The sequence below is a fragment of the Polynucleobacter sp. JS-JIR-II-c23 genome (genome assembly GCF_035011225.1).
In the GTDB taxonomy this organism is placed as follows: Bacteria; Pseudomonadota; Gammaproteobacteria; order Burkholderiales; family Burkholderiaceae; genus Polynucleobacter.
This window is the reverse complement of sequence record NZ_JAYGQT010000001.1, coordinates 280,201-337,871: the sequence shown is the minus strand read 5'-3', so window position 1 is coordinate 337,871 and position 57,671 is coordinate 280,201. Positions and strand designations below refer to the sequence as shown.

Sequence of the window (57,671 nt, the reverse complement as noted above, 5' to 3'; positions counted from 1 at the left end):
CACCCTAACTATAAATCCGTTGCCTCAGCTATTCGCAAGAAGGTAGTCAGTGATTTAGAAAATCCTGCTCCAGTTGAAATTACTATGCTTGGCGTTAAAGGCGATGAGCAAGCTGACCTCTCAGTACACGGCGGGTTAGAAAAAGCAATTTACGTTTATCCAGCAGAGCACTATATTTTCTGGAATGAACTGCTTACTAGAGAAACCAAACAGCCAGTTGATTTACAACACGGTGCCATTGGCGAGAACTTCACAATCGAAGGCCTACTAGAAACAGAAGTATTTGTTGGGGATCGACTACAAATGGGAGGGTTAGAATTCTCTGTCGTCAAACTACGTGAGCCTTGTTTCAAATTCAACGCTGCCGTTGGTTACAAGGGTGCAAGCAAGGCCATGCTGCAGTCCGGCTTTAGTGGTTGGTATTTACGCGTTATCAAAACTGGAGTTCTTGCGGCTGGTGCCGAAATTACTTTAATCCCTGGGGCAAGAGAAACTTCTATCGCCCAGCAAAATCAAAAACTCTTAAACAACCGCAATCAAAAAGATTTGTGGGAATAAAAAAACCCGACCATTTCTGATCGGGTTTCTTATTTGATGCAGACTAAAGAATCTTAGTCAATCCGCTTAGTCACGTGCGTAGATATCTACGTCTTTAGTTTCACGTACAAACAGCGTACCGATTACCAATGTCATCGCAGCGATGATGATTGGGTACCAGAGACCGTAGTAAATGTTACCGTTTTGCGCTACCAAGGCGAAGGAGATCGTTGGCAACAAGCCACCGAACCAACCGTTACCAATGTGGTATGGCAAGGACATAGAGGTGTAGCGAATGCGAGTTGGGAACATCTCAACTAACATCGCAGCAATTGGACCATAAACCATGGTTACCAAGAGTACCAAGTACACCAGCAAGAGCAACACCGCAACATAGTTAATGCCAGCTGGGTCAGCTTTAGCTGGATAGCCAGCAGCATTCAACGCTTCACGAATTTGCTTTTTGAACTCAGCATCTTTAGCTTTTGCATCTGCTGGGTCCATACCTTTTGGTGTGTAACCAGTGATTTCTGTATCGCCAATCTTCACAACAGCCAAACCACCTGCAGGGCCAGGAATGGTGCTGTAGCTAGCAGAGTTAGCAGCCATCACTTGTTTTGCAATATCGCAAGAACTAGTGAACTTAGCAGTACCCGTTGGGTTGAACTGGAATGTACATTCATTCACGTCAGCAGTAATGGTTGCTGGTGAAGTTGCCATTGCCTTTTCCAACGCTGGGTTAGCAAAGTGTGTCAAAGCATTGAACACGGAAACTGGGGTGTTAGGGATGTAAGTAATTACAGCCAATAACAAACCACCCATGATGATCACTTTACGGCCAATCTTGTCAGACAAGCTACCGAAGATCACAAAGAATGGTGTGCCGATTACCAATGAAGCTGCAATCAACAAGTTTGCTGTCTTAGCATCTACTTTCAACACTTGTGTGAGGTAGAACAAAGCGTAGAACTGGCCTGTGTACCAAACCACCGCTTGACCTGCAACCAGACCAAACAATGCCAAGATCACAATCTTCAAGTTCTTCCATTGACCGAATGACTCGGACAAAGGCGCTTTAGACAATTTGCCTTCTTCTTTCATCTTCTTGAAAGCTGGAGATTCATTCATGGACAAACGAATCCATACAGAAACCGCCAACAATGCGATAGAAACGATGAAAGGAACACGCCAGCCCCAAACGTCAAAGTCTGGACCAGTGAATTCACGTGTGAACAAAATCACGAGCAAGGAGAGAAACAAGCCAAGAGTAGCTGTTGTCTGAATCCAAGCTGTGTATGCACCACGACGACCATGAGGAGCATGTTCTGCAACATAAGTAGCAGCTCCACCGTACTCACCGCCCAAAGCCAAACCTTGAAGCATACGCAATGCGATCAAGATGACTGGAGCAGCAACACCGATAGTTGCATAGTTAGGCAGAATACCCACGATGAAAGTTGCGCCGCCCATCAATAAGATGGTTACCAAGAAGGTGTATTTACGGCCAATCAAATCGCCTAGACGACCAAACACCAACGCGCCAAATGGACGCACGATGAAACCAGCAGCAAACGCTAACAAAGCGAAAATGAAGGCAGAGCCAGCATCTAGGCCAGAAAAGAATTGCTTAGCAATAATTGCCGCAAGTGAACCGTAAAGATAAAAGTCGTACCACTCAAAAACCGTACCTAAAGATGATGCAAAAATAACTTTGCGTTCTTCAGCGGTCATTGGGGCTGCTTTAGTTGATGTTGACATCAGTAGCTCCTAACTATTTTTATTAAATAAAAAACAACGAATCGATTATGCTTTGAAAAAATTCAAAGAAATCCACTAGTTAGGGTAATTCCCCATCAAATAAGGTCGGGGTTTTCCCGAGAAATTGGGAAACTGGCGGCAATTAAGCAACATGCACTAGCCCAGCGTCTAATACAAGATCGGCGCACTTATATAGTGAGTCTATAAATCCACGCCATAAAAATAAGGGATTAGCGCGTTTTAGTAATAAACATTTTGGGTACGCGCAGATCCCAATAAATAGCAGCTGCGCGCAGTCCAAAAATTCCAAGCATGCAAATCACGGAACCCTCGACTACATAGTGAGGCAAGAAGTTCAGGACCAGGACATAAGCGCAACAACCCAAAGTCACTGGAATGGCATAAAGCTCATGCGACATGATGAGCGTTTTTCTGCCAGCCAAGACATCGCGCAATAAGCCACCGCCAATGGCAGTAATCACACCCAAGATGACTGGCGCCACAGGCAGACCGTAACCCATGCTCCACGCCTTATCAGCCCCCTGAATAGCAAAGAGAGCTGCACCAAAACCATCGATATACAACATCCACCGATAAATTTGCGGCTGGGTAAAGAAAGATTCTGCAAAGAAGGTGAGGATGCTAGCGCCGAGCGCAAGCCACACATATATTTGATTCTCAGACCAGAAAATAGGGGCTTCCAAAATGATGTCGCGAATCGTGCCGCCGCCAATTGCGGTAATTAAACCCAGCACCAAGACGCCGAAGAGGTCTACACCACGATCTGCAATAGCTAAGACGCCTGTTACCGCAAAGGCCATGGTTGCGATGATGCCAATCCAGAAATTAATGTCTTCCATAACAACCAGTCTAATGCACTTTGTCCGAGCGCAGACTTGAATGACCATCCTCAATATACTGTTAGCTATGAGTGCAAATAAGGTGTTGATATGACCCCCAAGCTGTATAGCTTTTGGCGTAGCTCTGCCGCTTTTCGTGTTCGCATTGCCCTCAATCTCAAGGCCATGGATTACGAAATCATCCCCGTTCATCTCGGTAAAAATGGCGGAGATCAATTGGGCGAGGAATATGGCAAGAAAAATCCTAATCGCTTAGTACCTCTTCTGGAAGATGGCGAAAAAAGTATTCATCAATCCTTGGCCATTATTGAGTACCTCGAAGAGATTCAATCTGAGCCATCACTCCTACCAACACTAGCGATTGATCGCGCATGGGTGCGTGCTATTGCAATGGATATTGCGAGCGATATTCATCCAATCAATAATTTACGGGTATTGCGTTATCTCATCAAAAAACTCGGCATCAATACGGAAGCAAAAGATGAGTGGTATGGACATTGGATCAAGCTGGGACTCGAAAGTGTAGAGAAACAATTAAGTCTCGATCCACGAGTTGGGAGATTTTCCTATGGCGACCAACCCGGCTTGATTGATGTCTGCTTAGTACCTCAGCTATTTAACGCATTAAGCGCAAAAGTAGATGTCACTCCCTACCCCACTCTGATGCGAATCTTTCATGAGTGCATGACATTGCCCGCTTTTATCGACGCCTCTTGGGAAAACCAAATTGATGCTGAAGGATTAAACCCCGTTGCTCCACCACAGAAATAAAGAGAGCGTCAGCAAAGAACTCACGGTAGTAATTAATACCACCCTAGAAATCACGCTACCGTCAGCTTTGTAGTATTGCGCCAACATAAAGGGGCCCGTACCAGTTGGTAGCGCGCTGAGTATGATGATGGCACTCACCCATAATGCCGGCAGCTCCAAGATGGGGCCCGCAATGACCCAAGCAATCAAAGGTTGCAGAAGCAGCTTTGCCAAACTGATACCCCAAGCCTGAGCAGGAGCGGTAGTACTCTTTTGCATCAGAAATAAACCGATGGAAACGAGAGCACAAGGTGTTGATGCGGCAGCTAAGAATGCAATCACTTGTGCGATGGGATCATATAAAGTTAAATCGCTTGAGGCCCACAACAGACCAGCAACTGGAGCTATTAATAAGGGGTTAGTACAAAGTGATTTAATCACGCTCAACCCAATCTCATGCGGCTTCTTATGCGACAAGATGCCAATCTCAATCAAGACCGTTGCTAAAGCAAACATGACAAACACAATAAAGGTAGAAATAATCGCAGGCGCTAAACCATCTTGACCAAGGGCAAGTGCACATAAGGGAATGCCCATATACCCCGTATTTGAATAAGAAGCACTCAGGCCATCAAAGCTAGCTGCCGCTAAATCACGATGACGTAGCCAACTCACCAAGAGCACCAAGACAAAAACAATTAAACAACTGAGAAAAAATGCAGTGATGAAACCAGGCTGCCAAAGTGTTTGCCAGCCACTATTGGCGGCAAAGTTAAAGAGTTGCGCAGGCAATGCCAACCAAACCACAAAACGATTGAGCTCAACTGAAGCGTTGATTCCTAACTTACCAGTACGCCCACCAACATACCCAATCAAGATGAGTAGAAATACTGGGAGAACTACATTAAATACATAGAGCAAAATATTTAACGACTGATAGTTAAGGGATTAAGAAATTTTCTTCAAGGTCTTGACATAACGCTGGGCATTTTTGACATAGCGGCCAGCGATATCGTGGATGCCAGCAATCTGCTCCGGGGTCAACTCTTTTACTGCCTTAGCAGGAGTTCCCAAAATCATAGAGCCATCCGGAAATTCTTTCCCTTCAGTAACGAGTGCACCCGCACCAACGAGACAGTTTTTTCCAATCTTTGCGCCATTCAAAATAACTGCGCCAATGCCAATCAAACTACCGTCTCCGATATTGCAACCATGCAACATCACTTGATGACCAACAGTGACATGCTTGCCAATGATGAGTGGGTAGCCTGGATCGGTATGCAAAACAGAAGCATCTTGCACATTACTGCCTGCGCCGATTTGAATGAGGTCGTTATCGCCACGGATAACGACTTTGGGCCAGATGCTCGCATCTTGATGAAGTTCAACCTTGCCGATCACTTCTGCGCTATCGGCAACCCAAGCACCCTCAGCTAGATGAGGGGCATTTCCGTCTAGTTCAAATATAGCCATGATTCATTATAAGTATGAATCGGGCTATAGATGAACGACTCTGCACTAAAAGAAAATTACCAGTTTGGCTCGCGATCAGGCGTAGAAGAAATGCGGTGCACACTTAAATCCGCACCTTCAAATTCTTCTTCTTGAGACATGCGAATACCCAAGACTGCTTTCAGGGTGCCATAGACAACAAAGCCACCAAGCAATGCAATGCCAACACCCAAGGCGCTACCAATCAGCTGACCAGTAAAAGTCACGCCACCAATTCCGCCTAAAGCTTTGGTTCCGAAGATACCGGCAGCTAATCCGCCCCAAAGACCGCATAAGCCATGCAAAGGCCAAACACCGAGAACATCATCAATCTTCCAGCGGTTTTGAACCAAGGTAAACATATATACAAACAATGCACCGGCAACTAAGCCAACAAATAAAGCGCCGAGAGGATGCATTAAGTCTGACCCTGCGCACACTGCAACCAAACCAGCAAGTGGCCCGTTGTAGGTAAAGCCAGGATCGTTACGACCCACCACCCAAGCAGCCAATGTTCCACCAACCATAGCCATCAATGAGTTCATCGCAACCAAACCGCTGATCTTGTCGATCGTTTGTGCACTCATCACATTAAAACCAAACCAACCAACTGCCAAGATCCACGCACCCAAGGCCAAGAAAGGAATGCTTGATGGTGGATGAGCAGAGATTTGACCTTCTTTTGTATAGCGACCACGACGTGCGCCTAACAAAATGACAGCAGGCAGTGCAATCCAGCCACCTACCGCATGAACCACTACCGATCCAGCAAAATCATGAAACTCTTCACCAGTAAACCCTTTGATCCAAGCCTGAATGCCGTAATGTTGATTCCAAGCAATACCTTCAAAGAAAGGGTAGACAAAACCCACCAATATAAAAGTAGCCACTAGTTGTGGATTAAATTTAGCGCGCTCTGCAATGCCACCAGAAATAATTGCGGGGATCGCAGCAGCAAAAGTTAGTAAAAAGAAAAATTTGACCAACTCGTAGCCATTCTTTTCCGCTAGTAACTCCGCCCCAGAGAAAAAGTTCACGCCATAAGCAATGCTGTAGCCAATAAAGAAATAGGCAATCGTTGAGACTGAAAAGTCCACCAAGATTTTGACTAAGGCATTAACTTGGTTTTTCTTCCGAACCGTTCCCAACTCCAAGAACGCAAAGCCTGCATGCATGGCAAGAACCATGATGGCGCCAAGCAAGATAAATAAAGCATCACTTCCAGATTTCAAAGTTTCCATGCAATTTCCCCCTCTTATTTTTGCATCATTATGGGGACTGAAAAAGCCCAAAAAAGGGCATAGTGCACTTATTTAGTGCACATATAGGAATTTGTATGGTTTATCATCGTTTTTACATACACCCAAGGGAGAACCCATGAAAAAAATCCTCATCGCATTGGCCGCTTTAGCTGCATTTTCAGGTCTTGCTCAAGCACAAGAAACTATCAAGGTATTAAGTACTCAAGAACTCGCGAATGTTTGCAAACTTCCTGCAAGCCCAGAATCCCGTAGTTTCTGTATTGGCTTTACTACCTCTGTTTATGAAACCTATTTAGCAACTCGTCACCCACAACGTGCAAAGCCATTTATTTGCGTTAAGCAACCTGCTCCAGCTCGTGATGAAGTCATTGGTGATTTTGTGAAGTTTGCAAACAGCACTCCACAAGTTGCAGACAAACCAGCGGCAGGCGTTTTCTTGGGCTTCTTAGCCTCACGCTTCCCTTGCGCCAGAAAATAATCTAAGTAACTTAGACAAACTAATACCCATTTAAAGGATCAGTTGAGATGAAAAAAATTATCGCAATTACCGCAGCAACTTTAGCAATCGCTGGTTGCTCAAACATGAGCAATACAGAGCAACGTACACTTTCAGGCGCAGGTATTGGCGCAGCAGCTGGCGCTGTTGGCACTGCAATTTTCCACGGCAATCCTATCTGGGGTGCAGTTGGTGGTGCAGCAGTTGGTGCAGCATCTGGCTATGTCTATGATGCTTACAAGAAAAATGAAGCCGCTAATTACAACTCTGGCTATAACGCTGGTAAAAATAATCAGCCAGCTCAGGCACCTAACTAATAGGCCCACTTAAGCAGAATACCCAGGCCTTTTGAGGCCCGAGTTCAGCAATACCAACCCAGCTCGTATTAATTTACTAGCTGGGTTTTTATTTGAATCTGCCCTGCCAATGCTTTATGAATTGGACATTTATGTGCAATCTCAAGTAAGCGCTCTTTTTCTTCAGCGCTCAAATTGCCTTGTAACTGAATGTCACGGGAGAATGTTTCAACATCATCATGCCTCTCAATATCGACAGTCACAATTGCATTGTCTAATTTGATTTCTTTGCGCCCAGCGTACATCTTTAAAGTCATTGAGGTGCAGGCCGCCAAAGCAGCGCCAAGATATTCGTGAGGACTTGGGCCAGTATCAGAGCCACCTTTAGAAACCTCAGCATCAGACAAAAAATGTAAATCACCAGCAGTTAATTTCTGCTGAAGAGGGCCTTGGCCAAACTGTGAAACTACTTTTCTCATAAAAATCCTAAAAAATTATTAATACACATAAATCATCAAGCCTAAATTTAACCCGAATGGGATTTACTCGTTTTTTCTGCAACAGGTAATTGCGCCTTCCTCCAAGCAGTAAAGCCGCCTTCTAAGTGACATATATTGGGCACACCCATTCTCTGGAGAGTTTGTGTTGCTAAGGCCGAACGCCAAGCTGAGGCGCAATACAATACCAATCTCTTGCCTTCCCCAAAGATTGGCTTGTAATAAGGGCTATCAGGGTCAACCCAAAACTCCAACATTCCCCTGGGGGCATGTAGCGCATTTGGAATCATGCCCTCTCGCTCTAATTCACGAATATCCCGTATATCTACAAACACCACATTTGTGTCCGCCAATAAATCCGATGCTTTTTCTACGGAAAGAGTCTCAATTTCAGCCATTGCCTCTTGAATGAGCTCTTGATACCCAATCTTTAATTTCACCAAAATCTCCTAAATTAACAATGTCTTAGTTTCATCAAGCACCTGCTACCATTCTGCTATGAACTTTACCCCCACAGAACTTGGTGCGAGCATTATTTTTGCAATCGCTGTTTTACACACCTTTTGCACAGGCTATTTTGAATCGATTGCTAAAAAATCTCCTCGGCATGCTGGCCTTTGGCATCTTCTTGGCGAAGTAGAAATTGTCTTTGGCTTTTGGGCTGCCATATTAGTTATTTTCATTTCCTTCTATGACGACTTAGAGACTGCAAAGCACTTTCTCAATAAACGCAATTTCACAGAACCACTCTTTGTCTTTGCCATCATGATTGTTGCCGGCACAAAACCTATTCTGTATTTTTCTACTCAAATTTTGCATGCTTTAGCTAACGGCCTGCAATACCTATTTCGCATCAGAAGTGCTCCTGCCTTATATTTTTTAACCCTAGGGGCCACACCACTCCTTGGCTCCCTGATTACTGAGCCCGCAGCGATGACTCTGGCTGCTTTTTTATTGCGCGATTTAGTTTATCGTCACCAATGCTCTAAAGCGCTTCTGTTTGGCACTCTTGGCGTACTCTTTGTGAACATTTCCATTGGGGGCACTCTCACTAACTTTGCTGCTCCACCCGTTCTGATGGTGGCCTCCACTTGGGGATGGAGTTCAGCATTCATGTTTAGTAACTTTGGTCTAGAGTCTTGCATAGTAATCTTCATCAACGCTCTGGCAGCAACTCTTTTATTTCATCGCCAATTAATTGAACCTAATGCTGACAAAAAGGAAGCCAAAATTCCTTTAGCAGTCATTTTGACGCACCTGATTTTTTTATTTGGAGTGGTTTTCTTTGCGCATGATCCAATTATTTTCACGTGGATTCTGCTCTTCTTTATTGGTTACACCACGGCATACCCAAAACATCAAAGCCCTCTCATTCTGAAAGAAGCCCTCTTGGTGGGATTCTTCTTGGGCGGTTTAGTAGTATTGGGTGCATTACAAGGATGGTGGCTGCAACCTATTCTCGAAATGATGAGCCCTACTGCAGTCTTTTATGGCAGTCTTGTTCTGACTGCTTTCACCGACAATGCGGCACTCACCTATTTAGGATCATTAGTAACCGGCACCTCACCGGAGTTCAAACTGGCATTAGTGGGTGGAGCGGTTGCTGGTGGTGGCCTCACCGTTATTGCCAATGCCCCTAACCCAGCAGGTATTGCGATCTTGCGTGGCCACTTTCCTGGACATACTGTTTCAGCACTGTATTTATTGATTGCAGCCATTCCACCCACCATCGTGGCAATTTTGGCCTACAGGCTCATATAAGAACAACTTGGGTCTTAGGCGGTAAAATCTGAGCTTCGCCCCCAGCTATAAACCTGAGAACGGCCCATGAAAAAGCTCTATATCAAAACCTTTGGCTGTCAAATGAACGAGTACGACTCGGGAAAAATGGCAGACCTCCTGCATGCCGACGAAGGCATGGTCATGACGGATCGCCCCGAAGATGCCGACGTGGTTCTTCTCAACACCTGCTCCATTCGCGAAAAAGCGGAAGACAAAGTCTTCTCAGATTTGGGACGGCTACGTGAACTCAAAAAAACGAAGCCCGACTTACTCATTGGTGTTGGCGGCTGCGTAGCAAGTCAAGAAGGCCAACAAATTGTTAGCCGCGCTCCTTACGTTGATGTTGTGTTTGGACCTCAAACACTCCATCGCTTATCTGATCTCATTGCACAGCGTCGCAAAACTGGCATCTCTCAAGTAGATATTTCTTTTCCTGAGATTGAAAAGTTTGATCATCTTCCTGCGTCTCGCCAAACTCGTGGTTCTGCCTATGTCTCCATCATGGAAGGCTGCTCTAAGTATTGCAGCTACTGTGTTGTGCCCTATACCCGAGGCGAAGAAGTCTCAAGACCATTTGATGATGTACTGACAGAAGTCGCTGGCCTTGCTAGCAAAGGCGTCAAAGAAATTGTTCTGCTTGGTCAAAACGTAAACGCTTATCTTGGCAGGATGGGTGACACTGAAGAGATCGCTGACTTTGCTCTATTGATTGAATACATCGCTGAAATTCCTGGAGTTGAGCGAATTCGCTTTACTACTAGCCATCCTAAAGAATTTACACAACGACTCATCGACGTCTACGCCAAAGTACCTAAGCTTGTTAGCCACCTGCATCTGCCTGTACAACATGGTTCGGATTCCATGCTCTCAGCGATGAAGCGCGGCTATACAGCCCTAGAGTTCAAGAGCATTATTCGCAAGATGCGCGCTGTTCGCCCCGACTTGACACTGTCGAGTGATTTCATTGTGGGCTTCCCTGGAGAAACTGAAGCCGACTTTGAGAAGTTGCTCAAAATGGTTAAGGAACTGAACTTTGATAACAGCTTTTGTTTTATCTTTAGCCCACGCCCAGGAACTCCTGCGGCAAATCTTCACGATGACACACCTTACGAAGTAAAACTCAAGCGCCTCCAAACTTTATTGGCATTAGTTGAAGGACAGGCAAACCAAATTAGCCAAAAAATGTTGGGCAATACTGAAAGAGTATTGATTGAGGGTCTTGCTAAGGATGGCGTCAACTTACAGGGTCGTGCTGAAAATAATCGCATCATTCATTTCACAGCACCCGATCAAGATATTGAAAGTCTCATTGGTCAATTCGTAGACATTCGCATTACGGAAGTCCTTAACTACACCCTTAGAGGTGAGTTAGTAGAAGCCCATGTTAACTAATAGCAAAAGCAATTCCCCCAAGCTAACAATTGATCTGCAATACGCCAGCCCGGCGATTGAGTCTGCTGTAAAACAAGCAGCTTCCTCAAGCCTAATTAAGAAATGGGTGAAAAGTGCCACAGCTCTTAGTGGCTTGATCACCCTTCGCTTTGTCAATGCTGCGGAAGGTAAAAAGCTGAACTTGGCTTTTCGTCAAAAAGACTACGCGACCAATGTTTTAACTTTTCCTTATGAGCTTTCAAAAAATAACTTAGTGGCAGATATTATTTTTTGCCTCCCAGTACTTCAAAGAGAGGCTAAAGAGCAAGGTAAATTACTAAAAGCCCATTTGGCCCATTTAATTGTGCACGGCTGCCTTCATGCTCAAGGCCACGATCACGAGGTAAGCCGCGATGCTAAAAAAATGGAGCTCCTGGAAATCCACATTCTCCAAAAATTGGGCTTTGCCAACCCCTATTCTTAATTTGCCATATTTCTACGCTATTCTTGCTATATGCCTGACCCCAATAAATCCCTTTTAGATCGCTTGGCTGATTTTTTAACTCCGCAGCCAACGGAACCCAGTGAACGCCGTCAAGAACTGATTGATACTCTTCGAGAAGCTCAAGCTGAGGGATTAATTGATGCGGATGCCCTCTCGATGATTGAGGGTGTTTTTCAAGTAGGGCAGTTATGTGCCCGCGACATCCTTGTACCCCGCGCCCAAATTGACTGGATCGATATTGGTCAACCTCTCCCTGAAATCATTAAGAGCGTTATTGAAGCGGCTCACTCACGCTTTCCTGTGTTCGAAGGCGGCCGAGATAACGTTATTGGTATTTTGTTAGCGAAAGACTTATTGCGTCACGCTACAGAAAAAGATTTTCAGGTGCGGGATTGGTTGCGCCCAGCGGTCTTTATTCCAGAATCCAAACGTCTCAGCGTCTTATTGCGAGACTTCAAAGACAACCGCAATCATTTGGCCATCGTAGTTGATGAATATAGTGGCGTTGCCGGCATCATTACCATTGAAGATGTGCTCGAGCAGATCGTTGGCGACATTGAGGATGAACATGACGTCGATGAAGAGGCCGACAACCTTATCGCCTTAGATAATGGCGACATTCGTGTTAAAGGCATTACCGAGCTTGAACAATTCAATGAGAGACTTGGTACTCACTTTGAAGTGGAAGATATTGAGACGGTAGCAGGCCTGGTGATTCAGCATTTAGGCCGCGTCCCCAAAATGGGTGAGCTTATCGAAATTGGTAGTATTGAATTTGAAGTGCAGCGCGCCGACCCAAGACAAATTCATATTCTGCTTGCACGACAATCCAATAAAAAATCAGACTGAGATTCACATTGTTTGATCAGTACTCCAATCATTCACGCATGAGCAGCAAAATCTTTTCTGTTTGTATTTTGTTTGTATTGGGGGCGACACTTGCCGCTATTGCTGAACTACCTTATGGCGGTTGGCTTCAGATCCCCGTTCTCAGTCTTCTCTGGTGGCGCCTTGATGATCAGCGGTCTACCTCCTTCAAAAAACAATTTCTCTTAGGCCTCTCATTTGGCATTGCTTATTTTGTAGTGGGTCTATGGTGGCTTTATATCAGTCTCCATGATGTTGGTGGAATGAGTGCACCACTTGCTTGCATGGGCGTATTTTTACTTTCGGCTTATGTAGCACTGTATTTCTCATTGGCAACACTGGCTATTCCACTGTTTAAAAAGAATCGCTTATTTGGTCTGCTGTTGGCAGCGAGTTGGGTTCTTGCGGAATTTCTACGGGGCTATATCTTTACTGGATTTCCTTGGATGGGCTTTGCTGAAACCCAGTTCAATGGACCTTTCGCACCTGTCGCCCCCTTCTTTGGCGGACTAGCGTGTACCTTTTTAGCAATCTGGACTTCCTGGGAAATTTACCAAGCTCGCAAGCATGTCGTTTCCAGCATGCTACTTATCTTGACGGTTATTGGGATTTCTCAATGCGCTGGTTTTTTTACCTTTACGAAGCCAGTTGGAGAACCGATTAGCGTTCGCTTAATTCAGGGTAACTTTGAACAAAGTCTGAAATTTAATCCACAGGCTATTAGCAAGCAAATTGATTTCTATGCCGGAGAAATTACTAAAGAGGCGGCTAACCTCATCATCATTCCTGAGACTGCGTTTCCATGGCCGCTGCCTAACTTACCGATTGGTCTATTGAATTACTTACAAGATTTTTCCAATAAAAGTAGTAGCAACATTCTGCTTGGATTAATCGGCGAAGTGCCAGGGGAAGACGGCATGCAGTACTCGAATCGCGCCACTGGACTGTCACCGAATGCATTGCCCTATCAATACGATAAAGCCCACCTCGTCCCATTTGGAGAATTTATTCCCCCAGGCTTTCAGTGGTTCGTCAAAGCCTTTCATGTACCCATGAGTGACTTTGCAAGAGGAAAACTAGACCAATCTCCTTTTACGATTGTGCGCAAGGATCAAGAAGACATTCATGCGGCAATCACGATTTGCTATGAAGATGTCTTTGGCAGTGAGCTTGCCTCTCGTATTCAACACAGCGATAAGCCAGTAAACCTACTCATCAATATGACCAATCTGGCCTGGTTTGGTGAATCCCAAGCATCCACTCAACAACTTAGGCTTTCACAGCTGCGCTCACTAGAAACTGGGCTTCCTGCCTTGCGTGCCACCAACACAGGGATTACTGCGGTTCTTGGTCCTGATGGCAAAGTACTCAAAGCACTCCCGGAGTTTGCCCAAACAACCCTTAGCACCCAGGTCCAGGCCTATTCTGGAAAAACGCCTTATGTCATTTGGGGTAATTTGCCGATTTTGGGTATTTCTTGCCTACTGCTGCTCTGGGGTCTGATTCAGCGTAGACGTTTTTAAGCATTTTTAACTCTCGAGTGCTCTAGCCATGTAAAATCAAAGGCTTAGCCAGGTTAATCATGCTTACTTTTCAGCAAATCATTCTCAAACTTCAAGATTATTGGGACCAACAAGGTTGTGCCCTATTGCAACCTATCGACCTCGAGGTTGGTGCCGGTACATCGCACACTGCGACCTTCTTGCGCGCCATTGGTCCAGAGCCTTGGAAAGCAGCTTACGTTCAGCCATCCCGCCGACCTAAAGATGGTCGTTATGGCGAGAACCCAAATCGCTTGCAACACTACTATCAATATCAAGTAGTCCTCAAACCAGCGCCTGAAAACATTCTCGACCTTTACTTGGGATCTCTTGCCGCTTTAGGTTTAGACCTTAAAGAGAATGATGTTCGCTTTGTAGAAGACGATTGGGAAAACCCAACACTAGGAGCATGGGGTCTTGGCTGGGAGGTTTGGCTCAATGGTATGGAAGTAACGCAGTTCACTTACTTCCAGCAAGTAGGTGGTCTAGATTGCAAACCAGTTCTTGGTGAAATCACTTACGGCATCGAACGTTTAGCAATGTATATCCAGAACTGCTCTAACGTCTACGACTTAGTGTGGGCTGATGGCATCTCTTATGGTGATGTGTATCACCAGAATGAAGTGGAGCAGTCTTGTTACAACTTTGAACACTCTAATGCAGATTTACTCTTTGCTAACTTTACAAACTACGAGAGTGAAGCCAAGCGTTTAATGGAAGTACCACTAGCGCTACCTGCTTACGAAATGGTTCTGAAAGCTGCGCACACATTTAACTTACTGGATGCTCGTGGCGCCATCTCGGTCACCGAACGCGCAGCCTATATAGGACGTATTCGCAATCTTTCTCGCGCAGTGGCTCAAGCCTACTTTGAGTCTAGAGAAAAACTGGGTTTCCCAATGTGTCAACGTCAAGCTAAAGCTCAGGCTTAAGCACATCGAGATTTTTGCCTTCCATTTATGAGCACACCTAATTCAAAACCTCAATCAGCGACTTTATTGATCGAGGTATTTACCGAAGAACTGCCACCTAAAACTCTGCGTCGCTTGGGCGATGCGTTTAGCGAAGGCATCTTTGCAGCACTCAAAACAGCCGGTCTAGCATCTGATGCATCTAAAGCAACTGGCTTCGCCACACCACGCCGTTTAGCTGTTCAAGTCACCAATGTTCTTGATCAAGCTCCCGACTACCCTGTGCGGGAAAAATTATTACCTACCAGCATTGCATTTGACGCTGAAGGTAAAGCAACCCCACCACTACTCAAAAAATTAGGTGCTCTTGGGTACGGAGACATTGATCTCGCCACTTTAGAAAAAGCAGGTGAGGGTAAGAATGAAGCGCTGTACCTCAATGTCATTGCTAAAGGTGCTGCACTTGAGCAAACTGCGCAAGCCGCGCTTGAGCAAACATTAAGCAAGCTGCCCATTGCAAAAATGATGCACTACCAAGTACTGCGGAAAGATGGTCGATTGGCCGACGTGCAATTTGCTCGCCCCGCCCACCGCATCATTGCGCTACATGGTGCTACTACTTTAAACATCAGTGCTTTAGGTATTGATGCGGCGAATCAAACCGAAGGACATCGTTTCCTAGCGCCTGGTCTCATCACTATTTCGAATGCAGACCAATACGAGACTGAGCTCCAATCAAAAGCCAAGATTATTCCCAGCTTTAATCAGCGTCGCTCACAAATCGAGACCGCCCTATTAAAAGCAGCTGGCGATGACTTGGTATTGATGCCAGATAGCCTTCTAGATGAAGTAACAGCCCTTGTTGAGTGGCCGGCCATCTATGAATGCCATTTTGATCAAGAGTTCTTAGAAGTGCCTCAAGAATGCTTAATTCTGACAATGCAAACCAATCAAAAGTACTTTGCGTTAACAGATAAGCAGGGCAAATTACGTAATCGCTTCTTGATTGCTTCTAATATCGAAACAAACAAGCCAGAGGCCATCATCTCAGGCAATGAGCGTGTTGTACGTCCACGCTTATCCGATGCTCGCTTCTTCTTCCAGCAAGATCAAAAGCGCCCATTAGCCTCTCGCGTGGCAGATCTTGGTAAGGTGGTTTATCACAATCAACTAGGCAATCAACTGGATCGCACCAAGCGCGTTCAAGGATTGGCTATAGGTATCGCTAAAAAATTAGGTGCCGATGAAAAGCTGGCTTCCCGTGCCGCAGAAATTGCTAAAACAGATTTACTGACTGATATGGTTGGTGAGTTTCCGGAGTTGCAAGGAATCATGGGGCGTTATTACGCCAACCATGATGGTGAGAATGCGGATGTTGCTAGCGCTTGCAGCGAACACTATATGCCGCGCTTTGCAGGCGATACTTTGCCGCAAACCCAAACTGGCACGATCTTAGCCATCGCCGACAAATTAGAGACACTGGTTGGCATTTGGGGTGTTGGACTTGCCCCTACTGGTGATAAAGACCCGTATGCCCTACGTCGTCATGCCTTAGGTATTTGCCGTTTACTCTTAGAAAAGAATCTTTCGCTCAATTTGCCTGAATTAATTGAATTAGCTCGTGCTCAGTTTCCCCAAGCGGATGTACAAGAAAAAGCAAAAGCTGCCGATATCTACGCCTTCATTATTGATCGCTTACGCGCCTATTTACGCGACCAATCGGTTGCCGGCAAAGCATTTACTAGCGCAGAAATTGATGCTGTCCTGAGTCAAGACCCAGCACAAATTAATGATTTGATCGAGCGCTTGACTGCCTTGCGTGAATTTAATGCTCTGGCAGAAGCCGCTCAACTCGCGGCCGCCAATAAGCGTATCAGCAATATTCTGAAGAAAACTACTACCGCTATTCCTACCGCCTGCTCAGAAAAATTACTGCAAATTCCAGCAGAGGCAATACTACACAAAGCATTGGAAGCAGTGACTCCCGCCATCAATGCTGCTTATGAAAAACGCCAATTTGTTGAACTCTTAAGAGCGCTTGTTGCTTTGAGCGAGCCAATTGATCAATTCTTTGCCGATGTGATGGTCATGGACCCCAATCCTGAGCTACGCGATAACCGCCTTGCTCTCCTGCAACAACTTCACCAGAAAATGAATCTCGTTGCCGATCTCGGCAAATTAGCATGAGCACCAGCTCTACTAAATTAGTCATTCTTGATCGCGATGGCGTGATCAATGAAGATCGCGATGATTATGTGAAGTCAGTAGATGAATGGATTCCCCTTCCAGGAAGCTTAGAAGCGATAGCCTTACTCAATCAAGCGGGCTATCAAATTGCCTTAGCAACGAATCAGTCAGGCCTTTCCAGGGGCTGCTTCACAATCAATGAGTTACATGCCATGCATAGCAAAATGGAGACTCTGCTAAAGCCATTGGGCGGCCATATTGACAGCATCTTCTTTTGCCCTCATCAAGATTCACATCAATGCGATTGCCGTAAACCGGCACCAGGCATGATGAAAGAAATTGCATTGCGCTACAAGAGAATAGATAGCATCAAACCACTGACAGGCGTTCCTATAGTGGGGGACTCTTTACGTGACCTCCAAGCTGGAGTAGCCTTAGGAGCCTCACCTCACTTAGTGCTCACTGGCAAGGGTGAAAAAACGCTTGCAAAAGGTGGCTTACCTGAGGACACACAAATTCATGCTGATCTACTGGCTTTTGCAAGCACCCTTTTAGAAAATAAGGCTTAGACCTATCGTGAAATTGATTCGCTCCATCCTTTTTGCCTTATTTTTAGTAATATTCACGCCCATTTGGTCAGTGCTGTGCATGCTAGCCTTTCCATTCCTAAGTCCAGAAAACCGTTACACATTTATTGGGCTCTGGAACAAAATCGTTATCACCCTATTAAAGCCATTGTGCGGCATTCATTATGAAATCCGCGGTATGGAAAACATGCGGGCTGTACTCAATGAGCGGGTCATCATCTTAAGTAAGCACCAGTCCGCTTACGAAACTATTGCGTACATCGCACTACTGCCAAAACAACTTTGCTTTGTCTTTAAGCGTGAACTTCTCTGGATTCCTTTTTTTGGTTGGGCTTTGGCGTTACTGAAGATGATCCACATTAATCGCTCTAATAAGCAGACTGCAGCTCATTCTGTAGCGACCCAAGGCCGCAAACGCTTGGGCGAAGGCAAATGGATCATGCTCTTCCCGGAAGGCACTAGAACCCCTATTGGCTCAACTAAACCTTACCGTAAGGGTGGAGCACGCCTTGCAAGTGCTACGGATGCACTAGTGATTCCAATTGCGCACAACGCCGGTCGTTGCTGGCCGAAAAATAGCTTTATCAAGGAACCGGGCACAGTCATCTTTTCAATTGGGCCTGCGATTAGCTCAACCAATAAGTCAGCCGAAGAACTTCAACGAGAAGTAGAAGGTTGGATTGAAGCTGAGATGCGCGTGATTGACCCCAGCGCTTATAAATAATTCACAAGAAAGTAGTAATTCAGTGCTGAGTCAGGACTGAATATTGATTTATGAGGCGAGAACTTTAGCCCACTCGATATAGCGGTCAACAGAAATGTCCTGGGCTCTTGCCTTAAGCTCTATCTCCGTCAGACTCAATCTGTCTGAAAAAGCACTCAAGTTAGTCCGCAACATTTTTCTTCTTTGGGAGAAGGCAGCGGCAACTACTTTTTCCAATAAATTCCATTGCGCATCTGTCAATGTGAAATCCCTTCTGGGGATCATCCGTACTACAGCCGAATTCACCTTAGGCTGAGGGTCAAAAGCTTCTGGGGGAACTTCTAACACTAACTCCATATCGTAACGAGCTTGCAGCATGACCGACAGACGACTGAAATCAGAGCTTCCAGCTTTTGCAACCATTCTTTCTACTACTTCTGCTTGCAACATAAATACCTGCTCATCAATTGAGGCTGCGGCAGAAACTAAATGGAACAATAAAGGTGAAGAAATGTTGTAAGGCAGATTGCCAACCACCTTACATAAGCCCTGCTTAGCTGATCTATTCTGAGCCCATGTCAAAAAGTCAAACTTGAGCGCATCACCCTCAATCACCGTAAGACCTTTGAGATTCTTCTCATTCCAAAAAGCCACTAAATCACGGTCAATTTCCAGAAGATCCAAGTGATCAAGATTACTCAGCAAAGGAAGTGTTAGCGCGCCCAGGCCAGGGCCAATCTCAATGACATGCATATCCGCACTAGGATTGATAAGCGCAACAATGGAATAAATAATTCCGTTATCTTGCAAAAAGTTTTGGCCAAATCGTTTGCGAGCGCGATGCATGTTTTAACCTTGCTTTCGTTGGTTCAGCGCTAACTTATAAGCTAAGTGCAAAGCCTCAAGCATGCTCCCCGAGTCAGCCAACCCTTTGCCAGCAATATCCAAAGCGGTTCCGTGATCCACTGAAGTTCGAATGATCGGCAATCCTAAAGTGACATTAACGCCATTACCAAAGGTAACAAATTTGAACGGTGCGAGCCCTTGATCGTGATACATCGCAATGAAAGCATCCACTTGCGCAACAGATTCTGAATCAAACATCGTATCGCCGGGATAAGGGCCGGAAACATGGATGCCCATCCTCTTGGCTGCTTCAATTGCCGGTGAGATGATTTCAATTTCCTCTCGGCCCAAATAACCAGACTCTCCTGCATGTGGATTTAAACCTGCCATCCGGATGATGGGTTTAGCAATTCCGAATTTCTTCTGCAAATCTTGATTCACGATTTGGATCGTTTCTAATATCAAGTCATAACTCAGAGCTTGCGGAACATTCTTTAAGGGAAGATGGGTTGTGACGAGGGCAACACGCAAGTCTCTGGGTGCCTTGAGCCCCAAAAATCCGATGGGCAAATGCGCGCACAACATCATCACCACACGAGAAACCTGACAACGCTGCGCCAAGTACTCTGTATGCCCTGTAAATGGTGTCCCAGCATCATTAATAATGCTTTTTTGAAGTGGCGCAGTCACCATGGCATCAAAGCGCCCCTGCTGACAACCATCAATCGCCTGATCTAAAAGACTCACCACATACTGAGCGTTTTGCGAATTCAAGCTCCCTGAAATGACAGGCGCCCCCAGTGAGATTGATTCAATTTGTAATCGACTAGATAGGTCTGGGCTAAGACCCTTAGGCAATACTAATAGCCGATCATTGCCTAACAAAGTGATTTGAGCATCTGCATGCGCACGTAGAAATTCAAGCGAAGCAGCTAAAGAAACTTCAGGTCCGACACCGGCTGGTTCACCGGTACTTACAACGAGATTAACGGGGTGCGCTACTTGCTTCATCTTCCACGTTCAGAATTTTTACAGTTGCGTTATCACGCAGCTCACGCATCCATTCTTGATAAGCTTGATCAAACTTTTTCTCGCGAATTGCTGCTCGCGCAAATTGACGTTGCTTCTCAACGGTGAGCTGACCTTCGCGACGCTCTAATACCTGAATTAGGTGCCAACCAAATTCTGATTTAACAGGGTTACTAACCTCACCAATTTGCAAGCGATTCATAGCTTGCTCAAATTCAGGAACCAAATCTCCAGGACTCATCCAACCTAGCTCACCTCCGTTTGGCGCCGACCCATCTTCAGAGTATTTTTTTGCAAGTTCTGCAAAATCTGCGGTCTTTGCCCGTATCTGATCACGGTACCCTTGCAAGCGTCTCTCCGCATCTTGATCACTTAAACCGGCACGACTGCGCAATAAAATATGACGCGGGAGGGTTTGTGTAATCGGAATATTTTTCGGAGTAGGTGAACCAGCATCGGGTGCTGCAGCCTGCTGTGGAGGCGCACTTACTCCAGCTGCACGACGATCTAAAACTTTAAGCACATGGTATCCAGCCGGACTTTTTACAACCGAATTGGCAACCTGCCCGCCACCAGTGTTACGAATAGCCTCATAAAATAATTGCGGCAAACGATCAGGAGTGCGATAGCCTAACTCTTGAAACTTAATCTTTGGATTATCTTTTGCAGCCATTGTGCCTAGTTGCAAGAAATCAATATCTCCACGAGCATCCTTCAACAAGTCATCTGCCTTCTTTTTTGCGTCAGCTTGAGCACCCGCTCCTGCGCCAGCATCAACAGGAATAAAAATTTGCGCTACATCTATTTCTTCTAATTCGCCTTTTGCTGCTGGAGCCGATCGTTGCGCCCCACCTGATGTCATGGCTCGAGTACGCTCAGCAATGAAGTTATCTATCTCAGCATCAGATATTTTGAGCTTACCCTCAACCTCTCGCTCTCTATAACGAGTAACGATGACATCATCACGCAACGTCTCCTTATAACGTTCAAATGCACTCCCAGAAGCGATTACCTTGGCTTTAAATTCCGCATAGCTAAGCTTATTTTTGGCAGCAATGTCGCTGATAATTTTATCTAGCTCTTTATTCGTAACCCTGACCCCTTCTTGGTCAGCATTTTGCAATTGAATTTTTTCTAAAATGAGGCGCTCCAGAATTATTTTGCGGACTGATCCATCTTCCGGCAATTTCACACCCTGTTTTTTGAGTGCCGCAATTCGGTCATCAATTTCTTTGCGGGTTACATAACCCGTGTTGACGACTGCAGCTACTCCATCGATATTACGAATTTTGCTTTCTGCCATAGCATTTGCCTTTGCCGAATCCTGAGCAAATGCAACATTTGCGAATAATCCAATGCCAATGAAAATGGCATGAACACTCATTTGTTTAAAACGTTTCATACAAAGCATTATTGATAGTTCTCGTATGTTGAAGGTGGTATAGGCTTAGAGGTAGGCATATATCCAGGAACATTTAACTTCATGATATCAACTGGATTGCTTCCAGCGCTACCAAAGCCCCTAAATTCGACCTGAAAGAGCACCTGGGTGGTGGTTATTTGAGAAGTATTCAAAACTTGAGAATAGGCGCCACGGAAAGTCCAGCAGTCCCTGCTCCACTCCAAAGCCACCAAACTGTTCAAAGTCTTGGTGGTTAAGGCATCATATCCCCAGCGCCCTAAAACAGAAACTTCCCGAGTAATTGGCCACTGCCCAGAAATATTGTATTGATCCGTTGTGGTGGAGGAAGGCACGAATGCTTGGTTATTTTGAACCGATGCCTGCACTGGTGGCGACCAAACATTACGGTAGCCGAAATTTAAACTTCTGCCCGGAGTCGGACGCCAACTTCCGCCAATCGTAGTTTGAACAAATTTATTTAACTGCGTGTTGTATTGGCCAAATACATCTGCACTGAAATTGCCAAGTAAGCGTACCGAACCAGAACCCAGGGTATCTGAATAAGTAGTGGGGTTCACAATCGTGCCATTCAAACCAACTCGCTGCCCAGTGAACTGCTGCTTTTGCGCAAGAGTGGCCGTGGCACGCTCTGCACCAGTACTAGCTTCAATCATGCGACTAGTTAAGCCAAGCGTGGCTGCATTGTTATCTGCAACACGGTCATTACCAATAAAGGTATTTTCACTAAAGATCTGCGAAACACCGAAGCCCGCATCCGCAGTATCAAATAAAGGCGTTTGTGATTGATTTTGATAAGGTGTATAAACATAAAAAGCGCGAGGCTCCATAGTTAACAACATATCACGACCGTAGAAGCCCTTCAATTCGGCAGCGTCTCTTTCAAATGCTAATCCAGAATCTAGACTGAAAGTAGGGATGGTGAAGCCTTGTGCTATAGGCGCGCCACTAGCTACAAAGGGAGTGGCGTTATACGTGTTCGACTGAAAGCTCATCTTTGGGGTGATGTAATAGCCAGGTGTTACCTGAGGCAAAGCCATCGAGCCCTTAACGACTGTTCTGTCTGCCTGACTGTAAACACCTGGCGCAGTAGCAGCTAAGTTGCCGCCAATGTTGTATGAGAATCTTGTGTAATCTGTAGAGAACGTGGTTGCTGGTCCGGTAGGCAAAGTAACGTACTTACCGCTGGTATCAGCTACTGCAGGAGTCAGGCGGTTGTTATAGGCGGCGGTAATGTTTGGCAATACGTTGTAAGGAGCTTGAACTAAAGCGGTTGGATCCGGCTGCAAAGTTTGAAACGTTAATGCTCTAGCTGACACTACCCAGTTACTCAAGCTCCCTGTCAGCCCTTTAGTAGTTCCAACCTCTTGACGGAACTGACTAGTAACAGCCCCCGCAATACTCTGCGAGAAATCCGTTGGATATAAATTATCTGAAACACGTGACATATTTGCATAGCCCGACCATGAGCCTGGCATTGGAATTCCACCAGGCGCCACCCCTCCGCTAAATACCTCTCGCTGCTGCCAGTCATAGCGCCAACGGTTGGTTCCTGTCTTATTGTCATGTGCGAGGTAGTCACCGCCTAGAGTGCCGCTGTACTTGCTGTCCAGAAAGCGGTAGTTTGCGCCCATCTGCAAACCGCGATCACTCATGTAACGTGGAAGAATTAATAAGTCCCTATTGGGAGCTATGTTGACGTAATAAGGCTGAGTAATGTCAAGGCCATTATTGGAGTTGTATCCAGCCACCGGCGCCAAGATACCCGAACGACGCTCACTAGAAGTAGGAGCAGTGAAGTAAGGGGCGTATGCAATAGGCACATCGAAGAAGCGCATCACGCCATGCGTTCCAACCATTTCTTTTTGCTCATTATCAATTTCTAAAGTACTGGCCGAAAAATACCAGTCCATATTCTGCGGTGTACATGTTGTATATGTTGCTTTATCAAAGACAAAAATATCTGAGTTTTCAATGGTAAGTTTTTTTGCAGACCCATTGCCCCGAGTATCGAGAAACTCGTATGTAGGTGTTTCCATTGCACCTTCACGCGCATCTACTTTAAATTTGGCAGTTGGCCCCTTAAAAGTAGTATTGCCTTTGTTCAACTCAGCATTGCCTACGAGCTCAGCAATATCAGTATCGGGGTCATAAACAATCTCATCCGCTTTAATCACTGCGCCATTGCGTCGCATTTGTGCGCGACCTTTAAGCTTCATTTTTCGATTCACTACACCATCAATAGAATCACTTGAAGTAAAAGTAAGTGCCTTACTATCATCAAGGGGAAGTCCAACTCGCAGTTGATCGTCCAACTTTAAAACGCTAACATTGCCTCGATCAGGCAATAAAACGGTATTGGCATTAGCCTGTGCATTTGGGGGTAATGGAGCAGGCGCTTGAGCACGTCCACAGAGGGCAAATTGAAGCAATGCCACCCCCATCAAAAGGCGCAGGGTTACATGCAAAAAAAGAGGGGCGCAAAGGCCGGCGCGACGGCGATAATGACTCATAGATCCAGACCCGCCTTATTATACGAATCGACCATGACTGACTCACGCTTAAACACTATACGTAACTGGCTAAAAGCCCTAGAAGCTAGGTGGCAACTAGATCTCGACTCTTTGGCACCTGCCTCGGCTGATGCCAGCTTTCGGCGCTATTTCCGAATTGAGTCCAAAAAGCCCAATTTTGGGACTTTGATCGTAATGGATGCCCCACCCCAACATGAACCTTTGGATGCCTTCATAAAGGTCGATTTATTACTCTCAGAGGCAGGTTTAAATGTGCCAAAAATCCTAGAGCAAAATCTTGCTGAAGGTTTCTTGCTCTTAAACGATTTAGGCACCAAAACCTACTTAGCTGAACTCAACAATAAGACGGCTGATCATCTTTATAAAGATGCGACCCATGCCCTAGTACTCATGCAATTGGCGAGTAAACCAGATGTATTACCCAATTACGATGAAGCTCTTTTGCAAAGAGAGTTAGATTTACTACCTGAGTGGTATTTAAGGAAGCATCTCAATATTGCACTTAATGAGCAGCAAACAGAACAACTCAAAAAATCTTTTGAACTCATTATTGAAAACAATTTAGCTCAAGCTAAAGTGTATGTTCACCGTGATTATCATTCTCGCAACTTGATGGTGACTGAACAAAATAATCCAGGGGTGATTGACTTTCAGGATGCGGTTTACGGGCCTATTACTTATGATGCCTCTTCACTGTGGCGTGATGCTTACATTGCATGGCCAGAAGAGCGGGTGATTGATTGGGTTATTAAATTTTGGGAAGATGGTCGTAAAGCAGGGCTGCCAATGCCAAGTGATTTTGGACAGTTCTATCGTGATTTTGAATGGATGGGTTTACAACGCCACCTTAAAATCTTGGGCATTTTTGCAAGACTCTTTCATCGTGATGGTAAGGATGGCTACCTCAAGGATATTCCGCTCGTACTGGAGTACGCCATTGCGACAGCGAACCGTTACATTGAACTGAAGCCATTGGCCCGAATTCTGGAATCTACTCGCATAAATCAAGCGTAATTCATAACCCATGAGTCAGCTCAAACCCATACCCTGTTTTTTACTAGCGGCTGGACGCGGTGAGCGCATGCGGCCCCTTACGGATGATTTACCCAAGCCTTTGCTAAGTATTCAAAAAAAATCCTTACTGGAGTGGCATTTGGAAGCGCTGGCAAAGGCAAAAATTCAGGATGTCGTGATTAACCACGCTTGGTTAGGCGAAAAAATTGAGGCCGTTCTAGGTAATGGCCAGCAATTTGGCCTTCACATTCAATACTCCCCGGAAAGCAGCCCCCTGGAAACTGCCGGGGGCATTTGCAAGGCACTGCCCATCATCGAGCCAGAAGACTACTTCTTGGTAATTAATGGGGACGTATTTAGCCCAAACCTACCAATTACCCAGCTTGTGGATACAGCCTCCAAAATGCGCATGGATGCCAACAAGCCTTTGGCCCACTTATTGATGGTCCCAAACCCAGTCCAGCACCCCGAGGGTGACTTTTACCTCCAAGGTACGTCCGTCAGCGATACCAGGCCTGTCGACGCTGAAAAGCTCACCTTTTCGGGAATAGGGATTTATCACAAAGATTTATTTAAAGACCTAGTGTTCGGTGCTCCAGTTAAGCTCGCGCCCCTATTGAGAACTGCAATGGAGCAAAATAAAGTGTCTGGTGAAAAATATCTCGGTCCATGGCACGATGTAGGCACACCACAACGCTTACAAGAGCTTAATGCAGCATATGAATAAAACGAATATTTATCAGCTTCGTAGAAACCAATTAGCAGCACAAATCTTTGCCAAGACTGGCGGAGGCATTGCTGTTATCTCAACAGCCCCTGAGCTTGCTCGCAACCGTGACAGTGAGTTTCCTTATCGTCACGACAGCGACTTTTATTACTTGACGGGTTTCGAAGAGCCGGGCGCAACACTGGTCATGAAGGTTAGTGGCAATGGAAAAAACCTCGAGCTGCAATCCCACTTATTTTGTAGGCCTAAAGATTCTGAACGAGAAATTTGGGATGGCATTCGCCTTGGGCCTGAAGCAGCACCAGACACTTTGGGTATTGACTACGCACACAGTAATCAAGACTTAGATCAAAAACTTGGTGACTTACTGGCCGATCAAGATGCGGTATACATTCGCCTGGCTGAGAGTGCCGAAGCCGATAGACGCCTACGTCACTGGATGAAACAGGTGCGTGGACAAGCGCGTTCTGGAATAAACCCACCGTCAGAATTTCATGATGTTGAAACACTGATTCATGAAATGCGTTTATTTAAAGATGTGCATGAAATTGACATCATGCGTCGCGCTGCGGCCATCTCTGCTCGTGCTCATATCCGCGCCATGCAAATCTGCAAGCCTGGCATGCGTGAATACCAACTCGAAGCTGAGTTACTACATGAATTCCGTAATAGTGGTTCGCAAAGCGTTGCCTATAACAGTATTGTTGCTAGTGGCGCAAACTCTTGCATTCTTCACTATCGCGCAGGCTCAACTGAATTACGTAGCGGCGAACTTTGCCTGATTGATGCGGGATGTGAACTTGATGGCTATGCATCAGATATCACACGCACCTTCCCGGTCAATGGAAAATTTACAGGGCCTCAACGCGCCTTATATGACATCACATTAGCTGCACAAGAAGCTGCGATTGCTCTGACTAAACCTGGCACTAAATTTATGCAGCCACATGAAGCTGCACTTAAAGTGCTTACCCAAGGCCTGCTGGATGAAAAGCTTTTGAAGCTTTCAGAGGTAGGATCACTTGATAGCGCAATTGAAACGGGCGCCTATCGTCGCTTTTATATGCACCGCACCTCTCACTGGTTAGGCATGGATGTTCATGATGTGGGCTCCTACCGTGAAGCCACCCAAATTCCATCAAATGAAGAAAAGCCTTGGCGCATTCTGAAGAGTGGCATGGTGATTACGGTGGAACCAGGCCTATACGTCAGACCAGCGGATGATATTGATGAGGCATTTTGGAATATTGGCATTCGCATTGAAGATGACGCTGTCATCAATGATTCAGGATGTGAGTTAATTTCTCGTGGCGTACCTGTTAATGCCGATGAAATTGAAGCACTCATGAAAAATGCTTAAGGTCGCTCCAATAAAAATGAATCCATCTAGTTGCGATATCTTGATTCAGGGTGGCGGTCCCGTTGGACTCGCCTGTGCCGCATGGACCTTGCAGAAATTCCCTGAAGCAAAGATTATTTTGCTTGATCGCAATCCAGAAAACGATGAGGATCTTGCGAGCGCTGACAGTAGAGGCATTGCCCTCTCCCACGGTAGCAAACTCTTACTAGATACGATTAATGCATGGCCAAAAGAGTTCTCAGAAATTCATCGAGTACATGTTTCACAAACAGGCCGATTTGGCCGCGCACTCATGACGCGTGAAGAGCTCAAGCAAGATGCGTTAGGACACATCATTCGCTATCGCGATATTCATATGACGCTACGCCAAGCCTTGCGCACCATTCAAGCAAAGAGCCCTAACTTCATTTGGCAACACATCAATAAACACGCTGAAGAACATCACATCCACACTAAATGCGTAGTGCATGCTGAAGGTGGTTTATTTAAGACCCAAGACTGGGTGGAGTCAGGTCGTGACTATGGTCAATCTGCCCTTGTAGGCTTGGTTGAAGTTGAAAATGCAGCACCGCATCAAGCATGGGAGCGCTTTACTGCCGAAGGCCCTTTAGCAGTTTTGCCAAGTCACTATGGATCTAATATTTTGAATCTGATTTGGTGCGGCTCACCAGAATCGTCGCAGCATCGTTTGCAACTGAGTGATGCCAACTTCTTAGTGGAACTACAAAAAGAATTTGGTTCACGCATAGGCCGCTTTCTGAAAATTCAAGATCGTCGTTTATATGAGCTTGGTTTGAACTATCGCAAAGAAATTACAAAAGACAATGAAGTTTGGATTGGTAATGCCGCTCAAACTTTGCACCCTGTAGCAGGCCAAGGTTTGAACTTAGGATTGCGAGACGCTTTTCTGCTGGCAGAAAAATTAGTTGGCGTATTTTCTGGTTCAGCAAAGGAGCAATCTCCAGCGGATCTCCAAAATGCACTTCAGAGTTACGCCCAAAGTCGCAAAGTCGATAGAAAAACCACAATTGGCCTGACGGACTTTATGGCCAGAGTATTTACATCCAATTTGGCTCCAGTTATTGCAGCCCGTGGGTTGGCTTTAAGCGCCCTGCAGTGGCTTCCGCCAATCAAGACAGCCTTAGCTCGCCAGATGATGTTTGGTAGGCGCTAAAGCCCTTAAATTACCCTCAAAATTTAAGCATTCTCCATTTGATCTGTAACAAGCAATCTGCCTAAAAAATAGGCAGATTTGGGTCTGACTGTGCTAAAGTGTCATGCTTTCCGCACACGCCCTTTTAGATGAACATTGGTCCTCACCTCCTCGCAAATAAGTTATTTGTGGCCCCTATGGCTGGGGTAACGGATCGCCCATTTAGACAGCTTTGTAAGAAGTTGGGTGCCGGATATGCGGTTTCTGAAATGGTGGCCTCAAATGCCCTACTCTGGAAAAGTGAAAAAACGCAGCGCCGCGCCAATCATGTTGGTGAATTCAAACCGATTGCCGTCCAAATTGCAGGGGCTGACCCCGCGATGATGGCGGCAGCGGCAAAAATTAATGTTGATCATGGCGCTCAAATTATTGATATCAATATGGGTTGCCCAGCAAAAAAAGTATGTAATGTTGCAGCAGGTTCTGCCCTATTGCGTGACGAACCTTTGGTACAGCAAATTCTAGAAGCAGTTATAAATGCTGTTGGTGTCGGACCAGATGCAGTACCAGTGACTTTGAAAATTCGTACGGGCTGGGATCGCGAACATAAGAATGCTATTGAGATAGCGCGTCTTGCGGAAAAATCTGGCATCTCCATGCTGACCGTCCATGGTCGCACGAGAGCAGATCTATATCACGGTGAAGCAGAGTACGAAACGATTACTGCAGTCAAAAATAGTGTGGGCATTCCAGTAGTGGCTAATGGCGATATCACTAGCCCAGAAAAGGCAGAGCAAGTCTTAAAGCTCACCGGCGCTGATGCCATCATGATTGGACGAGCCGCTCAAGGTCGCCCTTGGATCTTCCGTGAAATCAACCACTATCTTGAAACTGGCGGCAAGCTTCCGACTCCTGAGATCAATGAAATTCAGGGCATCATGAATGCACACCTCTTAGACCACTACGAATTTTATGGTGAGCATATTGGCCTACGCACTGCTCGTAAGCATATTAGCTGGTACTGCAAAGGGCTGCGTGACTCTCATGCATTTCGCCAACGCATGAATACTGCCGACGACTGCAAAACCCAACTCCAAATGGTCAATGATTATTTTGACGAGATGAAATCCCATTCTGACCGCTTGTTATTTTTGGAAGCGGCATAGCTCTAACTGAGTTTAGTTTCTTTATTTATTTTTATTTTTTTGTTTTTGCATTGATAGATTGTTATGACCAATAAGCACCCGATTACCGAATGTATTGAAACCCAATTGCAGGGTTACCTGAATGACCTCAAAGGAACTGCACCGACTGATATCTATGACATGGTATTGGCTGTTGTTGAAAAACCAATGTTGGAATTAGTAATGCAGCATGCCAAGCAAAATCAATCACTGGCAGCGCAGTATCTGGGCATTAATCGCAACACCCTGCACAAGAAGTTGGTTGAACATCAACTTCTGAAGTAACAGCAAACTTTAATAATAACAAAGCCATTTTTTAAATTAAGCTCCGAAAACCATGATCCGTACAGCCCTACTCTCCGTCTCCGATAAAAATGGCATTGTGCCTTTTGCTAAAGCCCTCCATGAGCAAGGCATTAAGCTCATTTCTACAGGTGGCACCGCAAAACTCTTGGCAGAAAACAATCTACCTGTTGTTGAGGTTTCCTCTTTAACAAAGTTTCCAGAGATGCTGGATGGTCGCGTAAAAACACTCCATCCGATGGTGCATGGTGGCTTATTAGCTCGCAGAGATTTTCCAGAGCATATGGCGGCCTTGAAAGAGTATGGCATTGACACAATCGATATGCTTGTCATTAATCTTTACCCCTTCAATGAGACTGTTGCTAAAGAAAGCTGCTCATTCGAAGATGCAGTTGAGAACATTGATATTGGCGGCCCAGCAATGCTTCGTGCAGCAGCAAAAAATCACCAAGACGTTACCGTATTGATCTCACCTGAAGATTACGCTCCTGTCTTAGCTGAAATGAAAGCCAATCAGAATGCCGTGTCTTACAAGACCAATTTGGCATTGGCTAAAAAAGTTTTTGCTCATACCGCCCAATATGATGGTGCGATTGCCAACTATCTCTCAGCATTAGGCGATGATCTCGATCACAAAGCACGTTCCGCCTACCCAAAAACTTTGCACCTTGCCTTTGAAAAAGTACAAGAGATGCGTTACGGTGAGAATCCACACCAATCTGCAGCGTTTTACAAAGATATTTACCCTGTCGATGGCGCACTAGCCAATTACAAGCAGTTGCAAGGGAAAGAGCTTTCTTATAACAATATTGCCGATGCAGATTCTGCCTGGGAATGCGTCAAGAGCTTTACTGGCAATGCCGGTGGCGCTGCAGCTTGCGTCATCATCAAGCATGCCAACCCTTGTGGCGTAGCTGTTGGTGCTTCAGCCCTTGAAGCCTATCAAAAAGCCTTCAAAACCGATCCAAGCTCTGCCTTTGGCGGCATTATTGCCTTTAACGTGCCTTGCGATGGCACTGCAGCTGAAGCCATCTCCAAGCAATTCGTGGAAGTATTGATTGCGCCTAGCTTTAGTGATGAAGCTAAAGCGATCTTTGCTGCGAAACAAAATGTACGCCTTCTAGAAATTCCACTGGGCACTGCATTTAATACCTTTGATTTCAAACGCGTTGGTGGTGGCTTGCTCGTGCAGTCTCCTGATGCCAAGAACGTTCTCGAAAGTGAAATGCGCGTTGTCAGCAAACGTCTACCAACCCCCAGCGAGATGCACGACATGATGTTTGCATGGCGTGTCGCTAAGTTTGTGAAGTCTAATGCGATTGTGTATTGCGCCAACGGCATGACCCTGGGTATTGGCGCAGGCCAAATGAGCCGCGTAGACTCTGCGCGCATGGCAAGCATTAAGGCTGAGAACGCTGGCTTAAGTCTTAAAGGTTCTGCGGTAGCAAGCGATGCCTTCTTCCCATTCCGTGACGGCTTAGATGTCGTTGTGAATGGTGGCGCCAGCTGCGCAATTCAGCCTGGTGGCAGCATGCGTGATGATGAAATCATTGCGGCAGCAAATGAGCATGGTATTGCCATGATCTTTACTGGCACACGTCACTTCCGTCACTAAGAAAACAAGAAGTCATAAACAAACTCATGCGCTGGATTGGAATCGACCCAGGTTTACGGACTACCGGTTTTGGAGTCATCGATGTCGATGGCCAAAAACTGACCTACGTAGCCTCGGGGACGATTGAAAGTGGCGATCCAGCCAAAGGCCTGCCTGAACGCTTAGGCACCCTCTATGCCGGTGTTAAGGAAGTTCTGGAGACCTATCGGCCAGAGTCTGCTGCGATCGAAGAAGTCTTCTTAAACGTCAATCCTCGTTCCACACTCATGTTGGGTCAGGCACGGGGCGCTGTTATTGCCGCTCTCGTTTCTGAAAAACTCCCGGTAGCTGAGTACAGCGCCTTAAGAGTCAAGCAGTCCATTGTTGGCACTGGCAGAGCAACTAAGCCTCAGGTCCAAGAAATGGTGAAGCGCCTCCTGAAACTCAATCGCGCCCCAGGTACTGATGCTTCTGATGCGCTGGGTGTTGCCATTTGCGCCGCCCATCATGCGCAGATGCCAAAAGCAATTACTGCAGCTTTAGCACCTAAGCTAACGCCAAAGAAACGCAGCAAGTAAAAATACACATCACAGGTTAAGATCTCCACATGATTGGTCGCATTCAAGGTACCCTCGTTTCAGTTCACCCTCCTCGCCTTTTGGTCGATTGCCAAGGCATTGGTTATGAGGTTGATGTACCTATGAGCACTTTGTATCAGCTACCTCAGGCTGGTCAAAAAATTACCCTACTGACGCACTTCCAGGTTCGCGAAGATGCGCAGCAACTTTTTGGCTTTGCGACTGAAACTGAGCGTGAAGCATTTAGACAGCTCATCAAAATTAGTGGCGTCGGTTCGCGCACAGCACTAGCAGTCCTCTCCGGCATGAGTGTTAACGAACTGGCGCAAGCGATTGCGCTTCAAGAAGCTGGGCGCCTCACTCAGGTACCTGGCATTGGCAAGAAAACTGCTGAGCGTCTCTGCCTAGAGCTCAAAGGCAAGCTAGCTCCAGACTTAGGCATTACAGGCGACAAACCCCAGGCGATTGAGGCTAGCAGCGAAGTGTTGCAAGCCCTCCTTGCTTTGGGCTATTCAGAAAAAGAAGCACTTTTGGCACTCAAGCAAATCCCACCCGATACCAGTGTTTCCGATGGCATTCGAATGGGCTTGAAGTATCTATCTAAAGCCTAATAGCTAAACAGCACTAAACTCTCAGCATGGCAATACATACAGACGACCTCAGCTCTATTCCTGAAGATTTACCGGAAGGTAATGCCCGCATTGTGAGCGGTGCAGCAGGCAATACTGAAGCCGTCTTTGAAAGAGCGCTGCGTCCCAAACAACTCGATGAGTATGTTGGCCAAACTAAGGCCAGAGCGCAATTAGAGATTTTTATCAGCGCTACGAGAGCACGCCAAGAAGCTTTAGATCACGTTCTTTTATTTGGGCCTCCTGGACTTGGTAAAACTACTCTTGCTCACATCATTGCAAGAGAGCTTGGTGTGAACTTACGTCAGACCAGCGGTCCTGTTCTAGATAGACCGGGCGATCTTGCTGCCTTACTCACTAATCTAGAAGAAAACGATGTGCTCTTTATTGATGAGATTCATCGCTTATCTCCAGTTGTGGAAGAAATTCTGTACCCCGCACTAGAGGATTACAGTCTAGACATCATGATCGGCGAAGGCCCTGCAGCGCGCAGCGTGAAGATTGATCTCAAACCGTTTACCTTGATCGGTGCAACTACTCGTGCCGGCATGCTCACCAATCCTTTGCGTGATCGTTTTGGTATTGTGGCCAGACTCGAGTTCTACACGACTGAAGAACTCACCAAAATCATTAATCGTTCAGCCAGCTTACTTAAGGCTGACATTGACCCAGAAGGCTCCGTTGAAATTGCACAGCGGGCTCGTGGCACACCACGTATCGCTAACCGCTTACTGCGAAGAGTGCGCGATTATGCAGAAGTTAAAGGCACTGGTACGATTACCAAGGCCATGGCTGATGCAGCACTCAAGATGCTGGATGTAGATCCAAGCGGATTTGATGTGATGGACAGAAAGCTACTGGAAGCCATCTTGCACAAGTTCGATGGTGGCCCAGTGGGCATTGATAACTTAGCAGCAGCGATTGGTGAAGAGCGCGATACGATTGAAGATGTTCTTGAGCCCTATTTGATTCAACAAGGATACTTACAAAGAACTTCAAGAGGCAGAGTAGCAACCCGTCAAGCCTATGAACACTTTGGGTTAACGCCGCCTAGTGGTAGCGCTAGCTTAGAAATTTAGACTAACGTCACTTTCGCAAACTTACGCTTACCAACCTGCACTACGTAAGTTCCAGCTTCAACCTTTAATTGCTTATCAGCAACGGTTACTCCATCAATCTTTACGCCGTTTTGCTCAATATTGCGCATCGCTTCAGATGTAGATGGAGCAAGAGCTGCAGCCTTCAAAAGATTGGCGATTGCCATAGGCGCACCAGAGAGATTTACTTCTGGAATGTCATCAGGCACACCGCCTTTAGCGCGGTGATTAAAGTCTTCTAATGCTTTTTCTGCTGCGGCTTGCGAGTGGAAGCGTGCCACGATTTCTTGGGCGAGCAGTACTTTGCAATCCTTTGGATTTCTGCCAGCAGCGACTTCTTGCTTCATGAGATCAATTTCAGCCATTGGTCTAAATGACAGCAATGTGAAGTAATCCCACATCAAATCATCTGAGATGCTTAAGAGCTTGCCAAACATATCGCCAGCTGGCTCACTGATGCCAATGTAATTACCTTTGGACTTACTCATCTTTTCAACGCCATCCAGACCAACGAGAAGTGGCATTGTCAAAATACATTGAGGCTCTTGGCCATACTCACGCTGGAGCTCACGTCCAACTAGAAGATTGAACTTCTGATCTGTACCCCCCAACTCTAAATCACTCTTCAGTGCAACAGAGTCATAGCCTTGCATCAGTGGATATAAAAACTCATGAATCGAAATGGGCACACCATTGCGATAGCGCTTAGTAAAGTCATCACGCTCTAACATGCGAGCAACAGTATGTTTAGCAGCCAACTGAATCATGCCGCGCGCGCCCAATGGATCACACCACTCGCTGTTGTAACGCACTTCGGTTTTAGAAGGATCGAGCACCATGCTCGCTTGGCGATAATAAGTTTCCGCATTGACGGCTATTTCTTCTGCGGTCAATGGGGGACGTGTAGCGTTACGACCCGATGGATCACCAATCATGCTGGTGAAATCGCCAATCAAGAAAATAACGGTATGACCCAAATCCTGTAACTGGCGCAACTTATTCAATACAACGGTATGACCCAGATGAATATCTGGAGCTGTTGGATCTAAACCCAATTTAATCCGCAATGGCGTCTTAGTAGCTTGGCTACGAGCCAGTTTCTGAACCCAGTCCGCCTCAACCAATAGCTCATCGCAACCACGTTTGGTGACTTCGAGCGCTGCAAAGACTTCGGGGGTCAAAGGATATTTTTGTTCTGGTTTAGCCATCATGCTGATTCGGATTGCTGATTCAGTTAAATTAGTAGTTAAATTGCTAAAGCATAATTGTCGCATTCCTGAGAGCTACATGAACAAACACCATTCCCTCTATATCGGCCTGATGTCTGGCACCAGCCTGGATGGGATAGATGCCGTTCTGGCCAAGATAGGATCCAATGGGGAAGCCAGTGCGCTAGACGCCATTAGCACCCCTTTCTCACCAGAGCTCCGCAAGACCCTATCCGAGCTTCAAAGTCCTGGCCCAAATGAGCTCCATCGCGAAAAACAGGCAGGTAATGCCCTGGCCCTGGCCTATGCAGAAGCTGTTAGCCAGTTACTCAGAAAAGCAAATCTACAGCCCTCTGAAATCACCGCCATCGGCGCACATGGACAAACGATTCGCCACCAACCACATCTTGGGGACATGGCTTATACACATCAAACGCTCAACCCAGCCCTCTTGGTAGAAAAAACGGGCATTGATGTCATCGCCGACTTTAGAAGTCGGGATTTGGCTGCGGGCGGGCATGGTGCGCCTTTAGTGCCCGCGTTTCATGCGCAGCAATTTGTAGAAGATAAACATTTAGCCATTCTCAATATTGGTGGCATTGCTAATCTCACACTGCTTCCAAGGAATGGTGAAGTTACGGGTTTTGATTGCGGTCCAGGAAATATGCTGATGGATGCCTGGATACACGAGCACCAGGGCAATGCCTTTGATGAAAATGGTAATTGGGCATTGCAGGGCAAAGTCAATGAGGCGCTACTTAAGAAAATGTTGTCTGATTCTTTCTTTGCAAAAGCCCCTCCTAAGAGCACTGGTAGAGACGACTTTCATCTTGCTTGGTTACATGAAAAAATAGGTGCAGATAATTATCTATCCGAAGATGTGCAGGCTACATTGCTGCAACTCACTGCCCACTCAGCCCTCAAAGCTTTGGTACGCCATGCCCCGCAAACCCAGAAGCTAATTATCTGTGGAGGCGGCGCCAGAAATAATGCCTTGATGAATCTCTTCAAATTACAGTCGCAGCAATTCTTCAAAAAGCCATTAGAAATTACTACAAGCGAGTCGGCAGGAATTGATCCACAGCTTGTGGAAGGCCTTGCTTTTGCATGGCTTGCGTGGGCCCATAAAGAAAAACGGCCAGCAAATTTGCCGGCCGTTACGGGAGCGAAGGGGCCTAGAATTCTAGGTGCTTGCTATCCTGCTTAAATAATTAAATTCTTTTTTAATTAAGCAGAGAAAGAAGATCCGCAACCACAAGTAGTTTGCGCATTTGGATTCTTGATTACAAACTGTGATCCATTGATGTCTTCTTTGTAATCAATCTCAGCACCAACTAAATATTGGAAGCTCATTGAATCTACCAACAAAGTAACACCATTCTTTTCAAAGAGAGTGTCATCTTCATTCACAGCATCATCAAACGTGAAGCCATACTGAAATCCTGAGCAACCGCCACCTTGAACGAATACGCGCAGCTTCAATTCTGGATTGCCTTCTTCAGCAATCAAGTCCGCCACTTTCGCAGCAGCGCTATCCGTGAACACCAATGGGGTTGGCGGCTCGGCTAAATCTTGTGCAGGTTGTGTAGCTAATTCGGTCATGATTTACTCCCAATTCAAAAGGCAATATCTTATTTTAGGCTTTTAATGCCCAGTTTGCTGAAGGGTCATTATGGGGAAACGGCGATCTGGGTAAGACCCATAGTCTCTGGCAACCCAAACATCAGGTTCATGCACTGCACGCCCTGCCCTGAAGCACCTTTCACCAAATTGTCCTCAACCACCAAAATAACTAAAGTATCACCGCCGCCTGGACGATGGATCGCAATCCGAATGCCATTGCTACCCCGAACAGAACGCGTCTCTGGATGACTGCCTGCTGGCATGACATCGACAAACGGCTCATCCTGATAGAAATTCTCATACAGCTTTTGGTAATCAACGTCTTTACCAGCCTCAGTCAAGCGAACATACAAAGTCGAATGGATACCTCTAATCATCGGCGTTAAATGCGGTACGAAGGTCAAACCGATCTGATCATGGCCAGCGATTGCCTTTAAGCCCTGTTCGATTTCCGGTAAATGACGATGTCCCTTCACGCTGTAAGCCTTGAAGTTATCACTTGCTTCAGACAATAGTGTGCCGATCTCTGCTTTCCGGCCAGCGCCAGAAGTGCCTGACTTCGAATCAGAAATAATATGGGTACCATCGATGAAGTGTTTACCACCAGTCGATTTAGGCGACAGCAAAGGCGCGAGACCTAACTGCACTGATGTTGGATAACAACCTGCCAAACCCACTACGCGCGCTTTCTTAATAGCCTCACGATTAATCTCCGCCAAACCATAGACCGCTTCAGCCAAAATTTCTGGGCAGATGTGCTCCATGCCATACCACTTGGCAAATTCTTTGACATCCTTCAAACGAAAGTCTGCGGCAAGATCCAAAATCTTCACATTGTTAGCGAGCAATTCTTTTGCTTGTGCCATTGCAACGCCATGTGGGGTTGCGAAGAACACCACATCACATTCATTCAGCTTGGCTTCATCTGGTGTCGTAAATTTGAGAGCAACACGACCACGTAAAGATGGGAACATCTCAGCCACTGGCATGCCAGCTTCTGTACGAGAAGTAATTGCAGTGAGCTCTACCTCAGGATGCTGCGCCAATAAACGCAACAACTCCACTCCGGTATATCCAGTGCCACCTACGATGCCAACTTTAATCATGCCATTCTCCAAAATACCGATCATGAGAAGTTTCTTTTAAAACTTCTGAATACCTCAATTGTAGAAACAAAAAGGGCCGCTTGCGCGACCCTTTCGATAAAACTTGAGCGACTGAAAGAATTAGCGCTTGCTGAACTGCTTACGACGACGCGCGCCGTGCAGACCAACTTTTTTACGCTCAACTTCACGAGCATCGCGAGTTACCAAACCTGCTTTAGACAGGGCTGGCTTCAAGGCGTTGTCGTAGTCGATCAATGCACGAGTAACACCGTGACGAACTGCACCAGCTTGGCCAGTTTCACCGCCACCAGAAACGTTTACTTTGATATCAAAGGTCGTTAAGTGGGCTGTGAGAGCCAAAGGCTGACGAGCGATCATGCGCGATGTTTCACGAGCAAAATAGGCATCGATAGGCTTACCATTAACAATGATTTCGCCTTTGCCAGATTTAATGAATACACGCGCCACAGAACTCTTGCGACGACCAGTACCGTAATTCCAATTTCCGTAATTAATAGCCATTTGGGTTCCTTAAATCTCTAACGCTTTAGGCTGTTGAGCCGTGTGCGGATGATTAGCGTCGCCATAAACTTTCAATTTCTTGATCATGGCATAGCCTAGTGGGCCTTTTGGCAACATACCCTTCACAGCCTTCTCCAAAGCGCGACCTGGGAAACGGTCTTGCATTTTGTCGAAGTTAGTCGAGCTAATACCGCCTGGGTATCCGCTGTGACGGTAATAAATTTTGTTCAAGCCTTTTGTGCCTGTGACACGGAGCTTAGATGAATTGATGACAACGATAAAGTCGCCAGTATCAACGTGTGGGGTGTATTCAGGCTTGTGCTTGCCGCGTAGACGGAGTGCCACTTCACTGGCGACACGACCGAGGACTTTGTCCGTAGCGTCAATCACGAACCATTCATGCACTACCTCATGGGATTTTGCAGAAAAAGTTTTCATGATTTCTCAAATTGTTATAGTCAAAAAAATTACCCCAACCAAACTACGTCCACCTTGGCCCTGCTTATATTTGCAAGCTCGCAGATTCTGCAATTCAACTGGTACAACAAATTACCGCTGACCGGCTCGGTAATTCAGTAAAGCCTTGAATTGTAACCTAAAAAAAACCCAGGAACGAGTCCTGGGTTGGAATCCACCTATGTTTGGGTGGAGGAGACACTGGGAGGTAAGTCGCAGTCTTATACAAGACTGACTACCAATATGGTTATTGTATCCATATGCATGGTGCGACGCAAGAATATTGACCAAAATCAATATTTTTATGTTGCTATGCAGCAACTTGATTTCCCATAAAATAGGTAAACTATTGATAATATTGATTAATTTAGTAAGTTAGGAATCACTAATAATGGAATGTCGAGTAAGTTGGTTGGGTAATGGCGGCATGGCTTTTTCTGCAGAAACTGGCAGTGGCCACCTCGTAAACATGGATGGTGCCCCTGAAGCTGGTGGCAAAAACCTCGCTCCAAGGCCAATGGAGCTTCTTTTAGCGGGTGCAGGCGGATGCTCTGCATTTGATGTGGTTTTAATCCTACAGAGGGCCCGTCAAGCCATTAGCGGCTGTGAAGTGGCCCTCCAGGCTGAGCGGGCTTCAGAAGACCCGAAAGTCTTTACTAAGATCAATTTGCACTTTACGGTCAAAGGAAAAGACCTAGATCAGGCAAAGGTAGATCGCGCCGTAAAGCTCTCACATGAAAAATATTGCTCGGCTACGACCATGTTGGCTAAAACTGCAGAACTGACTTACAGCGTCGAAATCATTGCGGAATAAGTGCAGAGTCAATCGATAAGCCGGATTCTGTCGCCTAGATTTGCATCTAGGGGCAATCATTCCTCTAGGCCGGCAGTTACCTGACGGCTCAAGCTCCCTACCCGCAGACTCAGCGGGACGCCTCATCGCCTGCTTACTTGGGATTGCTCCAGGTGGAGGTTACCGCGTTTCACCGTAACTAAATACGCTCGTCTCTGTGGCCCTATTCCTCACGTCGCCGTGGATGGCCGTTAGCCATCACCCTTCCCTATGGAGTCCGGACTTTCCTCCCCCTCAATAAAGAGGCGGCGATTGCCCAATTGACTCTGCGCCTGCAGTCTAACGCAGTCGGGCCAATTTGGCTAAGAAAGTAATGATTCGTGTTTTTTAAACGAGTGACCAGGCGATGGTTTCGCCAGCACGCAGCGGAACGATAGTGGCATCACCCAATGGCAATTCAGCAGGGATACTTTGCGCTTGTTTTACCAGAGTAATTTTTCTGCTATTGCGTGACAGAGAATAAAAATCAGGGCCAAAGAAACTAGCAAAGCCTTCTAACTTATCCAGCTTGCCAACACTCTCAAATGCCTCGGCATATAAACCTAAAGCATTAAAAGCGCTATAGCAACCCGCACAGCCACAAGCCGCCTCTTTGGCACCCTTAGCATGAGGCGCACTATCAGTGCCTAAGAAGAAACGAGAGTTTCCGCTAGTAGCGGCTTCTAGAAGAGCAACGCGGTGATCTTCACGCTTAAGCACAGGTAAGCAATAATTGTGTGGACGAATGCCGCCAGCAAAAATAGCATTGCGATTCATGAGCAAATGCTGCGGAGTAATCGTGGCGGCAATCGTATTCCTTCCATCCGTCGCTGCATCACGCACATAATGGGCCGCCTGCTTAGTAGTGATGTGTTCAAAAACAATTTTGAGCTCAGGAAATTTTTTGCGTAGAGGCTCTAACACCTCATCAATAAAGACCGCCTCACGATCAAAGATATCAATTTCAGAGCTGGTTACTTCACCATGCACTAAAAGCGGCACACCAACAGCCTGCATCGCTTCTAATGCCGAATGGCAATGTTGAAGATCACTAACACCAGCATCACTGTTCGTCGTAGCGCCAGCGGGGTACAGTTTGAATGCTGCAATACCTTCAGCCTTAGCCTTACGAACTTCATCTGCAGAAGTATTGTCAGTCAGATATAAAGTCATCAAAGGCGTGAAGTCACTGACACCTAGAGACTTTAAATTCGATTCAATGCGAGATTGATAGGCCTTAGCCAAATCCACAGTAGTCACTGGTGGCTTGAGATTAGGCATGATGATAGCGCGCGCAAATTGACGCGCAGTATCTGCCAACACATCCTTCATCACTTCACCATCACGAATGTGTAAATGCCAATCGTCTGGCTGAATCAGTTGAATTTGCGTAGGGCTATTAGACATATTATTTATCGAGCAAGATGATGCGGAAATCATTCACATTGGTAAGTGTAGGGCCAGTTTCCACTAAAGCGCCCAATTCTGCAAAGAAGCCATAGCAATCATGTGCTGATAAGAATTTCTCTGGCGCCAGGCCTGCAGTATGGCCAGCTTGGCGCACGGCGCTATCAAACCAGGCACCAGCGTTCTTTTCGCTGCCGTCTATTCCATCGGTATCCGCAGCCAAGGCAGCCATTCTTGGCAGATCAGAGCTAGCAGCCAAAAGTGAGAGTAGATATTCACTGCAACGACCACCACGGCCTTTAACGCCTGCTGGAATAGTAACGGTACATTCACCACCTGAAATGAAGGCAAGCGGCTTAGTAATTCCCTTGGCCATGTATTCACGAGCTAACGCAGCCTGCTCCACACCCACTTCTTGCGCCTCACCAGTAATAGTGTCCCCCAAAACAATGGGTTCATAACCCTGCGTGCGCACATAGTCAGCGGCAGCCTCTAAACTTTTATAAGCAGTTGCAATCACATGATTGGCCACTTGGGCGGAGATTAAATCAGAATCTTTTAGAGTCTCTGGCTTTTCACCAGCCAAACCTTGTTTGAGATGTTTCAATACTGATGCGGGAATAACCGAATCATCCAATTCATATTTTTGCAAAATATTGAGCGCATCTAAATACGTTGAATAGTCTGCAGCACACGGGCCGCTAGCAATATCCGCTGGCGAGTCACCTGTAACATCAGAAATTAATAAAGCCTCTACTCGTGCGCCATGGGCAATAGCTACTCTAGCTAAATTGCCACCCAAGATTGCAGATAAATGTTTACGCACCACATTCATTTCTTCAATAGGCGCACCACTACGCAAGAGCGCTTCAGTGGTCTTGCGCATGTCATCAATCGAGATACCCTCTTGCGGCAAGGTAAGAAGGCTTGATCCACCACCAGAGACTAAGGCGATCAATACGTCGCCTTTTTCCAATTGATTGGCTAAGGCAAAAACTTCTTTAGCCCCATCCATGCCAGCCTGATCGGGCACAGGATGGCCCGCCTCAATAATTTTGATATGGGTGGTTGGTGAACTATGACCATAACGAGTGAGAACAACACCTTCCAATTTCGCGTGCGGCCAATGTACTCCTGCATGAGCCTCTAATGCACTAGCCATCGAAGCGCTAGCCTTGCCCGCACCCACCACCAAACATTTACCCTTAGGCTCTTGCTCGACTGGAAATATTTTTGCTAAATACTGGGGAACAATGACCTGTGGATCAGCAACTGCCACTGCAGCAGAAAAAGTGTTTTTAAGAATTACTTCTTTACTTGCTGCCATAGAGGGAGAAGAAATTTTTTGAATCATCCAGCTATTTTAATCAACAGTCGCACGCTCTTGCATCTGCCACATCTCCGCGTATCTTCCTTGAGCTGCAAGCAACTCTTCGTGAGTTCCTCGCTCCACAATCTGACCACGGTCCATTACTAAAATTTGATCCGCATGAATAATGGTAGATAGTCGATGAGCAATGATGAGCGTCGTACGGTTCTTGGCCAAACTGAGTAGCTCTTCCTGAAAAGCGCGTTCTGTTTTGGAGTCTAGAGCTGAAGTTGCTTCATCAAAAATCAACATGGCTGGTTTCTTGAGAAGGGTTCTCGCAATCGCCACGCGTTGCTTCTCGCCCCCAGATAGCTTTAAACCCCTCTCGCCGACCTGAGTGTCATAACCGTCTGGCAAGCGCTTAATAAAGCTATCGATTTGAGCTGCCCTAGCCGCCTCTTGCACCTCTTCAATCGTTGCCGAAGGATCGCCATAGGCAATGTTGTAACCAATCGTGTCATTGAATAAAACGGTATCTTGCGGAACGATGCCGATTGCCTTACGCAAGCTAGACTGCGTCACATCTTGAATATTCTGTCCAGCGATCAGAATTTCTCCTGACTGCACATCATAAAAACGGAATAGCAATCTGGCGAGAGTACTTTTACCTGCGCCACTTTGACCCACTACCGCCGTAATGGTTCCAGCAGGAATATTGAAGCTGACATCACGCAGAATTTCACGCTTGGCATCATAGTGAAACGATACATGTTCAAACTTTACATCCGGGCCATGTCCTTGGTCATGAACTTGCAGCGGCCTTGCTTCTGGAGAATCAGCAATCTCTTTATCGGTATTCAACAGAGAAAACATCCGATCCATATCAGTCAATGACTGCTTAATTTCACGATATATGACCCCCAAGAAGTTCAGCGGAATATAGAGCTGAATCATTAAGGTATTTACCAGGACCAGATCGCCCAAAGTCATCGTGCCATTGACAACGCCGACAGTAGCGCGCCACAGAATCAACATTAAGCCAGTAGCAATAATGATCTGCTGACCAAGATTTAAAACGGCTAAGGTCTTTTGTGACTTCACTGCCGCAGATTGATAACGCAGCAGGTTTTCATCGTAACGTCTGGCCTCAAAGGCCTCGTTACCAAAATATTTCACAGTTTCAAAATTCAAGAGGGAGTCAATGGCCTTTTGATTGGCTTTTGAATCCATATCATTCATGGTGCGGCGGTAATGGGTACGCCACTCAGTAACCATCACCGTAAAAACAATATAGAGGACTAAGGCTGTAAATGTAATTGCAGCAAACCAAATATCGTATGAATAGGCAAGGTAGCCCAACACCAAACAAAACTCAATTACTGTTGGCAAGATGCTATAGAGCGAGTAAGAAATCAGTGACTGAATACCGCGTGTACCGCGCTCGATATCTCGACTCACGCCACCCGTCTGACGGGCTAGATGAAAGCTCAGCGCAAGTGAATGCAAGTGCTCAAATACCTGAAGCGCTACTTTACGAACTGCATTCTGGGTAACCTTAGCAAATAAAGCTTCACGCAACTCTGTAAACAAGGATGCGGAAACTCTTAATAAGCCATAGGCCAGAATAATTCCCAAGGGAACAACTAAAAGGGCCTGGGGAGAACTTGCTTTGATGTCCAAAGAGTCAATTAACTCTTTCATCACAATTGGAATGCCCAGATTAACTACCTTAGCAGCAATCAGGCAGCTCAGGGCAATGATTACCCGAAAGCGGTACTCCAAAAGATAGGGAAGAAGATCGCGAATGACGCGCCAATCACCGCGCCCTGGTGTTTTTAAATCTGCGTTACCGTGATGATGTCCTGATGAATGTCTCATCGCTCTATCTTATTCCTAATTCACTATTTGACTAGGCTTAGTTCGCAGCAAACAATTTCAGAATAGCCTCGCCATTGCTGCGAGAAAAACATTTCTTAGCGGCCTCTTCATAAGGTAGCCACTCAAACGCAACATGCTCTCTAGGGGCAAGTGTAACTGGGGTGCTCTCTGGAACTTCTAGCGCAAACCAGTGCTCGATATTCCGGGTAACACCTGGGGCATAGCGAAAGCGCCACTCAGGATAGATTTCATACTCGATTTGATGATGCAGGTTTTGTAATGCATTTTTTGGTAGGCGATCCACCGCAATGCCCGTCTCTTCAAATACTTCTCGGATAGCTGCAAAGGCCAGATCCTCATCGAGAGCATCAAGACTTCCAGTAACGGATTGCCAAAAGTCAGAGCGGTCAGCGCGCTCTATTAATAAAACATCCCTATTCGATTTGTAGATAACGACTAAAACCGAAATAGGGATTTTCAAAGTGGGAACTAATTAAATTACTTTAAGCGGCAGGAGTCGCTTGACGCAAACGAATATGCAACTCACGCAACTGACGCTCGTCCACTGGGCTTGGAGCCTGAGTTAACAAGCATTGAGCACGTTGTGTTTTAGGGAAGGCAATCACATCACGAATGGATTCTGCACCAGTCATCATAGTTACGATGCGATCCAGACCGAATGCGATACCACCGTGAGGAGGCGCGCCATACTGAAGTGCATCCAACAAGAAACCAAACTTTGCTTGTGCTTCTTCCGCATCAATTTTTAATGCACGGAATACCTGGCTTTGAACCGCCTCTTGGTGAATACGGACTGATCCGCCACCAATTTCACTACCGTTCAATACCATGTCATACGCTTTTGCCAAGCACTTACCTGGATCAGACTCCAGATACTTCATGTGTTCATCTTTAGGACTGGTAAACGGATGATGGCAGGCAACCCAACGGGCTTCACCTTCATCGTAGTCAAACATTGGGAAATCCACTACCCACAATGGTTTCCAACCTTCTGTAAAGAGACCATGGGCTTTACCCCAAGCAGACTGACCAATGCGTAAACGTAAATTACCAATCGCATCGTTTACTACTTTTTCTTTATCGGCACCAAAGAAAATAATGTCGCCATCTTTTGCACCGGTGCGCTTCAAGATGCCCTCGATCGCTGTATCATGCAAATTCTTCACGATTGGTGACTGCAAACCATTGCGGCCTTCAGCAACAGAATTCACCTTAATCCAAGCCAAGCCTTTAGCGCCATAAATACTGACGAACTGAGTGTAGTCATCGATTTCACTGCGGCTAATTTCAGCGCCGCCAGGAACGCACAAGCCCACAACACGGCCACCAACCTGATTCGCAGCACCCGAGAACACCTTGAAATCAACGTCTTTCATTAAATCGGTCAATTCGGTGAATTCAAAGTTCACACGTAAATCTGGCTTATCAGAGCCAAAACGCGCCATACCTTCTGAGTAAGGCATGGTTGGGAATGGATTAGGCAACTCAACATTCATCGTCTTCTTGAAAATATGACGAATCATGTTTTCAAACAAATCACGAATTTCTAACTCACTTAAGAAAGCAGTTTCACAGTCGATCTGGGTAAATTCAGGTTGACGATCTGCGCGCAAATCTTCGTCACGGAAACACTTAGTGATTTGGTAGTAACGATCAAAGCCAGCGACCATTAACAATTGTTTAAACAGTTGTGGAGATTGTGGCAATGCAAAGAACTGACCGTCATGTACACGGGATGGTACTAAATAATCGCGCGCGCCTTCTGGGGTACTCTTAGTGAGCATCGGTGTTTCGATATCGATAAAGCCAGCATCATCCAAATAGCGACGACACTCCATTGCCACGTTGTAACGCAAACGTAAATTCTTTTGCATTTGTGGGCGACGCAAATCTAATACACGATGAGTCAATCGAGTAGTCTCTGACAAATTCTCATCATCAATCTGGAATGGCGGAGTTACAGAAGCATTCAGAATCACCAAGCTATGGCAGAGGATCTCTACTTTTCCACTAACCAAATCCGTGTTCTCAGTGCCGGCAGGACGTGCACGTACAAGGCCTTTAATTTGAATACAGAACTCGCTACGAACTTGCTCAGCAAGAGCAAACATCTCTGGGCGATCAGGATCGCAAACAACCTGCACAAAACCTTCGCGGTCACGCAAGTCAATAAAGATCACGCCTCCGTGGTCACGACGGCGATTAACCCATCCAGCAAGAGTGACTTCTTGACCAATCAGTGAATCAGTTACCTGGCCGCAGGTATGGCTTCGCATTGACATAACAATTTCCTATAAATCAAAAATGGCGTGGCAACTGGGATGCAGTTAAGCCACTAGAACTATTGGGAGGAACAGAGCCCATTGAAACAATATGTTTCAGAGCCTCTTCCACACTCATCTCTAATTCAATCGTTTGTGCTCGTGGCACGATCATGAAAAAACCAGAGGTTGGATTTGGGGTTGTAGGCAAAAATACGTTAACGTAGTCTTCACCCAATTTGGCAGTCACTTCTTTTGCTGGGATACCAGTTTGAAAAGCGATTACCCAAGAATCCGCATGGGGATAGCGAATCAACAAGGCTTTGCTAAAAGCCTGTCCACTTCCAGAAAATAAAGTCGATGAGACTTGCTGAACGCTGGAATAAATGGAACGAACAATCGGTATGCGATTAACAAATTTATCCCAGACCTTTAACCACCACTGTCCTGCAAAATTAATCGCAGTCAATCCAGTGAGTAGGATGACCACAATCACAATCAATATTCCAACGCCTGGGAGATCGCGGAAATGCTGCAAATCTCTCGCAGCATCTTCAGGGAGAACCACAATAATGGCGTGCATTACAGAGCCAAAAACACCGTCGAGCAGACCCAAGCCCCAAGCAATCACCCAAATGGTGATCGACAATGGTGCCCAAACGAGGATGCCAGCAATAAAGTATTTTTTCATGTGTTCTGCCTAACCCGCTATTTTAGCGGGTTAGGAGCCAATCAGCGAGAGACTAATAAATACCTAGGCTGATGATCAAAATTCCAGCCAAAAACCCACCGGCAAAGAGTAAAGCACCCGCCAACAGGCGGTGTGTACGTCTTTCTTGTAATAAAAGCGCCTTTAAGACCTCTAATTCCCCATTTTGGTCTTTGATGGGGGAACGGGCCTTCGCTAGGCTATCCGCAATCAAACGGGGCAATGTTGGCAGAATTTTGGCCCAAGTAGGCGCCTCTTCTTTAATGCCATCAATGAGACCACGCCACCCCAACTGCTTGCTTACCCATTTTTCCAGAATCGGCTTAGCCGTTTTCCAAAGGTCTAGATCAGGATCCAACTGACGGGCCAGACCTTCAACATTCAAGAGGGTTTTTTGTAGCAAAGTGAGCTGCGGCTGGATTTCCACCTTAAAACGACGGGAGGTCTGGAACAAACGCATCAGCACGATGCCCAAGGAAATTTCTTTCAGAGGACGATCGAAATACGGTTCGCAAACTGAACGTACCGCACCCTCTAATTCTTCAACGCGGGTATTCGCTGGAACCCAACCTGATTCGATGTGTAACTCAGCAACGCGACGGTAATCGCGATTAAAGAATGCCAAGAAATTCAAGGCTAAATAATTTTTATCAGATTCACTTAACGCGCCGACGATTCCAAAATCTAGAGAAATGAAACGGCCAAATGTTTCTGGCTCTAAGCTAATCATGATGTTACCGGGATGCATATCCGCATGGAAGAAGCCATACTCAAATACTTGAGTAAAGAATATTTCTACGCCATCTGAAGCCAACTTCTTAAAGTCAACTCCTGCCTCCCTGAGTGCCGCCGTCTTACCAATCGAGATGCCATACATCCTCTCCATGACAATCACATTGGTGTGACATAAATCCCAGCACATCTCCGGAATCATTAACTTATTCGAATCCGCAAACTGCCTACGTAGCTGACTCGCATTAGCGGCTTCGCGCATGAGATCAAGCTCATCATGCAAATAAGTATCAAACTCCGAAACGTTCTCACGCGGCTTTAAACGACGGCCATCTTCGGAGCTTTTTTCAATCACTTTGGCTAAGTCGTACATCAAAGCCAAATCACCCTCAATCACTGGCAGAATCCCGGGGCGCAAGACTTTAATGGCTACTGAACGACCCTCCCATTCAGGATGCTTATCTGTGCCACGCAAGACTCCGAAGTGCACCTGCGCCACTGAAGCGCTAGCAATAGGCGTTGCATCAAAACTAATAAACACTTCTTCAATTGGTTGACCTAGATCTGCTTCAATCAAGCGACGAGATTCTTCGTTTGAGAATGGTGGCACCTGATCTTGTAATTTAGCCAACTCATTGGCAATATCTTCTGGCAATAAATCGCGACGCGTAGAGAGCACCTGACCAAACTTCACAAAAATAGGACCTAGTGCCTCGAGCGTTAATCGAATACGCTCACCTCTAGGCAGATGACTGCCCGGAGACACCCAACAAAGCATTGTTAAAAATCCGCGACGAATGCCCGGCTTTAGAAGATCGCGAAGAAGTGGCAATAAACCATAACGCCATGCGGTAAAGAAAATGAAAAAGAGACGAGCAATTCGACGCACGATTTATTTAGCCTTTTGCTCTAGAAGTTGAATACGTTTTTCCATACGATCTACAGACTCGCGCAAATCACTTAATTCGGATTTACGCACCATAAAGTCTCGCTTATTTAAAAGTACTTTCTTTTCTTCGCTGACATACTCCACTACATTGTCCAGCAAATCCATTGCAGCAGAGCGCGTGGCGGACACAAACTGTTTACCCTGCCTTACTGCAAAGTTTGCAGGCGCATCTCCTACTAGGCGAGCTAAATCTTCCTCGTATTCCCAGCGCAGCTGACCAGCAAGACGACCCAATAATTGGGCTAAGTCTGCATCACCAGTAATTTTGACTGCTTTGAAAGCTTGCTCTCGCAAAGAACCAGTACTGCCTGCCAAGTCGCTCAATGCCTTGGCAGAAACCTCTAAAGTGAGCGAAGGCGCCTCAATCTCTTTTAAGCTAGCCAATAAACCATCTGGCTTGATCTCAAAACACAGATTACCTAGCGGAAGTTGTAACAATATTGTTTTGTTGGCATGGCGAGCCAATTCAGCAGACGCCCAAGGCTCGCTACCCAACACGTGATTAATCCCCCGGCAGGCTGCGCCAGAAGCAATCGTATGGGTAGTCGAAAAATGTCTGTTCATGAGTGTAAAAAACCCGCACTAGTGCGGGTTTTCCGACGGAAAGTACCTAAAGCTTAAACCAACTGGGAGATACCCGCCAGTACCCAGCCGCCAGGACCTTCCACAGGCTTACTTAAATTCCAGATTTCGGAGAAGTCGCTAGCTGGAGCGCCCTGCTGCTCACGAATCATGCCGCTGAACTGAACGCTACAGAAATAGTGGGCATCTGCTGTCTCAACCCCCAAGAGCTGAGCATTAATGGTCACAACATCGGTTTGATTGCTGCCATCAGTTCTACCCGCCAAATCTTGCTGAATCGTGGCAAACATGTCGGGGGTTGTAAATTCACGTAAGGACGCGAGATCGCCTTGATCCCAAGCTTTTTGCAAAGTTACAAAATATTGTTTTGCATTTTCCAAAAATGTTTGCTGATCGAAACCAGGGGGCAAAGTTGACTGAAATACCTCAGGCTCTGCACTCACCCCACCGAATGCATTTGCAGCAGGAGTGAAGGCAGGTTCTTGTCTTGGCATCTCAACGCTATTGCGCTGCATGCCTTGTGATGGCGCATTTGAGTTTTGACCAGCACCAGACATCGCTGGCAATAATCTACGAATCACAAACATAATGACAAAGCCGGCCAACATTGCAATCAGCAAACCAGTAATCAATGAAGAAGCTGCTTCACCTAAACCAAAATGCGATAAGAGGTAACCAATTCCGAGGCCCGCAGCTAAGCCACCCAAAATACCACCCATGCCACCAAAACGACTAGGCGCAGGTGCTTGAGGAGCTGGGGCTGGAGTAGTCGGTTGCGCTTGCTGAACCGGCTTTTGCACAGGTGCAGCCTGACGTTGCATTGGCGCACTTGGGGCTCGACCAAGACTTCTTCCGCCGCCTAAGCGAGCAGCATCAACCTGACCAACCATTGCAATAATCAAAGTAAAACTCAAGAGAACTGCTTTAAAAAAATGTTTATTCATTTTTATGTCTACCCCTTCAGATAACTACTCAACTTCTTTAGTTTTTAAGACTTTAAAAACTATACGACTGTTAGTATTTAATACCAATATGTAAGGCAACGATACCCCCAGTCATCCTGTGGGTTTCCACTTCATCAAAACCAACCCCCAGCATCATTTCTTTGAGGGTTTCTGCATCAGGATGCATACGAATAGATTCTGCTAGATAGCGATAGCTTTCCGAGTCTTGCGCAATCTTTTCGCCCAACCAAGGCAAAACCTTAAATGAATAAGCGTCATAAACGGGTTGCAAAAAGGCATCAGGCTTGGAGAATTCCAACACCAAAACGCGGCCACCGGGTTTGATCACGCGACACATTTCACCTAAAGCGATCTCTTTATGCGTCATGTTACGCAAGCCAAAAGCAACAGTCACCACGTCAAAATGATTATTCGGAAAAGGAATTTTTTCGGCATCAAACTGCACACAAGGCAAAGCCATACCGCGATCCAATAGACGATCACGCCCAACGCCCAACATAGAAGCGTTGATATCACTTAACCAAACTTGAGCATCTGGGTTGCGCCCCCAATCAGCAGCTTTTGCAAAAGCTGCGGCGAGATCGCCAGTACCGCCCGCAATATCCAAGATCTTTTGACCAGGACGAACATTTGCGCGAGCAATCGTCACTTTTTTCCAAACACGATGCAGCCCGAATGACATCAAGTCATTCATCACATCGTACTTGCTAGCTACCGAATGAAATACCTCAGCAACCTTGCCGGCTTTTTCAGCCTCATCAACACTTTGATACCCGAAGTGCGTTTTACTCATTAGTGACTTCCACAAGAATGGCCAGATGCACTACCTGCTTGCGTCATCGGTGTATCGCGGTCTAAGCCAGCAGCGGCCAATTTATCTAAATGTTCTTTCCATAACTGCTCCTGGTTCTCGCACAGAAACAATAAATAATCCCATGTAAACAAGCCAGAGTCGTGCCCATCAGAAAAGCTGGGTTTGAGTGCATAGTGCCCAACAGGTTCAATGTTGGCAATCAAAACATCACGCTTGCCCGTCTGCAATGTTTCCTGCCCAGGACCGTGGCCTTGGACTTCAGCGGAAGGAGATAAAACCCTTAACAACTCAAAAGGCAAACGATAGGTATTGCTGTTCTCATATGAGAGCTCCAATACCTTGGACTGTTGATGCACAACGATATTGCTTGGAATCATTAAACGAGGACCCTCTCAATGCCACCTTGGTTAGCCTTAGCTACATAGTCCTGCATCCAGTCTTTACCAAGCAGCTTCTGAGCCATTTCAACAACGATGTAATCGGCTGTAGTGTCGCTATCTGCATCAAAACGTGTCAGGCCTTGTAAGCATGATGGGCAGCTGGTTAATACTTTGACTTCGCCAGTGAAATCATCTTTGCGCAATTCAGTCGCAGCTTTTTCCATCTCAATCTGTTTACGGAAACGCACTTGAGTAGAAATGTCAGGGCGCGTGACAGCCAATGTGCCAGACTCACCGCAGCAACGATCATTCTTTGCAATTGCTTTACCGTCTTCGAGTTGAATTAACTCATTCACAGTCTTCAAAGGGTCCTGTAACTTCATTGGGGAGTGGCAAGGATCGTGATACATATACTTCACGCCCGTTACGCCAGAAAGCTTAACGCCCTTCTCTGCCAAGAATTCATGGATATCAATAATGCGACAGCCAGGGAAAATCTGTTCGAACTGGTAGCCCGCTAACTGGTCATAACAAGTGCCACAAGAAACAACAACCGTCTTGATATCTAAGTAATTCAGAGTATTGGCGACTCGATGGAATAACACACGGTTATCCGTGATCATCTTCTCTGCTTTATCAAAGTCGCCATTACCACGCTGTGGGTAGCCGCAACAGAGATAGCCTGGTGGCAGAACAGTTTGAACGCCAACATTCCACAACATCGCTTGAGTAGCTAGACCAACTTGAGAGAACAAACGCTCAGATCCACAGCCTGGGAAGTAAAACACTGCCTCAGTGTCTGCAGAAGTTGTCTTAGGATCACGAATAATTGGAACGTAGTTCGCATCCTCAATATCCAACAAAGCACGCGCTGTTTTCTTAGGAAGATTGCCAGGCATCTTCTTATTTACAAAGAAAATCACCTGCTCCTTGACGCTTGGCTTTCCTACTGTTGCAGGCGGATGGGCAGTTTGTTGTTTTGCAAACTTACGCAAGACATCATTGCCCAAGCGTTGCAACTTATAACCCCAACCAATCATCGTCTTGCGAGCGAGATTAATCGATTCTGGGCTAGTGGCATTCAAGAAGAACATGGATGCTGCTGTGCCAGGATTAAAGCGCTGCTGCCCCATCTTGCGCAAGAGATTACGCATGTTCATGGTCACATCACCAAAGTCGATATTGACCGGGCATGGAGTTAAGCACTTATGGCAAACCGTGCAATGCGCTGCGACATCATCAAACATTTCCCAATGACGAATCGAAACACCACGTCGAGTTTGCTCTTCATATAGGAAGGCCTCAATCAATAACGAGGTTGCGAGGATTTTATCGCGCGGGCTGTAAAGCAAGTTGGCACGCGGCACATGGGTTGAGCAAACAGGCTTGCATTTACCGCAACGTAAACAATCTTTTACGCTATCGGCAATCGCACCAATATCGCTTTGCTGCATGATGATCGACTCATGGCCCATCAGACCAAAGCTTGGCGTGTATGCCATGCTCAGGTCAGCATATGGCATCAACTTGCCTTTATTAAAGCGGCCCTCTGGGTCAACGCGATTCTTATAGCTGCGGAAATCTTTGAGCTCAGCTTCAGTTAAATACTCTAATTTAGTAATACCAATACCATGCTCACCAGAAATCACACCGTCTAGTGAGCGGGCTAATTTCATGATTCGATCTACGGCGCGATGCGCATCTTGCAACATCTCGTAGTCATCCGAATTCACCGGGATATTGGTATGAACGTTGCCATCTCCAGCATGCATGTGTAAGGCGACGAATACACGCTTACGCAACACGTTTTTGTGAATTGCTTCTAGCTCCGCCAGAATCGGCTCAAACGCTAAACCGCCAAAGATGATGCGCAATTCAGAGCGCACCTCCTCTTTCCAAGAGGCGCGCAGACTGTAATCCTGTAGGCGCGGGAAATAAGAGTCCATTTCAATGAGCCATTCAGCCCAACGTCCACGCACCTTGGCAATCAGCTCTAAAGCTTGCTGAACACGATCACCCAAGATTTCTGCTGTCGGAATTTCATACTCAGCGTCACTCTTATCTAGCGGTAATGCACTCTTTTTCAAGAAAGTCTCAAGACCATCAAGTACTTGCAACTTATTCTTGAGAGAGAGCTCAATATTGATGCGATCAATACCGTCGGTGTACTCGCCCATACGCGGCAAAGGAATCACGACGTCTTCATTGATCTTAAAAGCATTGGTATGACGGGCAATCGCCGCTGTGCGGGCACGATCGAGCCAGAATTTCTTACGGGCTTCAGCGCTGACTGCAACAAAGCCTTCGCCAACGCGTAAGTTCGCCATTCGCACTACTTCACTAGTAGCTGCAGCAACAGCCTCTTCATCATCGCCAGCAATGTCGCCAATCAACACCATCTTTGGTAGGCTATTGCGCTTCGATTTAGTTGAATAACCCACTGCTCTTAAATAGCGATCGTCCAAGTGCTCAAGACCGGCCAAGATTGGGCCGCCTTGTTTACTTAAGCCGTCTAAGTAAGCTTTGATCTCAACAATACTTGGAATAGCTTCACGCGCTTGACCAAAGAACTCTAAGCAAACTGTGCGCATGAATTTAGGCATGCGATGCAATACCCAAGTTGCGCTAGTAATCAAACCATCGCAACCTTCTTTTTGCACGCCAGGCAAACCTGATAAAAATTTATCAGTAACATCCTTACCTAAACCTTCTTTGCGGAAACGTCTGCCTTCAACCTCTAATATTTCTGTTTTCAGAATGCGCTGACCAGGCTCACTATTTCCATCAGACCAAGTCAGCTGAAAACGGACAGTTGCCACATCATGGATCTTGCCCATATTGTGTTCAAGACGCTCGACATCCAGCCAATTGCCTTGCGGATCAACCATACGCCAGCTCGCAAGGTTGTCTAAAGCAGTTCCCCAAAGAACCGCCTTCTTACCACCAGCATTCATGGCAATGTTGCCGCCAATACAGCTTGCATCGGCAGAAGTAGGATCAACAGCAAACACAAGCCCAGCATGCTCTGCAGCATCTGATACGCGACGGGTCACAACACCTGCGCCAGTAAAGATGGTAGATGCTTCGCGATCTAACCCTGGTAGTTTTTTAGCTTTTACGCCCCCAATATCTTGCAACTTCTCAGTGTTAATCACTGCAGACATTGCATACAGCGGAATAGCGCCACCGGTATAACCAGTACCACCTCCACGAGGAATGATGGTCAGACCTAATTCAATACAAGCTTTAACTAAACCAGGAATTTCAGATTCGTAATCCGGCTTGAGAACAACGAGTGGAAACTCAACACGCCAGTCTGTTGCATCAGTAACGTGAGCAGCACGAGAAACACCATCAAAACAAATATTGTCTGCAGCGGTGTGGCGGCCTAACTCTTTACGAGCACGCTTACGAATCACTTCAACTTCTTTAAATCCGTTTTCGAAATTTTCGATTGCGCGATAAGCGGCACTTAATAGAATTTCTACTTGGTCAGCAGAATCGCCACTATTGCGCTTCTTCACTTCGCCCAAGCGATGCCAGAGTGCATCGATTAATTGTTTACGGCGATTGGGACTATCCAACAAATCATCTTGTAAGAAAGGGTTGCGCTGAACTACCCAAATATCACCCAGAATTTCAAACAGCATGCGAGCGGAACGACCTGTACGGCGAACGCCACGCAAGTTGTTGAGAACACGCCATGACTCCTCGCCCAATAGGCGAATCACAATCTCTCGATCAGAAAAGGAGGTGTAGTTGTAGGGAATTTCGCGAAGACGGGGGGAGACCGCCTCAGCATCCAACAACTGGTTCAAAGCTAATGGTGCGTTCATAGCGACATATTTGATAAATAAGCATTTTAATTGAGTGAACCTGATAGTGGCAGGATTCCGAGAAAGTTGCTCCCCAAAGTAATAAACCCTTGCAAATCTAAGGGCTTAGGAGCCATCCGTGGTACGCTCATTGGATGGCAACGAACTATTTAAAGAAAATTTTATCGGCTCGCGTCTATGACGTAGCCAGAGAAACCGAACTTCAGCTCGCCCCAGAACTGACTAAGCGTTTGGGCAACCAGGTCTTACTTAAAAGAGAAGATAACCAGCCGGTTTTCTCCTTCAAACTCCGTGGCGCCTATAACAAAATGGCCCATTTACCCCTTGAAGCCTTAAAACGCGGGGTTATTGCGGCTTCCGCAGGCAATCATGCCCAGGGTGTAGCCCTTTCGGCAGCCAAAATGAAGTGCAAAGCGGTCATCGTGATGCCGGTCACGACCCCTAGCGTCAAAATTGACGCAGTCAAGGCCAGAGGCGGATCTTGGGTAGAGGTCATTCTTCATGGTGAATCCTACAGCGACGCCTTTAAACATTCTGAGATTCTCGGCAAAAAACGGGGTTTAACTTTTGTTCATCCTTTTGATGATCCGGACGTTATCGCAGGTCAGGGAACGATCGCTCACGAAATTTTTACTCAATATGAAAAACCGATCGATGCGGTATTTGTTGCTATTGGCGGCGGCGGTTTAATTTCTGGCATTGGTGAGTACATCAAAGCCGTTAGCCCCAAAACAAAAGTGATCGGCGTTCAAGCTTCTGACTCCGATGCCATGAATCAGTCGCTCAAAGCAAATAAACGCATTGAAATGAAAGACGTCGGCTTGTTTTCTGATGGCACTGCTGTGAAATTGGTTGGCAAAGAAACATTTCGTATTTGCAAAAAAGTAGTAGACGAAATCGTAACCGTCGACACAGATGAAATCTGTGCAGCCATTAACGATGTATTTACCGATACGCGTAGCATTCTTGAGCCTGCTGGCGCACTTGCCATTGCGGGCATGAAGAAGTATGTCGAGAAAAAACGTATCAAGAAGAAAACCCTAGTGGCTGTGGCTTGCGGGGCGAATATGAACTTTAGCCGTCTCCGCTTTGTCGCTGAACGAGCAGACGTTGGTGAGTTCCGCGAAGCCGTGTTTGCAGTCACTATTCCGGAAGAACGTGGCTCCTTTAAACGCTTCTGCGAATTACTCGGCAAACGTAATGTCACTGAATTTAACTATCGTATTGGCGATCAAAGTGAAGCACATATTTTTGTTGGCATCAGCACACAAAAAGCAGGTGACAGTGAGGCTATTGCAAAGCATTTCCGCAAAGCAAAGTTCGCAACGATTGATCTCACGCATGATGAGTTAGCAAAATCGCATTTACGTCATATGGTTGGCGGGCATTCTGCACTGGCTAAAGATGAATTGCTTTACCGTTTTGAGTTCCCAGAGCGTCCAGGCGCTTTGATGAAGTTTTTAACCAGCATGGCCCCTAACTGGAATATCAGTTTGTTCCACTATCGTAATCATGGTGCTGACTATGGCCGTATTCTGATTGGTATTCAGGTGCCTCAGAATGAGCAGAAGAAATTCCAAAGCTTCTTGGCAACCTTAGGTTATCCACACTGGGATGAGACCAATAATCCTGCCTATCGCCTATTCCTAAAATAAGCCCAATCTCAAATGTCATACACACTCACCGGAAAACTCGTCGTCGCGATCTCTTCGCGCGCCCTGTTTGATTTCGAGGAAGAAAATCGCATCTTCGAATCAACCGATGACAGCGCCTATATGAAATTACAGTTGGAGCGCCTGAGTGAGGCCGCTCAAAAAGGGGTGGCATTCCCTTTGGTAAAGAAACTCCTCGCTTTTAATGATGAGGGTGAGCAGCGTGTCGAAGTAGTCATTCTTTCTCGCAACGATCCAGTCAGCGGTTTGCGCGTATTTCGCTCTGCCGAACATCATGGCTTGCATCTTGAGCGTGGCGTATTTACAAGGGGTAGACCTCCGTACCATTACTTGCGCTCTCTACATGCCAATCTCTTCTTATCTGCAAATGAAGATGATGTGCGAGCAACCATTGATGCAGGCTTTCCTGCCGCTCGCGTATATCCAGAGTCCAGCAAAACCGCTGAGTCTCACCCTAATGAAATCCGCATCGCATTTGACGGAGACGCAGTTCTTTTCTCCGATGAAGCCGAACAAGTCTTTCAAAAAAAAGGTCTTGA

At 46.2% G+C, this 57,671-nt stretch carries 55 protein-coding genes and 1 other RNA gene (2 of these 56 only partly in view); 27 read left to right on the top strand and 29 right to left on the bottom strand.

Annotated elements, in window-relative coordinates; genetic code table 11:
* Positions 1 to 558, top strand: partial view of an MOSC domain-containing protein gene (locus VC159_RS01865; protein ID WP_323472535.1) — the 3' portion only. It extends 54 nt beyond the left edge of the window; the window shows 558 of its 612 coding nt (coding positions 55–612); the start codon falls outside the window, past its left edge; its stop codon occupies positions 556 to 558.
* A gap of 66 nt (positions 559 to 624) precedes the next feature.
* Here the strand turns inward: VC159_RS01865 and VC159_RS01860 are convergent, their stop codons facing one another.
* The gene (locus VC159_RS01860) at positions 625 to 2,295 is read right to left on the bottom strand and encodes an MFS transporter (protein ID WP_323472534.1); all 1,671 of its coding nucleotides are present in this window, start codon (positions 2,293 to 2,295) and stop codon (positions 625 to 627) included.
* Positions 2,296 to 2,525: 230 nt separating this feature from the next.
* Positions 2,526 to 3,155, bottom strand: coding sequence for a trimeric intracellular cation channel family protein (locus VC159_RS01855; protein ID WP_323472533.1), 630 nt, complete (start codon positions 3,153 to 3,155; stop codon positions 2,526 to 2,528).
* Between the two features lie 90 nt (positions 3,156 to 3,245).
* Here VC159_RS01855 and maiA point away from each other — a divergent pair, with 90 nt between their 5' ends.
* Entirely contained in the window at positions 3,246 to 3,926 is a 681-nt protein-coding gene (maiA, locus tag VC159_RS01850) for a maleylacetoacetate isomerase (protein ID WP_215358620.1), read from the top strand.
* Here maiA and VC159_RS01845 read toward each other — a convergent pair.
* From VC159_RS01845 to VC159_RS01835, 3 genes are read right to left on the bottom strand one after another with little or no spacing between them, the layout of a single operon-like run.
* Positions 3,897 to 4,826, bottom strand: a complete 930-nt coding sequence (locus VC159_RS01845) for an AEC family transporter (RefSeq protein ID WP_215358621.1) — start codon at positions 4,824 to 4,826, stop codon at positions 3,897 to 3,899. The genes maiA and VC159_RS01845 overlap by 30 nt on opposite strands.
* Positions 4,827 to 4,853: 27 nt before the next feature.
* On the bottom strand, positions 4,854 to 5,378 hold the full coding sequence (locus tag VC159_RS01840) for a gamma carbonic anhydrase family protein (protein ID WP_323472532.1): 525 nt from the start codon (positions 5,376 to 5,378) through the stop codon (positions 4,854 to 4,856).
* Positions 5,379 to 5,434: 56 nt separating this feature from the next.
* Complete coding sequence (locus VC159_RS01835; protein WP_323472531.1) at positions 5,435 to 6,637, bottom strand: ammonium transporter; 1,203 nt, start codon at positions 6,635 to 6,637, stop codon at positions 5,435 to 5,437.
* 136 nt (positions 6,638 to 6,773) lie between these two features.
* On the opposite strand from VC159_RS01835, the gene VC159_RS01830 reads away from it, so the two are divergent.
* Entirely contained in the window at positions 6,774 to 7,136 is a 363-nt protein-coding gene (locus tag VC159_RS01830; RefSeq protein ID WP_215358624.1) for a Rap1a/Tai family immunity protein, read from the top strand.
* A 47-nt stretch (positions 7,137 to 7,183) separates the two neighbouring features.
* The gene (locus VC159_RS01825) at positions 7,184 to 7,471 is read left to right on the top strand and encodes a glycine zipper domain-containing protein (protein ID WP_215358625.1); all 288 of its coding nucleotides are present in this window, start codon (positions 7,184 to 7,186) and stop codon (positions 7,469 to 7,471) included.
* Positions 7,472 to 7,539: 68 nt separating this feature from the next.
* On the opposite strand, the gene VC159_RS01820 is transcribed toward VC159_RS01825, so the two are convergent.
* Positions 7,540 to 7,929: an OsmC family protein gene (locus VC159_RS01820; protein WP_323472530.1), complete on the bottom strand. Its 390-nt coding sequence runs from the start codon at positions 7,927 to 7,929 to the stop codon at positions 7,540 to 7,542.
* Between the two features lie 47 nt (positions 7,930 to 7,976).
* On the bottom strand, positions 7,977 to 8,387 hold the full coding sequence (locus VC159_RS01815) for a rhodanese-like domain-containing protein (RefSeq protein ID WP_323472529.1): 411 nt from the start codon (positions 8,385 to 8,387) through the stop codon (positions 7,977 to 7,979).
* A 58-nt stretch (positions 8,388 to 8,445) separates the two neighbouring features.
* Here VC159_RS01815 and VC159_RS01810 point away from each other — a divergent pair, with 58 nt between their 5' ends.
* From VC159_RS01810 to VC159_RS01770, 9 genes are all read left to right on the top strand, one after another.
* Positions 8,446 to 9,708, top strand: coding sequence for a putative Na+/H+ antiporter (locus tag VC159_RS01810; protein ID WP_323472528.1), 1,263 nt, complete (start codon positions 8,446 to 8,448; stop codon positions 9,706 to 9,708).
* 66 nt (positions 9,709 to 9,774) lie between these two features.
* Positions 9,775 to 11,121, top strand: coding sequence for a tRNA (N6-isopentenyl adenosine(37)-C2)-methylthiotransferase MiaB (gene miaB, locus VC159_RS01805; protein WP_323472527.1), 1,347 nt, complete (start codon positions 9,775 to 9,777; stop codon positions 11,119 to 11,121).
* Positions 11,111 to 11,584, top strand: coding sequence for an rRNA maturation RNase YbeY (gene ybeY / locus VC159_RS01800; RefSeq protein ID WP_323472526.1), 474 nt, complete (start codon positions 11,111 to 11,113; stop codon positions 11,582 to 11,584). The genes miaB and ybeY overlap by 11 nt, the downstream gene beginning before the upstream one ends.
* Before the next feature lie 30 nt (positions 11,585 to 11,614).
* On the top strand, positions 11,615 to 12,454 hold the full coding sequence (locus VC159_RS01795) for an HlyC/CorC family transporter (RefSeq protein ID WP_323472525.1): 840 nt from the start codon (positions 11,615 to 11,617) through the stop codon (positions 12,452 to 12,454).
* A 38-nt stretch (positions 12,455 to 12,492) separates the two neighbouring features.
* Positions 12,493 to 13,995, top strand: a complete 1,503-nt coding sequence (gene lnt, locus VC159_RS01790) for an apolipoprotein N-acyltransferase (RefSeq protein WP_323472524.1) — start codon at positions 12,493 to 12,495, stop codon at positions 13,993 to 13,995.
* Between the two features lie 59 nt (positions 13,996 to 14,054).
* Positions 14,055 to 14,945: a glycine--tRNA ligase subunit alpha gene (glyQ, locus tag VC159_RS01785; protein WP_215391637.1), complete on the top strand. Its 891-nt coding sequence runs from the start codon at positions 14,055 to 14,057 to the stop codon at positions 14,943 to 14,945.
* A gap of 27 nt (positions 14,946 to 14,972) precedes the next feature.
* Positions 14,973 to 17,111: a glycine--tRNA ligase subunit beta gene (gene glyS / locus VC159_RS01780; protein ID WP_323472523.1), complete on the top strand. Its 2,139-nt coding sequence runs from the start codon at positions 14,973 to 14,975 to the stop codon at positions 17,109 to 17,111.
* The gene (gene gmhB, locus VC159_RS01775) at positions 17,108 to 17,680 is read left to right on the top strand and encodes a D-glycero-beta-D-manno-heptose 1,7-bisphosphate 7-phosphatase (protein WP_323472522.1); all 573 of its coding nucleotides are present in this window, start codon (positions 17,108 to 17,110) and stop codon (positions 17,678 to 17,680) included. The genes glyS and gmhB overlap by 4 nt, the downstream gene beginning before the upstream one ends.
* 7 nt (positions 17,681 to 17,687) lie before the next feature.
* The gene (locus VC159_RS01770; RefSeq protein WP_323472521.1) at positions 17,688 to 18,422 is read left to right on the top strand and encodes a lysophospholipid acyltransferase family protein; all 735 of its coding nucleotides are present in this window, start codon (positions 17,688 to 17,690) and stop codon (positions 18,420 to 18,422) included.
* Positions 18,423 to 18,470: 48 nt separating this feature from the next.
* Here VC159_RS01770 and rsmA read toward each other — a convergent pair whose 3' ends face one another.
* From rsmA to VC159_RS01750, 4 genes are read right to left on the bottom strand one after another with little or no spacing between them, the layout of a single operon-like run.
* The gene (gene rsmA / locus VC159_RS01765) at positions 18,471 to 19,247 is read right to left on the bottom strand and encodes a 16S rRNA (adenine(1518)-N(6)/adenine(1519)-N(6))-dimethyltransferase RsmA (protein ID WP_215358636.1); all 777 of its coding nucleotides are present in this window, start codon (positions 19,245 to 19,247) and stop codon (positions 18,471 to 18,473) included.
* A gap of 3 nt (positions 19,248 to 19,250) precedes the next feature.
* Positions 19,251 to 20,258, bottom strand: a complete 1,008-nt coding sequence (gene pdxA / locus VC159_RS01760; RefSeq protein ID WP_323472520.1) for a 4-hydroxythreonine-4-phosphate dehydrogenase PdxA — start codon at positions 20,256 to 20,258, stop codon at positions 19,251 to 19,253.
* The gene (locus VC159_RS01755) at positions 20,233 to 21,678 is read right to left on the bottom strand and encodes a peptidylprolyl isomerase (RefSeq protein ID WP_323472519.1); all 1,446 of its coding nucleotides are present in this window, start codon (positions 21,676 to 21,678) and stop codon (positions 20,233 to 20,235) included. Before VC159_RS01755 ends, pdxA begins: the two co-directional genes overlap by 26 nt.
* 8 nt (positions 21,679 to 21,686) lie before the next feature.
* Positions 21,687 to 24,209, bottom strand: a complete 2,523-nt coding sequence (locus tag VC159_RS01750; RefSeq protein WP_323472518.1) for an LPS-assembly protein LptD — start codon at positions 24,207 to 24,209, stop codon at positions 21,687 to 21,689.
* A gap of 33 nt (positions 24,210 to 24,242) precedes the next feature.
* On the opposite strand from VC159_RS01750, the gene VC159_RS01745 reads away from it, so the two are divergent.
* The 10 genes from VC159_RS01745 (at position 24,243) to ruvB (ending at position 33,851) form a co-directional block, all read left to right on the top strand.
* The gene (locus VC159_RS01745) at positions 24,243 to 25,244 is read left to right on the top strand and encodes an aminoglycoside phosphotransferase family protein (protein WP_215358640.1); all 1,002 of its coding nucleotides are present in this window, start codon (positions 24,243 to 24,245) and stop codon (positions 25,242 to 25,244) included.
* Between the two features lie 10 nt (positions 25,245 to 25,254).
* Positions 25,255 to 25,971, top strand: a complete 717-nt coding sequence (murU, locus tag VC159_RS01740) for an N-acetylmuramate alpha-1-phosphate uridylyltransferase MurU (protein ID WP_215358641.1) — start codon at positions 25,255 to 25,257, stop codon at positions 25,969 to 25,971.
* Positions 25,964 to 27,331 carry a Xaa-Pro aminopeptidase gene (pepP, locus tag VC159_RS01735; RefSeq protein WP_416350438.1) on the top strand — a complete coding sequence of 456 codons (1,368 nt, stop codon included), beginning with the start codon at positions 25,964 to 25,966 and terminating at the stop codon, positions 27,329 to 27,331. The genes murU and pepP overlap by 8 nt, the downstream gene beginning before the upstream one ends.
* 16 nt (positions 27,332 to 27,347) lie before the next feature.
* Positions 27,348 to 28,505: an FAD-dependent monooxygenase gene (locus VC159_RS01730; RefSeq protein ID WP_323472516.1), complete on the top strand. Its 1,158-nt coding sequence runs from the start codon at positions 27,348 to 27,350 to the stop codon at positions 28,503 to 28,505.
* A 128-nt stretch (positions 28,506 to 28,633) separates the two neighbouring features.
* On the top strand, positions 28,634 to 29,650 hold the full coding sequence (gene dusB / locus VC159_RS01725) for a tRNA dihydrouridine synthase DusB (protein ID WP_323472515.1): 1,017 nt from the start codon (positions 28,634 to 28,636) through the stop codon (positions 29,648 to 29,650).
* Between the two features lie 63 nt (positions 29,651 to 29,713).
* Positions 29,714 to 29,953 carry a helix-turn-helix domain-containing protein gene (locus VC159_RS01720; RefSeq protein ID WP_072582732.1) on the top strand — a complete coding sequence of 80 codons (240 nt, stop codon included), beginning with the start codon at positions 29,714 to 29,716 and terminating at the stop codon, positions 29,951 to 29,953.
* Between the two features lie 52 nt (positions 29,954 to 30,005).
* A complete protein-coding gene (gene purH, locus VC159_RS01715) occupies positions 30,006 to 31,586 on the top strand; it encodes a bifunctional phosphoribosylaminoimidazolecarboxamide formyltransferase/IMP cyclohydrolase (protein ID WP_323472514.1) in 1,581 nt (526 codons plus the stop codon).
* Between the two features lie 26 nt (positions 31,587 to 31,612).
* Positions 31,613 to 32,143, top strand: coding sequence for a crossover junction endodeoxyribonuclease RuvC (ruvC, locus tag VC159_RS01710; protein WP_323472513.1), 531 nt, complete (start codon positions 31,613 to 31,615; stop codon positions 32,141 to 32,143).
* 29 nt (positions 32,144 to 32,172) lie between these two features.
* Positions 32,173 to 32,754 carry a Holliday junction branch migration protein RuvA gene (gene ruvA / locus VC159_RS01705; protein WP_072582729.1) on the top strand — a complete coding sequence of 194 codons (582 nt, stop codon included), beginning with the start codon at positions 32,173 to 32,175 and terminating at the stop codon, positions 32,752 to 32,754.
* Positions 32,755 to 32,780: 26 nt separating this feature from the next.
* Positions 32,781 to 33,851: a Holliday junction branch migration DNA helicase RuvB gene (gene ruvB, locus VC159_RS01700; RefSeq protein WP_323472512.1), complete on the top strand. Its 1,071-nt coding sequence runs from the start codon at positions 32,781 to 32,783 to the stop codon at positions 33,849 to 33,851.
* Here the strand turns inward: ruvB and tyrS are convergent.
* Complete coding sequence (gene tyrS / locus VC159_RS01695; protein ID WP_215360455.1) at positions 33,848 to 35,080, bottom strand: tyrosine--tRNA ligase; 1,233 nt, start codon at positions 35,078 to 35,080, stop codon at positions 33,848 to 33,850. The genes ruvB and tyrS overlap by 4 nt on opposite strands.
* A gap of 76 nt (positions 35,081 to 35,156) precedes the next feature.
* Between tyrS and VC159_RS01690 the strand changes: the two genes are divergently transcribed.
* Positions 35,157 to 36,284, top strand: a complete 1,128-nt coding sequence (locus tag VC159_RS01690; RefSeq protein ID WP_323472511.1) for an anhydro-N-acetylmuramic acid kinase — start codon at positions 35,157 to 35,159, stop codon at positions 36,282 to 36,284.
* Between the two features lie 20 nt (positions 36,285 to 36,304).
* Here the strand turns inward: VC159_RS01690 and erpA are convergent, their stop codons facing one another.
* From erpA to rplM, 4 genes are all read right to left on the bottom strand, one after another.
* Positions 36,305 to 36,679, bottom strand: coding sequence for an iron-sulfur cluster insertion protein ErpA (gene erpA / locus VC159_RS01685; protein WP_068319574.1), 375 nt, complete (start codon positions 36,677 to 36,679; stop codon positions 36,305 to 36,307).
* A 68-nt stretch (positions 36,680 to 36,747) separates the two neighbouring features.
* Complete coding sequence (gene argC, locus VC159_RS01680; protein ID WP_323473547.1) at positions 36,748 to 37,806, bottom strand: N-acetyl-gamma-glutamyl-phosphate reductase; 1,059 nt, start codon at positions 37,804 to 37,806, stop codon at positions 36,748 to 36,750.
* 120 nt (positions 37,807 to 37,926) lie between these two features.
* Positions 37,927 to 38,328 carry a 30S ribosomal protein S9 gene (gene rpsI / locus VC159_RS01675; RefSeq protein WP_072582726.1) on the bottom strand — a complete coding sequence of 134 codons (402 nt, stop codon included), beginning with the start codon at positions 38,326 to 38,328 and terminating at the stop codon, positions 37,927 to 37,929.
* A gap of 9 nt (positions 38,329 to 38,337) precedes the next feature.
* Positions 38,338 to 38,766 carry a 50S ribosomal protein L13 gene (gene rplM / locus VC159_RS01670; RefSeq protein ID WP_072582725.1) on the bottom strand — a complete coding sequence of 143 codons (429 nt, stop codon included), beginning with the start codon at positions 38,764 to 38,766 and terminating at the stop codon, positions 38,338 to 38,340.
* 409 nt (positions 38,767 to 39,175) lie between these two features.
* Between rplM and VC159_RS01665 the strand changes: the two genes are divergently transcribed.
* Complete coding sequence (locus VC159_RS01665; protein WP_323472510.1) at positions 39,176 to 39,598, top strand: OsmC family protein; 423 nt, start codon at positions 39,176 to 39,178, stop codon at positions 39,596 to 39,598.
* Here the strand turns inward: VC159_RS01665 and rnpB are convergent.
* From rnpB to VC159_RS01600, 13 genes are all read right to left on the bottom strand, one after another.
* Positions 39,599 to 39,905, bottom strand: an RNA gene (gene rnpB, locus VC159_RS01660) — RNase P RNA component class A.
* 59 nt (positions 39,906 to 39,964) lie between these two features.
* Complete coding sequence (pyrC, locus tag VC159_RS01655) at positions 39,965 to 41,023, bottom strand: dihydroorotase (RefSeq protein ID WP_323472509.1); 1,059 nt, start codon at positions 41,021 to 41,023, stop codon at positions 39,965 to 39,967.
* Between the two features lies 1 nt (position 41,024).
* Positions 41,025 to 42,377: a glycerate kinase gene (locus VC159_RS01650; protein ID WP_323472508.1), complete on the bottom strand. Its 1,353-nt coding sequence runs from the start codon at positions 42,375 to 42,377 to the stop codon at positions 41,025 to 41,027.
* 9 nt (positions 42,378 to 42,386) lie between these two features.
* Positions 42,387 to 44,210 carry an ABC transporter ATP-binding protein/permease gene (locus VC159_RS01645; protein ID WP_323472507.1) on the bottom strand — a complete coding sequence of 608 codons (1,824 nt, stop codon included), beginning with the start codon at positions 44,208 to 44,210 and terminating at the stop codon, positions 42,387 to 42,389.
* 37 nt (positions 44,211 to 44,247) lie between these two features.
* Positions 44,248 to 44,691: a dihydroneopterin triphosphate diphosphatase gene (nudB, locus tag VC159_RS01640; protein ID WP_323472506.1), complete on the bottom strand. Its 444-nt coding sequence runs from the start codon at positions 44,689 to 44,691 to the stop codon at positions 44,248 to 44,250.
* A gap of 22 nt (positions 44,692 to 44,713) precedes the next feature.
* A complete protein-coding gene (gene aspS / locus VC159_RS01635; RefSeq protein ID WP_323472505.1) occupies positions 44,714 to 46,513 on the bottom strand; it encodes an aspartate--tRNA ligase in 1,800 nt (599 codons plus the stop codon).
* Between the two features lie 16 nt (positions 46,514 to 46,529).
* On the bottom strand, positions 46,530 to 47,183 hold the full coding sequence (locus VC159_RS01630) for a DUF502 domain-containing protein (protein ID WP_215358654.1): 654 nt from the start codon (positions 47,181 to 47,183) through the stop codon (positions 46,530 to 46,532).
* A 52-nt stretch (positions 47,184 to 47,235) separates the two neighbouring features.
* Positions 47,236 to 48,822, bottom strand: a complete 1,587-nt coding sequence (ubiB, locus tag VC159_RS01625) for a ubiquinone biosynthesis regulatory protein kinase UbiB (protein ID WP_323472504.1) — start codon at positions 48,820 to 48,822, stop codon at positions 47,236 to 47,238.
* Positions 48,823 to 48,825: 3 nt separating this feature from the next.
* Positions 48,826 to 49,446, bottom strand: coding sequence for a ubiquinone biosynthesis accessory factor UbiJ (locus VC159_RS01620; RefSeq protein ID WP_323472503.1), 621 nt, complete (start codon positions 49,444 to 49,446; stop codon positions 48,826 to 48,828).
* Between the two features lie 53 nt (positions 49,447 to 49,499).
* Complete coding sequence (locus VC159_RS01615; protein WP_323472502.1) at positions 49,500 to 50,408, bottom strand: Tim44-like domain-containing protein; 909 nt, start codon at positions 50,406 to 50,408, stop codon at positions 49,500 to 49,502.
* A gap of 70 nt (positions 50,409 to 50,478) precedes the next feature.
* The gene (ubiE, locus tag VC159_RS01610; protein ID WP_323472501.1) at positions 50,479 to 51,222 is read right to left on the bottom strand and encodes a bifunctional demethylmenaquinone methyltransferase/2-methoxy-6-polyprenyl-1,4-benzoquinol methylase UbiE; all 744 of its coding nucleotides are present in this window, start codon (positions 51,220 to 51,222) and stop codon (positions 50,479 to 50,481) included.
* Entirely contained in the window at positions 51,222 to 51,620 is a 399-nt protein-coding gene (locus VC159_RS01605; protein ID WP_216265689.1) for a gamma-butyrobetaine hydroxylase-like domain-containing protein, read from the bottom strand. The genes ubiE and VC159_RS01605 overlap by 1 nt, the downstream gene beginning before the upstream one ends.
* Positions 51,620 to 55,459, bottom strand: a complete 3,840-nt coding sequence (locus tag VC159_RS01600; RefSeq protein WP_323472500.1) for an FAD/FMN-binding oxidoreductase — start codon at positions 55,457 to 55,459, stop codon at positions 51,620 to 51,622. Before VC159_RS01600 ends, VC159_RS01605 begins: the two co-directional genes overlap by 1 nt.
* A gap of 134 nt (positions 55,460 to 55,593) precedes the next feature.
* Between VC159_RS01600 and ilvA the strand changes: the two genes are divergently transcribed.
* Positions 55,594 to 57,114 (top strand): threonine ammonia-lyase, biosynthetic, encoded by a 1,521-nt coding sequence (gene ilvA, locus VC159_RS01595; RefSeq protein WP_323472499.1) that lies wholly within the window; start codon positions 55,594 to 55,596, stop codon positions 57,112 to 57,114.
* A 12-nt stretch (positions 57,115 to 57,126) separates the two neighbouring features.
* On the top strand, positions 57,127 to 57,671 hold the 5' portion of the coding sequence (locus tag VC159_RS01590; RefSeq protein ID WP_216152472.1) for a 5'-nucleotidase. The gene runs 364 nt beyond the window's last position; 545 of the gene's 909 nt are visible here — the first part of the coding sequence; the start codon lies at positions 57,127 to 57,129; its stop codon lies beyond the right edge, outside the window.

Coding starts and splice junctions, on each gene's coding strand:
- VC159_RS01840 (WP_323472532.1), bottom strand. CDS start 5,378: ATGGCTATATTTGAACTAGACGGAAATGCCCCTCATCTAGCTGAGGGT.
- VC159_RS01820 (WP_323472530.1), bottom strand. CDS start 7,929: ATGAGAAAAGTAGTTTCACAGTTTGGCCAAGGCCCTCTTCAGCAGAAA.
- glyS (WP_323472523.1), top strand. CDS start 14,973: ATGAGCACACCTAATTCAAAACCTCAATCAGCGACTTTATTGATCGAG.
- VC159_RS01650 (WP_323472508.1), bottom strand. CDS start 42,377: ATGATTCAAAAAATTTCTTCTCCCTCTATGGCAGCAAGTAAAGAAGTA.
- VC159_RS01835 (WP_323472531.1), bottom strand. CDS start 6,637: ATGGAAACTTTGAAATCTGGAAGTGATGCTTTATTTATCTTGCTTGGC.
- murU (WP_215358641.1), top strand. CDS start 25,255: ATGAGTCAGCTCAAACCCATACCCTGTTTTTTACTAGCGGCTGGACGC.
- pyrC (WP_323472509.1), bottom strand. CDS start 41,023: ATGTCTAATAGCCCTACGCAAATTCAACTGATTCAGCCAGACGATTGG.
- dusB (WP_323472515.1), top strand. CDS start 28,634: ATGAACATTGGTCCTCACCTCCTCGCAAATAAGTTATTTGTGGCCCCT.
- VC159_RS01745 (WP_215358640.1), top strand. CDS start 24,243: ATGACTGACTCACGCTTAAACACTATACGTAACTGGCTAAAAGCCCTA.
- VC159_RS01630 (WP_215358654.1), bottom strand. CDS start 47,183: ATGAAAAAATACTTTATTGCTGGCATCCTCGTTTGGGCACCATTGTCG.
- VC159_RS01620 (WP_323472503.1), bottom strand. CDS start 49,446: ATGAACAGACATTTTTCGACTACCCATACGATTGCTTCTGGCGCAGCC.
- pdxA (WP_323472520.1), bottom strand. CDS start 20,258: ATGAAGCAAGTAGCGCACCCCGTTAATCTCGTTGTAAGTACCGGTGAA.
- VC159_RS01645 (WP_323472507.1), bottom strand. CDS start 44,210: ATGAGACATTCATCAGGACATCATCACGGTAACGCAGATTTAAAAACA.
- VC159_RS01830 (WP_215358624.1), top strand. CDS start 6,774: ATGAAAAAAATCCTCATCGCATTGGCCGCTTTAGCTGCATTTTCAGGT.
- aspS (WP_323472505.1), bottom strand. CDS start 46,513: ATGTCAATGCGAAGCCATACCTGCGGCCAGGTAACTGATTCACTGATT.
- VC159_RS01690 (WP_323472511.1), top strand. CDS start 35,157: ATGAACAAACACCATTCCCTCTATATCGGCCTGATGTCTGGCACCAGC.
- purH (WP_323472514.1), top strand. CDS start 30,006: ATGATCCGTACAGCCCTACTCTCCGTCTCCGATAAAAATGGCATTGTG.
- maiA (WP_215358620.1), top strand. CDS start 3,246: ATGACCCCCAAGCTGTATAGCTTTTGGCGTAGCTCTGCCGCTTTTCGT.
- VC159_RS01720 (WP_072582732.1), top strand. CDS start 29,714: ATGACCAATAAGCACCCGATTACCGAATGTATTGAAACCCAATTGCAG.
- ilvA (WP_323472499.1), top strand. CDS start 55,594: ATGGCAACGAACTATTTAAAGAAAATTTTATCGGCTCGCGTCTATGAC.
- VC159_RS01855 (WP_323472533.1), bottom strand. CDS start 3,155: ATGGAAGACATTAATTTCTGGATTGGCATCATCGCAACCATGGCCTTT.
- tyrS (WP_215360455.1), bottom strand. CDS start 35,080: ATGATGGCTAAACCAGAACAAAAATATCCTTTGACCCCCGAAGTCTTT.
- ubiE (WP_323472501.1), bottom strand. CDS start 51,222: ATGAGTAAAACGCACTTCGGGTATCAAAGTGTTGATGAGGCTGAAAAA.
- VC159_RS01600 (WP_323472500.1), bottom strand. CDS start 55,459: ATGAACGCACCATTAGCTTTGAACCAGTTGTTGGATGCTGAGGCGGTC.
- rsmA (WP_215358636.1), bottom strand. CDS start 19,247: ATGCATCGCGCTCGCAAACGATTTGGCCAAAACTTTTTGCAAGATAAC.
- lnt (WP_323472524.1), top strand. CDS start 12,493: ATGAGCAGCAAAATCTTTTCTGTTTGTATTTTGTTTGTATTGGGGGCG.
- ruvC (WP_323472513.1), top strand. CDS start 31,613: ATGCGCTGGATTGGAATCGACCCAGGTTTACGGACTACCGGTTTTGGA.
- VC159_RS01810 (WP_323472528.1), top strand. CDS start 8,446: ATGAACTTTACCCCCACAGAACTTGGTGCGAGCATTATTTTTGCAATC.
- argC (WP_323473547.1), bottom strand. CDS start 37,806: ATGATTAAAGTTGGCATCGTAGGTGGCACTGGATATACCGGAGTGGAG.
- VC159_RS01605 (WP_216265689.1), bottom strand. CDS start 51,620: ATGATTCCAAGCAATATCGTTGTGCATCAACAGTCCAAGGTATTGGAG.
- VC159_RS01750 (WP_323472518.1), bottom strand. CDS start 24,209: ATGAGTCATTATCGCCGTCGCGCCGGCCTTTGCGCCCCTCTTTTTTTG.
- rpsI (WP_072582726.1), bottom strand. CDS start 38,328: ATGGCTATTAATTACGGAAATTGGAATTACGGTACTGGTCGTCGCAAG.
- pepP (WP_416350438.1), top strand. CDS start 25,964: ATGAATAAAACGAATATTTATCAGCTTCGTAGAAACCAATTAGCAGCA.
- ruvA (WP_072582729.1), top strand. CDS start 32,173: ATGATTGGTCGCATTCAAGGTACCCTCGTTTCAGTTCACCCTCCTCGC.
- glyQ (WP_215391637.1), top strand. CDS start 14,055: ATGCTTACTTTTCAGCAAATCATTCTCAAACTTCAAGATTATTGGGAC.
- VC159_RS01755 (WP_323472519.1), bottom strand. CDS start 21,678: ATGAAACGTTTTAAACAAATGAGTGTTCATGCCATTTTCATTGGCATT.
- VC159_RS01825 (WP_215358625.1), top strand. CDS start 7,184: ATGAAAAAAATTATCGCAATTACCGCAGCAACTTTAGCAATCGCTGGT.
- VC159_RS01665 (WP_323472510.1), top strand. CDS start 39,176: ATGGAATGTCGAGTAAGTTGGTTGGGTAATGGCGGCATGGCTTTTTCT.
- VC159_RS01795 (WP_323472525.1), top strand. CDS start 11,615: ATGCCTGACCCCAATAAATCCCTTTTAGATCGCTTGGCTGATTTTTTA.
- VC159_RS01860 (WP_323472534.1), bottom strand. CDS start 2,295: ATGTCAACATCAACTAAAGCAGCCCCAATGACCGCTGAAGAACGCAAA.
- miaB (WP_323472527.1), top strand. CDS start 9,775: ATGAAAAAGCTCTATATCAAAACCTTTGGCTGTCAAATGAACGAGTAC.
- gmhB (WP_323472522.1), top strand. CDS start 17,108: ATGAGCACCAGCTCTACTAAATTAGTCATTCTTGATCGCGATGGCGTG.
- VC159_RS01615 (WP_323472502.1), bottom strand. CDS start 50,408: ATGAATAAACATTTTTTTAAAGCAGTTCTCTTGAGTTTTACTTTGATT.
- VC159_RS01730 (WP_323472516.1), top strand. CDS start 27,348: ATGAATCCATCTAGTTGCGATATCTTGATTCAGGGTGGCGGTCCCGTT.
- ybeY (WP_323472526.1), top strand. CDS start 11,111: ATGTTAACTAATAGCAAAAGCAATTCCCCCAAGCTAACAATTGATCTG.
- erpA (WP_068319574.1), bottom strand. CDS start 36,679: ATGACCGAATTAGCTACACAACCTGCACAAGATTTAGCCGAGCCGCCA.
- rplM (WP_072582725.1), bottom strand. CDS start 38,766: ATGAAAACTTTTTCTGCAAAATCCCATGAGGTAGTGCATGAATGGTTC.
- ruvB (WP_323472512.1), top strand. CDS start 32,781: ATGGCAATACATACAGACGACCTCAGCTCTATTCCTGAAGATTTACCG.